Annotated in this window: 60 protein-coding genes, 4 tRNA genes and 2 pseudogenes (1 of these 66 only partly in view); 41 read left to right on the forward strand and 25 right to left on the reverse strand. The window is 48.4% G+C overall.

Annotation, left to right across the window (positions count from 1 at the left end):
• Positions 1-155: 155 nt before the first annotated feature.
• The 4 genes and pseudogenes from ACH2BK_RS06450 to gpmI form a co-directional block, all read right to left on the reverse strand.
• Positions 156-564 (reverse strand): annotated as a pseudogene (locus tag ACH2BK_RS06450) (MerR family transcriptional regulator); the annotation flags it as partial.
• Between the two features lie 8 nt (positions 565-572).
• Entirely contained in the window at positions 573-722 is a 150-nt protein-coding gene (locus ACH2BK_RS06455) for a hypothetical protein (RefSeq protein ID WP_395002741.1), read from the reverse strand.
• An 11-nt stretch (positions 723-733) separates the two neighbouring features.
• A complete protein-coding gene (locus ACH2BK_RS06460) occupies positions 734-922 on the reverse strand; it encodes a hypothetical protein (RefSeq protein WP_395002743.1) in 189 nt (62 codons plus the stop codon).
• A gap of 248 nt (positions 923-1170) precedes the next feature.
• Entirely contained in the window at positions 1171-2754 is a 1584-nt protein-coding gene (gene gpmI, locus ACH2BK_RS06465; RefSeq protein WP_395002745.1) for a 2,3-bisphosphoglycerate-independent phosphoglycerate mutase, read from the reverse strand.
• Between the two features lie 159 nt (positions 2755-2913).
• Between gpmI and mraY the strand changes: the two genes are divergently transcribed.
• From mraY to ACH2BK_RS06480, 3 genes and pseudogenes are all read left to right on the forward strand, one after another.
• A complete protein-coding gene (gene mraY / locus ACH2BK_RS06470; RefSeq protein ID WP_394997140.1) occupies positions 2914-4005 on the forward strand; it encodes a phospho-N-acetylmuramoyl-pentapeptide-transferase in 1092 nt (363 codons plus the stop codon).
• A 5-nt stretch (positions 4006-4010) separates the two neighbouring features.
• Positions 4011-5216: pseudogene (murD, locus tag ACH2BK_RS06475) on the forward strand (UDP-N-acetylmuramoyl-L-alanine--D-glutamate ligase); the annotation flags it as partial.
• A 958-nt stretch (positions 5217-6174) separates the two neighbouring features.
• Positions 6175-7884: an ATP-binding cassette domain-containing protein gene (locus ACH2BK_RS06480; protein ID WP_395002747.1), complete on the forward strand. Its 1710-nt coding sequence runs from the start codon at positions 6175-6177 to the stop codon at positions 7882-7884.
• A gap of 123 nt (positions 7885-8007) precedes the next feature.
• Here ACH2BK_RS06480 and ACH2BK_RS06485 read toward each other — a convergent pair whose 3' ends face one another.
• Entirely contained in the window at positions 8008-8562 is a 555-nt protein-coding gene (locus tag ACH2BK_RS06485; RefSeq protein WP_394997144.1) for a hypothetical protein, read from the reverse strand.
• Between the two features lie 76 nt (positions 8563-8638).
• Between ACH2BK_RS06485 and der the strand changes: the two genes are divergently transcribed.
• Genes der through ACH2BK_RS06505 form a run of 4 tightly spaced genes read left to right on the forward strand, consistent with a single transcriptional unit; the run spans position 8639 to position 11648 of the window.
• On the forward strand, positions 8639-10090 hold the full coding sequence (gene der, locus ACH2BK_RS06490; RefSeq protein WP_395002749.1) for a ribosome biogenesis GTPase Der: 1452 nt from the start codon (positions 8639-8641) through the stop codon (positions 10088-10090).
• A gap of 46 nt (positions 10091-10136) precedes the next feature.
• Positions 10137-11066: a ribose-phosphate pyrophosphokinase gene (locus tag ACH2BK_RS06495; protein ID WP_394997146.1), complete on the forward strand. Its 930-nt coding sequence runs from the start codon at positions 10137-10139 to the stop codon at positions 11064-11066.
• A gap of 17 nt (positions 11067-11083) precedes the next feature.
• Complete coding sequence (locus tag ACH2BK_RS06500) at positions 11084-11206, forward strand: hypothetical protein (protein ID WP_395002751.1); 123 nt, start codon at positions 11084-11086, stop codon at positions 11204-11206.
• The gene (locus ACH2BK_RS06505; protein ID WP_395002753.1) at positions 11169-11648 is read left to right on the forward strand and encodes a polysaccharide pyruvyl transferase family protein; all 480 of its coding nucleotides are present in this window, start codon (positions 11169-11171) and stop codon (positions 11646-11648) included. The genes ACH2BK_RS06500 and ACH2BK_RS06505 overlap by 38 nt, the downstream gene beginning before the upstream one ends.
• Before the next feature lie 60 nt (positions 11649-11708).
• Here ACH2BK_RS06505 and ACH2BK_RS06510 read toward each other — a convergent pair whose 3' ends face one another.
• The 7 genes from ACH2BK_RS06510 to fliW form a co-directional block, all read right to left on the reverse strand.
• Positions 11709-12377: a DNA-methyltransferase gene (locus ACH2BK_RS06510; protein ID WP_395002755.1), complete on the reverse strand. Its 669-nt coding sequence runs from the start codon at positions 12375-12377 to the stop codon at positions 11709-11711.
• Positions 12378-12480: 103 nt separating this feature from the next.
• A tRNA-Asp gene (locus ACH2BK_RS06515) sits at positions 12481-12557 on the reverse strand.
• Positions 12558-12574: 17 nt separating this feature from the next.
• Positions 12575-12650, reverse strand: a tRNA-Val gene (locus ACH2BK_RS06520).
• A gap of 14 nt (positions 12651-12664) precedes the next feature.
• A tRNA-Glu gene (locus ACH2BK_RS06525) sits at positions 12665-12739 on the reverse strand.
• A gap of 38 nt (positions 12740-12777) precedes the next feature.
• Positions 12778-12853 (reverse strand) — tRNA-Lys (locus ACH2BK_RS06530).
• 80 nt (positions 12854-12933) lie between these two features.
• A complete protein-coding gene (locus ACH2BK_RS06535; RefSeq protein WP_395002757.1) occupies positions 12934-14964 on the reverse strand; it encodes an ATP-dependent helicase in 2031 nt (676 codons plus the stop codon).
• Positions 14964-15377: a flagellar assembly protein FliW gene (gene fliW, locus ACH2BK_RS06540; RefSeq protein WP_395002759.1), complete on the reverse strand. Its 414-nt coding sequence runs from the start codon at positions 15375-15377 to the stop codon at positions 14964-14966. Before fliW ends, ACH2BK_RS06535 begins: the two co-directional genes overlap by 1 nt.
• Before the next feature lie 63 nt (positions 15378-15440).
• Between fliW and ACH2BK_RS06545 the strand changes: the two genes are divergently transcribed.
• Genes ACH2BK_RS06545 through murG form a run of 3 tightly spaced genes read left to right on the forward strand, consistent with a single transcriptional unit; the run spans position 15441 to position 19973 of the window.
• Positions 15441-18161, forward strand: coding sequence for a valine--tRNA ligase (locus ACH2BK_RS06545; RefSeq protein WP_395002761.1), 2721 nt, complete (start codon positions 15441-15443; stop codon positions 18159-18161).
• Position 18162: 1 nt separating this feature from the next.
• On the forward strand, positions 18163-18930 hold the full coding sequence (locus ACH2BK_RS06550) for a rhodanese-like domain-containing protein (protein WP_395002763.1): 768 nt from the start codon (positions 18163-18165) through the stop codon (positions 18928-18930).
• Positions 18930-19973, forward strand: coding sequence for an undecaprenyldiphospho-muramoylpentapeptide beta-N-acetylglucosaminyltransferase (gene murG, locus ACH2BK_RS06555; protein WP_395002765.1), 1044 nt, complete (start codon positions 18930-18932; stop codon positions 19971-19973). The genes ACH2BK_RS06550 and murG overlap by 1 nt, the downstream gene beginning before the upstream one ends.
• 176 nt (positions 19974-20149) lie before the next feature.
• On the opposite strand, the gene ACH2BK_RS06560 is transcribed toward murG, so the two are convergent.
• The gene (locus tag ACH2BK_RS06560; RefSeq protein ID WP_395002767.1) at positions 20150-20341 is read right to left on the reverse strand and encodes a hypothetical protein; all 192 of its coding nucleotides are present in this window, start codon (positions 20339-20341) and stop codon (positions 20150-20152) included.
• A gap of 220 nt (positions 20342-20561) precedes the next feature.
• Here ACH2BK_RS06560 and ACH2BK_RS06565 point away from each other — a divergent pair, with 220 nt between their 5' ends.
• Positions 20562-21188, forward strand: coding sequence for an outer membrane beta-barrel protein (locus ACH2BK_RS06565; RefSeq protein WP_395002769.1), 627 nt, complete (start codon positions 20562-20564; stop codon positions 21186-21188).
• Positions 21189-21318: 130 nt separating this feature from the next.
• On the opposite strand, the gene ACH2BK_RS06570 is transcribed toward ACH2BK_RS06565, so the two are convergent.
• From ACH2BK_RS06570 to speA, 5 genes are read right to left on the reverse strand one after another with little or no spacing between them, the layout of a single operon-like run.
• Positions 21319-22011 (reverse strand): MqnA/MqnD/SBP family protein, encoded by a 693-nt coding sequence (locus tag ACH2BK_RS06570; protein WP_395002773.1) that lies wholly within the window; start codon positions 22009-22011, stop codon positions 21319-21321.
• Positions 22011-22280, reverse strand: coding sequence for a DUF493 domain-containing protein (locus tag ACH2BK_RS06575; RefSeq protein ID WP_395002776.1), 270 nt, complete (start codon positions 22278-22280; stop codon positions 22011-22013). Before ACH2BK_RS06575 ends, ACH2BK_RS06570 begins: the two co-directional genes overlap by 1 nt.
• 2 nt (positions 22281-22282) lie before the next feature.
• On the reverse strand, positions 22283-22699 hold the full coding sequence (locus ACH2BK_RS06580; RefSeq protein ID WP_395002780.1) for an acyl-CoA thioesterase: 417 nt from the start codon (positions 22697-22699) through the stop codon (positions 22283-22285).
• A gap of 9 nt (positions 22700-22708) precedes the next feature.
• The gene (gene cysE, locus ACH2BK_RS06585; RefSeq protein WP_395002782.1) at positions 22709-23398 is read right to left on the reverse strand and encodes a serine O-acetyltransferase; all 690 of its coding nucleotides are present in this window, start codon (positions 23396-23398) and stop codon (positions 22709-22711) included.
• Positions 23399-23407: 9 nt separating this feature from the next.
• On the reverse strand, positions 23408-25258 hold the full coding sequence (speA, locus tag ACH2BK_RS06590; protein WP_394997171.1) for an arginine decarboxylase: 1851 nt from the start codon (positions 25256-25258) through the stop codon (positions 23408-23410).
• A 120-nt stretch (positions 25259-25378) separates the two neighbouring features.
• On the opposite strand from speA, the gene ybeY reads away from it, so the two are divergent.
• The 11 genes from ybeY to ACH2BK_RS06645 all read left to right on the forward strand — a co-directional run bounded on the left by ybeY (position 25379) and on the right by ACH2BK_RS06645 (position 33908).
• Positions 25379-25849 (forward strand): rRNA maturation RNase YbeY, encoded by a 471-nt coding sequence (gene ybeY, locus ACH2BK_RS06595; RefSeq protein WP_395002785.1) that lies wholly within the window; start codon positions 25379-25381, stop codon positions 25847-25849.
• Positions 25842-25979: a hypothetical protein gene (locus ACH2BK_RS06600; protein ID WP_394997175.1), complete on the forward strand. Its 138-nt coding sequence runs from the start codon at positions 25842-25844 to the stop codon at positions 25977-25979. Before ybeY ends, ACH2BK_RS06600 begins: the two co-directional genes overlap by 8 nt.
• 200 nt (positions 25980-26179) lie before the next feature.
• Positions 26180-26479 carry a hypothetical protein gene (locus ACH2BK_RS06605; RefSeq protein ID WP_394997176.1) on the forward strand — a complete coding sequence of 100 codons (300 nt, stop codon included), beginning with the start codon at positions 26180-26182 and terminating at the stop codon, positions 26477-26479.
• Between the two features lie 64 nt (positions 26480-26543).
• On the forward strand, positions 26544-30020 hold the full coding sequence (gene carB, locus ACH2BK_RS06610) for a carbamoyl-phosphate synthase large subunit (protein WP_395002788.1): 3477 nt from the start codon (positions 26544-26546) through the stop codon (positions 30018-30020).
• Between the two features lie 32 nt (positions 30021-30052).
• Positions 30053-30259, forward strand: a complete 207-nt coding sequence (gene xseB / locus ACH2BK_RS06615) for an exodeoxyribonuclease VII small subunit (RefSeq protein WP_394997180.1) — start codon at positions 30053-30055, stop codon at positions 30257-30259.
• Between the two features lie 496 nt (positions 30260-30755).
• Positions 30756-31799, forward strand: coding sequence for a UDP-glucose 4-epimerase GalE (galE, locus tag ACH2BK_RS06620; protein ID WP_395002792.1), 1044 nt, complete (start codon positions 30756-30758; stop codon positions 31797-31799).
• 400 nt (positions 31800-32199) lie between these two features.
• Positions 32200-32472 carry a hypothetical protein gene (locus tag ACH2BK_RS06625; protein ID WP_395002795.1) on the forward strand — a complete coding sequence of 91 codons (273 nt, stop codon included), beginning with the start codon at positions 32200-32202 and terminating at the stop codon, positions 32470-32472.
• Between the two features lie 4 nt (positions 32473-32476).
• The gene (locus tag ACH2BK_RS06630; RefSeq protein WP_395002798.1) at positions 32477-32950 is read left to right on the forward strand and encodes an FkbM family methyltransferase; all 474 of its coding nucleotides are present in this window, start codon (positions 32477-32479) and stop codon (positions 32948-32950) included.
• Positions 32951-33120: 170 nt separating this feature from the next.
• The gene (locus ACH2BK_RS06635) at positions 33121-33339 is read left to right on the forward strand and encodes a hypothetical protein (protein ID WP_395002800.1); all 219 of its coding nucleotides are present in this window, start codon (positions 33121-33123) and stop codon (positions 33337-33339) included.
• A 46-nt stretch (positions 33340-33385) separates the two neighbouring features.
• Complete coding sequence (locus ACH2BK_RS06640; RefSeq protein WP_395002802.1) at positions 33386-33589, forward strand: hypothetical protein; 204 nt, start codon at positions 33386-33388, stop codon at positions 33587-33589.
• On the forward strand, positions 33522-33908 hold the full coding sequence (locus ACH2BK_RS06645) for a class I SAM-dependent methyltransferase (protein ID WP_395002804.1): 387 nt from the start codon (positions 33522-33524) through the stop codon (positions 33906-33908). Before ACH2BK_RS06640 ends, ACH2BK_RS06645 begins: the two co-directional genes overlap by 68 nt.
• 199 nt (positions 33909-34107) lie before the next feature.
• Here ACH2BK_RS06645 and ACH2BK_RS06650 read toward each other — a convergent pair whose 3' ends face one another.
• The gene (locus tag ACH2BK_RS06650) at positions 34108-34374 is read right to left on the reverse strand and encodes a hypothetical protein (protein WP_395002806.1); all 267 of its coding nucleotides are present in this window, start codon (positions 34372-34374) and stop codon (positions 34108-34110) included.
• 84 nt (positions 34375-34458) lie between these two features.
• On the opposite strand from ACH2BK_RS06650, the gene ACH2BK_RS06655 reads away from it, so the two are divergent.
• From ACH2BK_RS06655 to ACH2BK_RS06665, 3 genes are read left to right on the forward strand one after another with little or no spacing between them, the layout of a single operon-like run.
• The gene (locus ACH2BK_RS06655) at positions 34459-35040 is read left to right on the forward strand and encodes a sugar O-acetyltransferase (RefSeq protein ID WP_395002808.1); all 582 of its coding nucleotides are present in this window, start codon (positions 34459-34461) and stop codon (positions 35038-35040) included.
• Position 35041: 1 nt separating this feature from the next.
• On the forward strand, positions 35042-35383 hold the full coding sequence (gene cutA / locus ACH2BK_RS06660) for a divalent-cation tolerance protein CutA (RefSeq protein WP_395002810.1): 342 nt from the start codon (positions 35042-35044) through the stop codon (positions 35381-35383).
• Positions 35384-35437: 54 nt separating this feature from the next.
• Complete coding sequence (locus tag ACH2BK_RS06665; RefSeq protein WP_394997193.1) at positions 35438-36346, forward strand: radical SAM protein; 909 nt, start codon at positions 35438-35440, stop codon at positions 36344-36346.
• A gap of 116 nt (positions 36347-36462) precedes the next feature.
• Here ACH2BK_RS06665 and ACH2BK_RS06670 read toward each other — a convergent pair whose 3' ends face one another.
• Positions 36463-36600, reverse strand: coding sequence for a hypothetical protein (locus tag ACH2BK_RS06670; protein ID WP_395002812.1), 138 nt, complete (start codon positions 36598-36600; stop codon positions 36463-36465).
• A gap of 496 nt (positions 36601-37096) precedes the next feature.
• On the opposite strand from ACH2BK_RS06670, the gene ACH2BK_RS06675 reads away from it, so the two are divergent.
• Positions 37097-37222 carry a hypothetical protein gene (locus tag ACH2BK_RS06675; RefSeq protein WP_395002814.1) on the forward strand — a complete coding sequence of 42 codons (126 nt, stop codon included), beginning with the start codon at positions 37097-37099 and terminating at the stop codon, positions 37220-37222.
• A gap of 16 nt (positions 37223-37238) precedes the next feature.
• On the opposite strand, the gene fliI is transcribed toward ACH2BK_RS06675, so the two are convergent.
• Positions 37239-38558, reverse strand: a complete 1320-nt coding sequence (gene fliI, locus ACH2BK_RS06680) for a flagellar protein export ATPase FliI (RefSeq protein ID WP_395002816.1) — start codon at positions 38556-38558, stop codon at positions 37239-37241.
• A gap of 79 nt (positions 38559-38637) precedes the next feature.
• Between fliI and tig the strand changes: the two genes are divergently transcribed.
• The 5 genes from tig to ACH2BK_RS06705 are packed head-to-tail and all read left to right on the forward strand — an operon-like array spanning position 38638 to position 43804.
• The gene (gene tig, locus ACH2BK_RS06685; protein ID WP_395002817.1) at positions 38638-40050 is read left to right on the forward strand and encodes a trigger factor; all 1413 of its coding nucleotides are present in this window, start codon (positions 38638-38640) and stop codon (positions 40048-40050) included.
• A 10-nt stretch (positions 40051-40060) separates the two neighbouring features.
• On the forward strand, positions 40061-40651 hold the full coding sequence (gene clpP, locus ACH2BK_RS06690) for an ATP-dependent Clp endopeptidase proteolytic subunit ClpP (protein ID WP_394997201.1): 591 nt from the start codon (positions 40061-40063) through the stop codon (positions 40649-40651).
• An 8-nt stretch (positions 40652-40659) separates the two neighbouring features.
• Positions 40660-41772, forward strand: a complete 1113-nt coding sequence (locus tag ACH2BK_RS06695; RefSeq protein WP_395002818.1) for a hypothetical protein — start codon at positions 40660-40662, stop codon at positions 41770-41772.
• Positions 41729-42250 (forward strand): peptide deformylase, encoded by a 522-nt coding sequence (gene def / locus ACH2BK_RS06700; protein WP_395002820.1) that lies wholly within the window; start codon positions 41729-41731, stop codon positions 42248-42250. Before ACH2BK_RS06695 ends, def begins: the two co-directional genes overlap by 44 nt.
• A gap of 12 nt (positions 42251-42262) precedes the next feature.
• Positions 42263-43804 (forward strand): YifB family Mg chelatase-like AAA ATPase, encoded by a 1542-nt coding sequence (locus tag ACH2BK_RS06705; protein WP_395002822.1) that lies wholly within the window; start codon positions 42263-42265, stop codon positions 43802-43804.
• A gap of 161 nt (positions 43805-43965) precedes the next feature.
• On the opposite strand, the gene ACH2BK_RS06710 is transcribed toward ACH2BK_RS06705, so the two are convergent.
• Positions 43966-44157: a hypothetical protein gene (locus ACH2BK_RS06710; protein ID WP_395002824.1), complete on the reverse strand. Its 192-nt coding sequence runs from the start codon at positions 44155-44157 to the stop codon at positions 43966-43968.
• Positions 44158-44198: 41 nt separating this feature from the next.
• On the opposite strand from ACH2BK_RS06710, the gene ACH2BK_RS06715 reads away from it, so the two are divergent.
• The 4 genes from ACH2BK_RS06715 to ACH2BK_RS06730 all read left to right on the forward strand — a co-directional run bounded on the left by ACH2BK_RS06715 (position 44199) and on the right by ACH2BK_RS06730 (position 47974).
• Positions 44199-45536, forward strand: coding sequence for an MFS transporter (locus ACH2BK_RS06715; protein WP_395002826.1), 1338 nt, complete (start codon positions 44199-44201; stop codon positions 45534-45536).
• Between the two features lie 110 nt (positions 45537-45646).
• Positions 45647-45922: a NifU family protein gene (locus ACH2BK_RS06720; RefSeq protein ID WP_394997208.1), complete on the forward strand. Its 276-nt coding sequence runs from the start codon at positions 45647-45649 to the stop codon at positions 45920-45922.
• A 2-nt stretch (positions 45923-45924) separates the two neighbouring features.
• Positions 45925-46560: a hypothetical protein gene (locus tag ACH2BK_RS06725; protein WP_394997210.1), complete on the forward strand. Its 636-nt coding sequence runs from the start codon at positions 45925-45927 to the stop codon at positions 46558-46560.
• The gene (locus tag ACH2BK_RS06730) at positions 46529-47974 is read left to right on the forward strand and encodes a UDP-N-acetylmuramoyl-L-alanyl-D-glutamate--2,6-diaminopimelate ligase (protein WP_395002828.1); all 1446 of its coding nucleotides are present in this window, start codon (positions 46529-46531) and stop codon (positions 47972-47974) included. The genes ACH2BK_RS06725 and ACH2BK_RS06730 overlap by 32 nt, the downstream gene beginning before the upstream one ends.
• A gap of 167 nt (positions 47975-48141) precedes the next feature.
• Here ACH2BK_RS06730 and ACH2BK_RS06735 read toward each other — a convergent pair whose 3' ends face one another.
• From ACH2BK_RS06735 to ACH2BK_RS06745, 3 genes are read right to left on the reverse strand one after another with little or no spacing between them, the layout of a single operon-like run.
• Positions 48142-48981 (reverse strand): hypothetical protein, encoded by an 840-nt coding sequence (locus tag ACH2BK_RS06735; RefSeq protein WP_395002830.1) that lies wholly within the window; start codon positions 48979-48981, stop codon positions 48142-48144.
• Positions 48929-49267 (reverse strand): hypothetical protein, encoded by a 339-nt coding sequence (locus ACH2BK_RS06740; RefSeq protein WP_395002832.1) that lies wholly within the window; start codon positions 49265-49267, stop codon positions 48929-48931. Before ACH2BK_RS06740 ends, ACH2BK_RS06735 begins: the two co-directional genes overlap by 53 nt.
• Complete coding sequence (locus tag ACH2BK_RS06745) at positions 49267-49794, reverse strand: hypothetical protein (RefSeq protein ID WP_395002834.1); 528 nt, start codon at positions 49792-49794, stop codon at positions 49267-49269. The genes ACH2BK_RS06740 and ACH2BK_RS06745 overlap by 1 nt, the downstream gene beginning before the upstream one ends.
• A 77-nt stretch (positions 49795-49871) precedes the next feature.
• On the opposite strand from ACH2BK_RS06745, the gene hypA reads away from it, so the two are divergent.
• From hypA to ACH2BK_RS06775, 6 genes are all read left to right on the forward strand, one after another.
• On the forward strand, positions 49872-50267 hold the full coding sequence (gene hypA, locus ACH2BK_RS06750; protein ID WP_395002836.1) for a hydrogenase/urease nickel incorporation protein HypA: 396 nt from the start codon (positions 49872-49874) through the stop codon (positions 50265-50267).
• A gap of 10 nt (positions 50268-50277) precedes the next feature.
• Positions 50278-50802: a hypothetical protein gene (locus ACH2BK_RS06755; protein ID WP_394997218.1), complete on the forward strand. Its 525-nt coding sequence runs from the start codon at positions 50278-50280 to the stop codon at positions 50800-50802.
• Positions 50799-52070, forward strand: coding sequence for a lipid-A-disaccharide synthase (gene lpxB / locus ACH2BK_RS06760; RefSeq protein ID WP_395002838.1), 1272 nt, complete (start codon positions 50799-50801; stop codon positions 52068-52070). The genes ACH2BK_RS06755 and lpxB overlap by 4 nt, the downstream gene beginning before the upstream one ends.
• A gap of 109 nt (positions 52071-52179) precedes the next feature.
• Entirely contained in the window at positions 52180-54609 is a 2430-nt protein-coding gene (gene ppsA, locus ACH2BK_RS06765) for a pyruvate, water dikinase (RefSeq protein WP_395002840.1), read from the forward strand.
• A 15-nt stretch (positions 54610-54624) separates the two neighbouring features.
• A complete protein-coding gene (locus ACH2BK_RS06770; protein WP_394997224.1) occupies positions 54625-55407 on the forward strand; it encodes a TerB family tellurite resistance protein in 783 nt (260 codons plus the stop codon).
• Positions 55408-55522: 115 nt separating this feature from the next.
• Positions 55523-55560, forward strand: the start of a protein-coding gene (locus tag ACH2BK_RS06775; RefSeq protein ID WP_395002842.1) for a hypothetical protein. The gene runs 436 nt beyond the window's last position; the window shows 38 of its 474 coding nt (coding positions 1-38); it begins with the start codon at positions 55523-55525; the stop codon falls past the right edge of the window.

Below are 55560 nucleotides of genomic sequence, written 5' to 3' on the forward strand. Positions count from 1 at the left end.
AAAAATTAGTCATTGCGGTGGTGCTTGTGGAGTTTTTGGCGGGTGCGGGGGTAGGAGCTACCTAGAGGGTAGTGACTACTCCCCAAACTCGCCAAATCTCTGCAATGATCGCCCAAGGAGCCGTTTTCCCGTGGGGGAGTCGAATTTGTTGTGTGATTACACCCCTTATACTGCCTACTCTGCGGATTTAGCCCATCGAGATTTTTGCTTAGCATCTCATCATACCACGCCCAGCTTGTAATCCAGCGTCTCTAGCACCGCTTTTAACTCATCGATACTATCCGCCACGATTTCACGCTGCCTTGCGATGATATCCCGCCGCTCCTGCGCGCTCTCATCGCCCCTATTTGCGAGCTCGATATAGTGCCTAATCGTGGGGATATCCATTTGGGATTTGCGAAACCAATTGATCCAGCGCACCCACTCCACATCACGCTCGCTAAAATATTTGACTTGGTTATCGTCTTTCTCTACAAAGGGAAACAAACCCTTTTTCGCCCAAAATCGCAGCGTGTGCGAGGATACGCCGGTTTTTTTCTCCACTTCGATGATGGTGTATGCCATTTTGTCTCCTATTTATTCACTGCAATTTGCCAAAGGCAAATTGCTACCGCTCGTGCGGAGTGAATCCGCCCTCGCTCCGCTGCGCGCCCATACATTGCATTTTTTAGCAAGTTTATAGAATCTCTTAGTGCAATCGCGTCAGGAACGCGATTTGGCAATGGAGCAGATCCTATAAACCCACCTTTTGGCAAATTGCTATCGGGGCGTGAGGCAAAGCCCCCTCGCTCCGGCTTACGCGTTCATACATTGCATTTTTTAGCAAGTTTATAGAATCTCTTAGTGCAATCGCGTCAGGAACGCGATTTGAGCTAGCACCTTTAAACCAAAGCCCACAATCACAAAAGCGATTATAAAGCATTGGAGCTACTCTAAGTCAAGGGGCAAGGGACACATTTTGCAATATTTTAGAATCTAGCGCAGCTTTTAGAAGCGCGCACCCACATCACGCCCTCGCTGCTAAAGGCAGGCACACAATCCACTCATCTCGCGCTAGATTCTGTGCGCTCACGCAAACAAAATAGGCGGCTCTCTCACATTGCCCACACAGAATCCACAGCCACCAACCCCGATACCAACTTGCCTCACGCTCCCCACGCTACGCAAATCCTAAAACAACGCCTCATCCATCTCTTGGGGCTTTGGCAATCCCATAAGCTTCAAAATCGTGGGCGCGATATTATTGAGCCCCCCGACTTTTGCCACTTCCCTCACATTTTCATCAAGCACAAACGCCCACACATCGCCGATAGTGTGGTTTGTGAGCGTGTTGCCCTGCGCGTCCTTCATCTCCTCGCAATTCCCGTGATCGCTGGTTATCACAAGCCCATAGCCTAGCCTCTTAGCAGATTCTATAATCCTGCCTAGCTGCGTATCCACCGCCTCTACCGCCTTGATAGCTGCCTCAAAATTCCCCGTATGCCCTACCATATCGCCATTTGCGAAATTCACCACGACAAAATCATAGCCCTCCTCCATCGCTCCTAGCACCGCATCGCCCACCGCTGGCGCGCTCATCTCTGGCTGCAAGTCGTATGTCGCCACCTTAGGCGAGGGGATAAGCACGCGCTTCTCACCCTCAAACTCCTCCTCACGCCCGCCGTTTAAGAAAAAGGTAACGTGAGCGTATTTTTCTGTCTCTGCGGTGTGGAATTGCCGCAGCTTAGCCCTAGATAGCACCTCTGCTAGGGTATTTTGCACCTTGTCTTTGGGGAACATAATGGGGAAGTCAAAACTGCTATCATACTCGCACATTGTGGCGATACATAGCCTCGCCACGCGCTTGCGCACAAAGCCTTCAAAGCCCGCATTGCCTATCGCATCGACGATTTGGCGTGCCCTATCGGAGCGAAAATTCACAAAAATAAAGCCCTCGCTCACTTCTTTGCTATCCGCACTCGTGTTACCACTCGCCCCGCTCACTTCTCCACTTTTCTTTGCACCCTCATTGAGGCTTGCCATATCTGCATTCATACCCCGATATGGCGCAAAACTCACAGGCGGGATAAACTCATCATACACTCCCTTATCGTATTGGCTTTGGATATACTCCTGCGGGCTTTGGGCGATTTGGTTCTCGCCGCATACGATGGTGTTGTAGGCAGATTCTATCCTCTCCCATCGTTTGTCGCGATCCATCGCATAGAATCTCCCGCTAAGCGTGGCGATATGGACATTTGCATACGCGCTGGTATGCTCTTGCACTTGCTTTAAGTATCCTAGCGCGCTTTGGGGCAGGACATCGCGCCCATCGGTGATGAGATGGAGCCACACGCGCTTACCTTGGCGCGCACAGATACTCACAAGCCCTAGCAAATGCGAGAGATGAGAATGCACGCCCCCATCGCTCATAAGCCCACACAGATGGATACTCTCGCACGCCTTTGCCACGCTCACAAACGCCGGATTGGATTCTATCTCGCCATTTTGCAGGGCGAGTGAGATTTTCACTAGATCTTGGTAGAGCACGCGCCCTGCGCCTATACACATATGCCCCACCTCCGAGTTGCCCATCTGCTCCTTTGGCAATCCCACGCTAAGCCCATAGGTGTGGATCATCGCATAGGGGGCATTGGCAAGCAGATAGTCGTATGTAGGCTTTTTGGCGTGATAGAAGGCATTATAACTCGTGCTCTTGCTATACCCAATCCCATCGGTGATGACTAAAACCGCTTTTTTCTTTGCTTTCTCCATACTCACTCCTCGTTAATCATCATTCAAAAAGCGTTCATTTTAGTTTAAAAAACATTAATATTTAGCCTAGTTTTACAAATTTAAAGATACAATCCCCGCTTTATTGTCCCTTTGGCGTTTGTGTTTTGTTGTGTTTAGCGTAAGTTTGTGGAGGTGGAGATGCTATATTGGCTTTGGAGCGTGGCACATATCAATTTGTTCCAATACATCACATTTCGGGCGGGAGTGAGCTTTTTTCTCGCATTTATCTTGAGTGTTGCAATCTTTCCGTATTTTATCCGCTGGGCGAGGGCGCGCAAGGCAAACCAACCCATCTCTACCTTCGTCCCCCACGAGGAGAAAAAAAACACTCCGACTATGGGCGGTATTGTCTTTGTCCTCTGCACCATTATCGCCACGCTCTTATGCGCTGATATGGCTAATCCCTATGTCCTGCTAGGGCTCTTTGGGCTCGTGGGCTTTGGGCTTATCGGGGCGCGCGATGACTTTATGAAAATCTCTGCGCGCTCTAATGCCGGTATGAGCGCGCGCCTAAAAATGCTCCTGCTTGTGCTACTCTCCCTCCTCATCGCGCTCTGCCTTGCCAACATCGGGCATATTGGGGATTTTTATCTCCCTTTTATGAAAGCCCCGCTTTTTGGTATGGATTCACTAGCGCGCCTTGAGCTAGATTCTGTGCGCGTGCCTGTCGTGAGTATGGTGTTTTGGGCGTTTGTGCTCGTGGCGAGTGCAAACGCAGTCAATATCACCGATGGGCTTGATGGGCTTGCCACGGTGCCGGGGATTTTGGCACTGCTTAGCCTCTCGGTGTTTGTGTATATCAGCGGGCATATCGGGCTTTCGTCGTATTTGTATTGGCCCCGCGTGGTAAATGGCGGGGAGCTCATTATCGTGAGCTGCGCGCTTATTGGCTCACTCTTTGGCTTTTTGTGGTACAACTGCCACCCCGCACAAGTCTTTATGGGCGATAGCGGGAGCTTGGCTCTGGGCGGCTTTATCGCGTATATGGCGATAATCTCGCATAATGAGATTTTGCTCATCCTCATTGGCATTGTCTTTGTCTTTGAAACACTCTCGGTAATGCTCCAAATTGGCAGCTACAAATACCGCCAAAAGCGCATTTTCCTTATGGCACCCATACACCATCACTTCGAGAAAAAGGGCTGGGCGGAGAACAAAATCATCGTGCGCTTTTGGATTATCGCGATTTTGGCAAACATCATCGCCCTTTTGACGCTCAAAATCAGGTAGATTGTATGATAAACATCTTTGGCTATGGTGTTACGACAAAGCCTCTTGTGCGCTTTTTAAACTCCCTTGGCATATTGGTGAGAATCTATGATGACAAGTTTAGTGGCACAAAAGACGATGAGTGTGGCAATACCCTGCTAGATTCTGCGCTATTTGTCGATGAGGGCTCTGCTAAGGCTACACACGCCAACAGCGCAGAATCCACAGAATCTAGCGCGCTAGATTCACTCACGCATAATTCCCTAAAGAGCGCGCATCTCTCTATCATCTCGCCGGGTATCCCGCCCACGCACCCACTTGCGACAAAAGCCCGCAACCTCATCGGGGAATACGACTTTTTCTACCGCCTGCTAGCGCATTGGGATACGCCGCCCCAAAGCGTGTGGATTAGCGGCACTAATGGCAAAACCACAACCACGCAGATGACTACCGCGCTTTTAGAATCTTTTGGCGCGCGTAGTGGGGGCAATATCGGCACGCCCCTAAGTGAGCTCTATATGAGCCGCACGCCACTTTGGGTGCTAGAGACGAGCTCTTTTAGCCTGCATTATACGCATTATGCCGCGCCCCAAGTCTATGCGCTCCTGCCCGTGCGCGAGGATCACATCACTTGGCACGGGAGCTTTGAAGCCTATGTGTGCGATAAGCTTAGCCCCCTTGCGCGTATGGAGGAAGATTCTAGCGCGATTTTGCCCCTTGAGCTTGCCACGCACCCGCTTGCGCGGGGCTTTAGGGGCAGGGCGGTTTTTTATGCAGATTCTAAGGACTTAGCGGGGCAGCTTGGGATTGAGTATGAGCGCGTGCGGATCCAAGAGCCCTTTTTACTCGATGCCCTCATCGCGCTTGGGATTGCCAAAATCCTCCGTGGTGTGTGTGATATCGCTGCTATCAATGCCTTTAAGATCGGCGCGCATAGGATTGAGGAGTTTATGGATACGCACAATCGCTTGTGGGTGGATGACAGTAAGGGCACCAATGTCGATGCGAGCATTGAGGCGGTGCGCCGCTATCAAGATAGGCAGATATGGCTCATTCTAGGCGGCGATGACAAGGGCGCGGATTTGCACCCGCTCTTTAGGTTTATGCGGGGCAAGGCGATAAGAATCTTTGCGATTGGGAGCAATGCGCGCAAAATAGTGAGCTTGAGTGCGCAGTATGGGGTGGAGTGTGAGGTGTGTGGAGAGCTGGAAGTGGCAGTTAGAGCGATAAAAAAGATGCGCAATGTGTGGCATTCAGTATTGAGCGATAAAAGCGGGAATCTGCGCTCGGATTTTCAGTCACTTACCTCTAGTAAGCTCCTTCAATCCTCGCTTGATAACCCACTTTTTTCATCTCAATCCTTAGAATGCCAAGAGGGCAAGCCAAGCGCGGAGTGTAGAGGAAATATAGAATCTAAGAAAGGTTTAGAATCTAGCCTAACAGAATCTAGCGCAGATTCAGAATCTAAATCAATTACACAATCCACAACGCCAAAAAATCCTAACGAGGCTTTGCCCGATTCAAATAATAGTGCGTGCGCAAGCACGAGCCGAGCAGAATCTATACCAATAGATTCTGCCATTTTTGCAGAGCAAAAATCCAATAAATATGTAGGTGCGATAGCACCAACCACCTCTCGCCCGCTTCGTGGTGCGCAATCGTTGGAGCAAGGAGGCAGCAGTGCCTCCGCAACGATTGCGCTAGAAGCGGGAAAGCGAGGCTCTCTCCCCGTTTGCCGTGCCGAAGGCTTGCAAGCAAAGCGCAGCAAAAACAGCGGCGGCTTTTTCGGGGCTTTAGCGAGCGGGGAGGGGATAAACCCCTTTTTCTTTTGCGATACACAAGATTCTAAGAAACAAAGAAATATCCGTGAGAATGCGAGTCTAAGAAACTTAGAAACTAGCGCGGAGAATTTAGGGAGCACAGAATCTAGCCCAACAGATTCTAAAGGAATTACAGAATCCAAAGAGATTCTAAACAACGCACAAAGACAAAATCTAAGCAACACACAAACCAATCAAGATTCACAAAGAGATTTAGAATCTACCCCAACCCCACAACCAAATCAAACCCTCGCAGATGTCGCGCTGCTCTCCCCAGCAGCCGCGAGCCTCGATCAATTTAGTTCCTACAAGGAGCGCGGGGATTTGTTCAAGCACTATGCGCTATTAGACTAAGATTTAAGGAGATTTGATGAAACGCGAAAAAGAAAGCACCCTAACCACCCTCAACAAACTGCGCTACACGCTCACGCGGCGCGATAAATTCATCATCATCTTTCTCGTGCTTGCCACGATAGCTTTCTCCATCATCGAGACATTTAGCATTAGTATCATTATGCCCTTCATCAGCTTTGCGAGCAATCCCTCCCTCATCACCAAAAACCCCATTTCCCACGAGATCTACACATTTTTTGGCTTTGAGAACACGCTGGACTTTATGGTAGCCTTTAGCGTGGCACTCGTGGTGTTTTATATCTTTAGAATGCTCTATAGCATTGCTTATACTTACGCACAGAGCCGCTTTGCCTTTCGCAAATTTCACTTTTTTGCCTATCGGCTCTTTGGCAAGGCAGTGGAGCTAAACTACGCGGATTTTGTGCAGCGCAAAGTCGATAGAATCCGCGCCAATATCACCCAAGAAGCCCTGCAAGCCTCGATGTATATACAGAATTTTTTGCAGCTTTTTGCCGAGATTTTTACGATTGCGATTTTGTATATTTTGCTCCTTATCACAAGCTGGAAGATGACGCTCGTGCTCACTATCCTGCTAGCCCTCCAAGTCCTGCTCATCAGCAAAACGCTCAATAAAAAAGTCCAAAAAATGGGATATATCAGGGCGCAAATGAACGCAAGGTTTAATGAAATCATCTCTAAGACTTTTGGGAATTTTAAAATCATCAAGCTAAAGGGCAACCAAAAGCAGATTTTTGATGAGTTTGAAAGGGCGAGTATGGAGCGCACCAACGCCGAGATCCTCACCCAAACCATACTCCCCACGCCCCGCTTCATCTTAGAATCCCTAGGCTTTAGCATACTCATTGGCTGCGTGGCGTATATCCTCATCACTTACAAAAATGTCGATGCGGTGCTGCCCATTATCTCGATGTATGCGCTTGCGCTATATCGTATCCTGCCCGCAGTGAGCCGTATCCTCACCGCGCACGCCCAGATGAATTTTAACGCAAGATCCGTCTCGCTCGTGTATGAGGATCTGCTCTATCACACTGATTTTGAGGACGATGAGCCCTGCGCGTTTGAGGACAAAATCGAGCTTAGGGGCATCACTTTTGGCTATGATGCGCGCAAACCTATCCTAAAGGACTTCAACCTCACGATACACAAGGGCGATAAAATCGCATTTTGCGGCGAGAGCGGCGCGGGCAAAAGCACGCTAGTGGATCTCATCATCGGTATTTACAAGCCCCAAGAGGGCGCAATCCTCGTAGATGATACGGAGCTGCACAACCACAACCTGCGCTCGTGGCGCAAAAAAATCGGCTATATCCCCCAAACCATCTATCTCTTTGATGGCAGCGTGGCAGAAAATGTCGCCTTTGGGAGCAAGATGGACGAGCAGCGCGTGATAGAGGCGTGCAAAAAGGCAAATATCTATGAGTTTTTACAGGAGCATAGCGGGATTTATACGCGCGTGGGCGAGGGCGGCATACTGCTTAGCGGCGGGCAAAAGCAGCGCATAGGGATTGCGCGCGCCATCTATGACAACCCCGAGATCTTAGTGCTCGATGAAGCCACGAGCGCGCTAGATACCGCCACAGAAGAGAGGATAATGGAGGAAATCTATGATGTGGCACAAAACAAAACCCTGCTTGTCATCGCCCATAGGCTTAATACTATACAGAGATGTGAGCGCAAAATAGAGATACACAAGCACAGAGCGTAGGGATAGACTTGGCTCACACGGCTCTTAAGATTCTATAAATGCTTGAAGTAGCCTCTGGCATTAGAGAATCTCTCACAAATCCGCCGCGTGCTGGGCGCTCCTAGCCTCGCGATGTGTTTGTGCCTAGAGCTCGCTCTCTAGGCTTTGCTGGCATTCTAGTGAAAAGATGATATTTTGTGAATCTCGCTCATAGCTTTTGTTCCAATCTAGCACGATCTCCGCGCCACTTGCATTGCGCACAAAGACATTGCTCCGCACTAGCGCGCACGAGCCCTCCATAATGTCGTTAGAAAACTTTTCAATCACCAAAATATCGGGCTTGACTGCTTTAAGCGCGTAGGTTTTGGGCGCGATTTTGGCATAGAGATTTGTCTTATTATTGCTCGTGTAGTAGAAGTCGGCGCGCGTGCTGATAAAGCCGCTTTGGGTGCGGACTATGCGGATTTTTTGGGTGGATTGTAGGTTTTTGCCCTCGATAAATGCTATCAGCGGTTTAGAGACGATATAAAGCGCGAAATGCTCATTATACGCGCCTATGCGGAAGTCCTCTGGGTGCAGCGGGTAGAGATTGCCCTCGATGAAGCCAATCTGCTTGCGCGTGGGGGATTCTTGAGAGAGGATGAAGGTATCTGCCCACACGCCACATAATAGCACCAAAACTCCCAGAATGCTTCTCATCGCTAGCCCTTAATGTCTTTTGTATCAAAGTTTGAGTAACATATCGCCTAAATTTTCTTTGCGTTAAGGGAGTGTGATGAAAACCATCGCGATTTTGGGCAAGCCAAATGTGGGCAAAAGCTCGCTGTTTAACCGCCTGTGCAACCAACTAGATGCCATCACTTCCGATGTGAGCGGGACGACACGCGATGTCAAAAAGGGCACTTGCCTCATCAATGGCACGCCTTGCCTCCTGCTAGATACCGGCGGGATTGACGCTAAGCAAAACGCAGAATCTCTCACAGACAAAAAGCAAAAAAAACACGCCTACAAGCAAGCCGAGCTTTTTAAACGCGTATCAGAGGCGAGCATACAAGCGGGTTTAAGCGCGGATTTGGTGCTCTATCTCATTGATGGGCGCGGAATGATAGATGATGAGGATAGAGAGGTGCTGCGCAAGATTCAAAGGCATAAGCGCGTATTTTTGGTGCTCAATAAAATCGATAACGACAAGCTCAAAGAGGGCGCGTGGGAGTTTGGCAAGCTTGGTGTGCGCGAGATGTTTTTTGTCTCTGTAAGCCACAATCGCGGGCTTAGTATTTTGCTAGATTCTATAGGTAAGGCACTAAACCTCGCTCAGATAGAGAGTGTGAGCGAACATGATGAGAGCTTGGAGGAGTTTTTGCAAGCTAAAGAGGCGCAGGAGGAGGCAGGAGAGAGCGGGCTAGATTCTGTAGAGATTATAGAATCTAGCGAGACAAACCTCATCAAAGTGGGTATCATCGGGCGCGTGAATGTGGGCAAAAGCTCGCTGCTAAACGCATTGCTAGGGCAGGAGCGCAGTATCGTGAGCGATATTGCCGGCACGACGATAGATCCTGTCGATGAGCGCGCGGAGTATGAGGGGCATACGCTAGAGTTTATCGACACAGCGGGGATACGGCGCGCGGGCAAGATAGAGGGGATTGAAAAATACGCACTAGATAGGACAAACAAAGCCCTTAGTAAGTCCCATATCGCGCTGCTCGTGCTTGATGCGAGCGAGGGCTTCGTGGAGCTTGATGAAAAGATTAGCGCGCTTATCCCTAAGCACAACCTAGGTGTGATCATCGTGCTCAATAAATGGGACAAGGCGCGCACAGAGCACAGAGCGATGATACAGGAGCTGCGCTATAAGTTTAGATTCTTAGAATACGCGCCGGTGGTGTGCGTGAGCGCGCTCACAAGGCGCAATGTCAATGCGCTCAAAAAGCAGATTCTGTGCGTGTGGGAAAACTTCAATCGTCGTATCCCCACCGCAGAGCTAAACGCCCTCATAGCCGAGGCGACAAAGCGCCACCACCTCCCAAGCGATCACGGCAAAATCGTCAAAATCTACTACGCCACGCAGTTTGGCGTATGCCCACCCCAAATCTCGCTTATGATGAATCGCCCCAAAAGCCTGCACTTTAGCTACAAACGCTACCTTGTCAATGTCCTGCGTGAGGGCTATGAGTTTGGCGGCGTGCCAATCCTCATCGAGCCTAGGGGCAAAAAAGATTTAAGCTAAAGTTTCTTATAATGCAGGGATTATTCCAAAGGAGCAAAGGCAGGCGATGAGGAGCTATAAGATTTTTTGCGGTTCGGCACACCCAGAATTTGGCAGCGAGATTAGCAAGTATTTGGATGTCGTGCTCTCAAGTGCGTCTATCACACGCTTTAGCGATGGCGAGATCAATGTCCAAATCGGAGAATCTGTGCGAGGCAAAGATGTGTTTATCATACAACCCACTTGCGCGCCTACAAACGACAATCTTATGGAGCTTCTCATAATGACAGACGCGCTCAAACGCAGCGCGGCAAACACGATAAACGCCGTCGTGCCATACTTTGGCTATGCGCGTCAAGATCGCAAAGCCGCGCCGCGCGTGCCTATCTCAGCCAAACTCGTAGCAAACATTATCCAAAATGCCGGGATCGATCGCCTCATCACGATGGATTTGCACGCGGGGCAGATTCAGGGATTTTTTGATATTCCCGTGGATAATCTCTATGGCTCAGTGATTTTCCGCGATTATATCAAGTCCAAGCAGTTTGGCGATCCCATCGTGGCAAGCCCCGATATCGGTGGCGTGGCGAGGGCGCGGTATTTTGCCGATAAGCTCGGGCTTGATCTCGTGATCGTGGATAAAAAGCGCGAGAAAGCCAACCAAAGCGAAGTGATGAATATCATCGGCGATGTGAGGGATAAAGATGTGATCCTCATCGATGATATGATCGATACTGCCGGGACGATGTGCAAGGCGGCTGATGTGCTCAAGCAGAGGGGGGCTAGGAGCGTGATAGCACTTGGCACGCACCCCGTGCTTAGCGGTCCGGCGTTTGAACGCATAGAATCTAGCGTGCTCGATGAAGTCGTGGTAACCAACTCAATCCCCCTAGCGCGCAAAAGTGAGAAGATAAAGGTGCTAAGTGTCGTCCCGCTCTTTGCAGAAGTCATACGCAGAATCCACCACAACGAGAGCGTGGATTCACTCTTTATCTGAATCTAGGGAGGTGGGCGATGAAAGAGATTGATTTACTCTATTGGAATGCCGGCGTGCTCAACCTAGGCGATATCCTCAATGTCGCTATGGCACGCGAGCTCTTTGGACTACAAGTCAAGCGGCTATGGCAGGCTGCTTGAGAGTATGCCGTCCAAACGCTATAAAGTGGGCATCATCCCCCATATCGATGAGCTCACGCACCCGACATTCCCCACCATAGCGGGCGCGATAGGGGGGAGTGTGCTCATTAGTCCTAGTGATGAGCCTATGCACGTATTGGAGATGATCGCATCGTGTGAGAGCATACTCTCAAGCGCGATGCACGGGCTCATCATCGCCGATGGTATGGGTATCCCAAATAAGCGCATTTTGGTTTGTGGCTCTATGTATGCGCAAAATAGGAAGTTTGAGGATTATTATTCTGTGTATGGGATTAGCCCAAAAATCCTTGATGTGCGCGGCAAGGATCTAAGCAGCTATGATTGGGCAGAGGTGGCGGAGAGTATCACGCGCGATTATGCTATCCCCTCTGACAAGGTGCGCTCCATCAAGCAAGAGCTTTTGGAGTGTTTTCCGTTTTAAGAATCTTTATTGTGTTTTGTGGGTATTTAGCAGAGATGAGAGACTTAGGGGATTTAAGATTTATTGTAAATCCCGCTCCAAAGCCCCTGCGAGATTTGTCCCCACAAACTCCCGCCCTAGCTCCTTGCAGCATTCAAGCACGCTAAAGCTCCCCGCCGCTGGATCGCATACCAAATCGCCCTTGCTTGTGCAAGATTCTATCAGGAGCTTTTGCAAGCCTTTGGGCTTGCTATGGGGGTGGAGTTTTAGCTCTGTCTGTGGGATTTTCTCACAATGCACATCGCGGATAGTGTGGAGATTCCAAGTGCCCTTTGCCTTTAGCGGGGCTTTTTGGATGATGAGCAGATATTCGCTCTGCCTTCTGGTGCGATAGCCCATACCCATTTTGCCCTTATCCCAAGTGATGAGATCCACGATTTGTAGTGGCGTAGCATCTAGCCACGCGCCCACGCCCTCGCAGAGATGAAATTTATCAATCCATAGCATAAGGTAGTGAGCAGGCTTAAGCGTGCGGCTAATCTCGCGTATAAACTCCCCGATAGTCTCCTCACTCATCTGCACAAGCGCGCTGCGCCCCTTTTGTCGCTGCCCCTCATTGCCATAGCGCATTTTATCTAGCACCCCGCGATATTGCGGATCAAAAAAGCACAAATCCACGCTTTGGGATTCTAGACTTTTAAGCAGCTTTAATCCATCGATGGTGAGTTTGGTGTTTTTGGTAATGCGCACTACATCTCCTTTTTATGGACTTTGGCTTACTTGGGTAATTATCAAAAGGGCTATTGTCTCATAATGTTTATAAAAAGAGGGATAAGACAGAGTGCATTTAGAGTGGCGGAACGGACGGGGCTCGAACCCGCGACCCCCTGCGTGACAGGCAGGTATTCTAACCAACTGAACTACCGCTCCACCATAGATAATAAAAGTGGTGGTCGCTATAAGACTCGAACTTATGACATCCACCTTGTAAGGGTGGCGCTCTACCAACTGAGCTAAGCGACCAGAGGAAATAAAAGTGGTGACCCCTAGGGGATTCGAACCCCTGTAGCCACCGTGAAAGGGTGGTATCCTAACCGTTAGATGAAGGGGCCACTTTTATTTGGGTAAGAAAAATCTGTGATTGATCTCGTGGTGACCCGTGTTGGATTCGAACCAACGGCCCATTCCTTAAAAGGGAATTGCTCTACCAGCTGAGCTAACGGGTCTTAGCACCTTTGCGCCTCTGCACCTTTAACAAAAAGCGAAATTATATTTATTTTGCTTGTGTTTGTCAAGAGATATGTGCTTAAGTTTGTGCGCTTTTTTGCAAAAGTTTGGCTTCATACAAAAATCTTGATGGCTCATACTCGATATTTTTGAGCCCATCTCTCTTAGCATATGAAAGCACGAGATTTTCTTTAGCGCGCGTGATTGCGACATACATCAGTCGCCTCTCCTCTTCCAAACTCCCGCCCTTATTCATTAGTTTCACATTTGGGAATCTCCCATCCATCAAATCCACGATATACACATCGCGAAACTCCAAGCCCTTGCTCGCATGCACGCTTAGCAGATTCACGCCACTCCCCTCATTTGCCTCACTCGAGCCAAGTATCATCGCATTGAGAAACTTCCCCACCTCTTGGTAATTGCACGCCAAATCGCGCAGGAGCGAAACCTTGTGCTGCACAGAATCTAAAGCCCTCTGCAAACGCTCACTATCGATACTGCCATCTTTGTTTTTGGCGCGAGTGTGGGCGAGATTGTGCGCGATATCTCTAAAAAACTCGCTATGGGCAATGCGCGCGATAAGATCCTTTGGGCTTTTGAGCTCTTTTATCTCGCTAAGCATTGTGAAAAATCTGTCCAAAAACTGCGCGCCCTTGATACTTAGCTTTGGGTGCTCCAAAATCGGGTGGGAGGCAAAGCCCTTAGAGATATGCGCATCAAAGCGATTTTTTGCCTGCAGGGCAAAAAAATCATCAAAAAGCCCAAGCTCTGTGTTTTTTGCCCTCTGCTCATAAGGACGCACCTTAGAATCTGGGCTAAAAAGCCCCCTAAGTGCCACACCATCGCCAAGCCGCAGGAGGGATTCATAAATATCCTTGGCTATCGCGCTCCCTATGCCCTTGCCATAGCCGAGGATATGGATATATGCCATCATATCGCGCGGGTGGATAGCTATGGCACACAGATCGAGCACGACATTGACTTCCTTGCTATCAAAAAAGCTTGCACTGCCCTTGCGCTTGCACGAGATACCAAGCTCGCGCAACGACGCCTCCAAGCCGTCCGCGCTTGCGTTGTTGCGGAAAATGATCGCGATATCCTCGTGCCTATAATTGCTTAGCGCAATGTGCTTGGCTATCCCCTGATATTGCGCAAATAGCTCATCAAAGCCCAAAAGCTTAGGCGGCGGGAATGCCCCCTCTTTAATCACTTCTAAATTTTTGGGATAGATTCTAGGATTGTGCCTAATGATCGTATCGGCTAGGGAGAGAATCTCTGCTGAAGAGCGATAATTTTTGCTTAGGCTAAAAACCTGCGCCTGTGGGTATTTATCCGCAAAACTCCCGATAATCCCAATATCCGCGCCATTAAAGGCATAAATGCTCTGATCGTAATCCCCCACGCAAAAAAGGCTCTTTGGCTGCAGTGCTTGCAGGATAGAATCTTGCAGGGGATTAGTGTCTTGATATTCATCACAGAGCACCTCCTCAAAGCCCAGCGCGCGCTCTCTAATCTCACGCCGAAAAAGTAAGAGCAAATCGTTATAATCCGCGTAGTTATGGTATCGCTTGAGCTCATCAAACTCCGCTAGCACATCTTCATAGATTCTGACATAGGGGGCTTGTGCGGGGATTTTTTGGCACACCCACTCGCCAAAGCTAAGCTCTGAGCCGCTATTGAGATAGAGAGAATAGCTATCATAGAGGTATTGTGGAGAATACACTGCCGCGGAACTACGCTCGCTAAAAACGCGCTTTTCAAAGAGACTTTTAAAGAGGATTTTTAGCTCCTTTGGTTGCTTAAGTGTGATATGTAAATGCTCTTTTAGGTAGCGGTATGCCACTGCGTGGAAGGTGCCAGATTCTATCTCTCCCGCGACTTTGGGGCTAAAGAATCTCCCCACACGCTCGATCATCTCGGCACTTGCTTTGTTGGTGAAGGTTAGGAGCAAAATCTGCTTTGGGTGTATGCCACTTTGGAGCAAAAAGGCTATGCGCCCCACAATCGTGGAAGTCTTGCCCGTGCCTGCTGAAGCGATGATGAGGTTATAGCCACGCTTGGCAGTCGCGGCGAGATATTGCTCTTTATTTAGGCGCGAGAGAGGCATTATTTGCTAAGAGATTCTAAAAGTTCTTGAGGCAAAAAGGCTTTGATAGGCTTAGTAATCCCAAACTCGGGATACTCGCGGATATCAAGGCTCATTTGTGCGACATAGCCCTTTGCAGGATTAAACACAAAGGGCGAGGAGAAGCCCACTTCAGAATCTTGCACGGGATTTTGAAGCACGAGCGGACAATACACCTCGACTTTATCACGCCCCTCCTGCAGCTCTAGCAAAATCTGCAAGGCAGTGGGAATGATGAAGTTGTATTCTTTTAGCAGCACATAGGGGTTAATCAGTGTCATCTCAAACGCCCCATCCACCGCCTTTAAGCGCGCAAAAGTCTCATCGATTTTCTCAATCTCCACGTCTAGCACTTCTTCAAAGCCCAAAATCGGTGATTTGACTTCATACACCATACAATCTCCTTGGAAGTTTGTTATAATGCCAGATTATACAACCAAAGAAGTAAGGGTGCTCTTATGCAGGAAAAAAAAGCCTACAATCCACAAGCTATAGAATCTAAAATTTATGAAATCTGCCAAGAACGCGGGTATTTTGAAGTCGATAGGAGCAAGCAAAAGAATTTTTGCATTATGATGCCCCCACCAAATGTCACAGGCGTGCTACACATCGGGCACGCGCTCACTTTTACCCTCCAAGACATCATCGCGCGTTACAAGCGAATGGACGGCTATGCCACACTCTATCAGCCCGGAATGGATCACGCCGGTATCGCCACGCAAAACATCGTAGAAAAGCAGCTCCTAGCCCAAGGGATAAGCAAAGAGAGTATCGGGCGCGAGGCGTTTATAAAAAAAGTGTGGGAGTGGAAAGAAGAATCCGGAGGCAAGATTTTAAACCAAATGCGCAAGCTTGGTATCTCTCCGGCGTGGAGTAGGCTACGCTTTACGATGGATGATGGGCTCAAAAACGCGGTGAAAAGAGCGTTTGTGCAGTGGTATGAGCGAGGGCTCATCGTGCAGGATTCTTATATGATCAATTGGTGCACCCACGATGGCGCACTAAGTGACATCGAGGTGGAATACAAGCAAAATGATGGCTTTTTGTATCACATCAAATACCCCATTAAAGATTCCGAGCAATCCCTCATAGTCGCCACCACGCGCCCCGAGACATTTTTTGGCGATACGGCGGTGATGGTGCATCCTGATGATGAACGCTACAAGCACCTCATAGGCAAGAGTATCCTGCTGCCATTGCTGGGTCGCGAGATCCCTATCATCGCAGATTCTCATGTGGATATGGGCTTTGGGACAGGTTGTGTGAAAGTAACTCCAGCACACGATATGAACGACTATGAAGTGGGCAAACGCCACGATCTTCCCTCGCTCGTGGTTTTTGATGAAAAGGGGATACTCAATGACTTAGCAGGGGAGTTTGCGGGGCTAGAGCGATTGCAAGCGCGCGAGCAAATTGTCTCAAGGCTCAAGCAAGAGGGCTGTATCCACGCCATAGAGCCCTACACCAACCAAGTGGGCGTGTGCTACCGCTGCGGCAATATCATCGAGCCCTATATCTCTAAGCAATGGTTTGTGCGCAAAGAAGTCGCCACAAAAGCCATAGAGCGCGTCAATGCGGGCGAGGCGAAGTTTTTCCCCGCACAATGGCTCAACAACTACAATGCGTGGATGCGCGATCTGCGCCCTTGGTGCATCAGTCGGCAGCTGTGGTGGGGGCATAGAATCCCCGTGTGGTATTGCGCGTGCGGCGAAAAAGTCGCAAGCGAGCACGACTGCCCCACCTGCCCCAAATGCCACGCTAGCATTACCACACAAGATGAAGATGTGCTTGATACTTGGTTTAGCTCGGCGCTATGGGCGTTTAGCACGCTTGGTTGGGGCAATGAGGCAAGTGAGGGCGACGCACACAATGCACAGAATCTAAGCAATACACAAGATTCACAAAATCCACACAATCTAAAGAGTGCGCAGGATTCACACGCACTCTACCACGCCGATGACTTGCAGAGATTCTATCCCAACTCCTTGCTGATTACAGGCTTTGATATTTTGTTTTTTTGGGTGGCGCGTATGCTCTTAGCTGGAGAATCTCTGCTAGGCAAACTGCCCTTTAGCGATATCTATCTACACGCCCTTGTGCGCGATGAAAAGGGCGATAAGATGAGCAAATCAAAGGGCAATGTGATCGATCCCCTAGAGATTATTAGCACTTATGGCGCGGATTGCGTGCGCTTTACGCTAGCGAGCCTGTGCGCGCAGGGCAGGGATATCAAGCTCTCTTATAATCAGCTCGAGCTAAGCAAAAATTTTGCAAACAAAATCTACAACGCCGCGCAATTCCTCCTAATGTATGCTGCTAAGCTCGCCCCACAAGCCCCCCACTTCCGCGATGAGCTAGATTCTATGCCATTTCACACACCACTTGGGCTTTATATGCGCTCACGCCTTGGCTTTGCGACTATGCAGCTGCGCCACGCGCTTGAGCACTATCGCTTCAATGACGCCACAAGCGTGCTCTATCACTTTTTGTGGAATGAATTTTGTGATTGGGGGATTGAACTTGCCAAGGCGCAAAAAGAGGCGATTTTTGAGCTAGGCGCAGTGTTTAGAGAATCTCTCAAACTCCTGCACCCCTTTATGCCATTTATCAGCGAGGACTTGTGGCACGCACTTAGCGGCACGCGCCTAGAGGATAGCCCCTCGATTATGATCGCGAGCTTCCCCACGCACACGCACCAAGATGAGCGCATAGAGAGCGAGTTTAGCCTCATCAAAGACTGCATCACCTCCCTGCGGCGTATCAAGGCGACTTTGGAGCTAGGCAATGCACCCATTAAGCACGCCTTTGTGCGTCTGAATGCCCCCATAGATTCTGCCCTGCTCACGCTTTTTGTGAGCAAGCTCGCTAGGATTGAGAATCTCACGATTTTAGATTCTACAAGCCCCAATCCCACGGAGTGCATAAGCGATGTGGGCGAGGCGACACAAAGCTTTGTGGAGCTAAGCGGGATTGATGTAAGTGCCATCATCACGCGCCTCACTTCCCAAGAGCTCAAGCTCCAAAAAGAGATCACTAAGCTTAGCACAATGCTTGAAAACCCAAATTTTGTCAAAAATGCCCCCGCTCAAGTGCTAGAGCAAAACCGCAGCGCACTCACAAACGCTAAGGACAAACTCCAAAAAGTCCAAAACGAACTTCACACCCTACAAAGGAGCTAATATGCCAACACACACCAACACCAAAAAACGACTAACGCTTGGGATTATTGCTATCCTCATTTTAGGCGCAGCCATCGCGCTTTTGGTTTATTCCAAAACCCCTAGTGAGAGCACTCCAAACAAATACATCGCCCTCACACAAGCCTATCTCCACCTAACAAATGCCCACAATCACGCCCACCACGATAATCATGAGCACCACAAACACCACGATAATCACGAGCACCACGAGCATTCACACCACGCCCAAAGTAACGCCCAAAATCAACAAAACGCCCATCAGAATGCTGATGAAAGCGCCCACGAGGACGCCCTCGCCCTTATCCAACGCGCCAAAGCCTCTGGCTATGAGCTCATAGACGCGCACACGCTTGCCCACGATCTTAATTCCTTTGTCATCATTGCCACGCTTCCACGCGGGATTTACAATCTCGGGCTGATCCCGGGGGCTAAGCACTTTGGCTTTGCCAAAAGCCCAAGCCTGCAAGAAGTGGGCAAGACGCCCCAAGATCAATGGGCACAGGACGCGCTTAATCGCTCACAGCAGGAGTTTGTAGAGTTTCTAGGCGCGCAAAAGGACGCAAAAATCGTCTTTTATGATGAGGGAGATGATATCTTTGCGCCCGTAGGGAGCGCGCACACAGCACTTTTGTGGGCACAGAATCTAGGCTATACCAACCTCTATCGCCTTGTAGGAGGCTTTGGCGCGTGGAAGGCTCTTAGCAATACCACAAGCACGCAAAAGCCCCACTGCTGCGAGATGGAGTGATGCTCGCCATCACGGGCGGTGGCACGGGCGGACACCTAGCCATCGCCAAAGCCCTCGCACAAGAGCTTAGCAAGCGACAAATCCCCTGTATCTACATCGGCTCTCTCACAGGGCAGGATAGAATGTGGTTTGAGCGCAGTGATTTGTTTAGTGCCGTGTATTTTTTAGACAGCACGGGCGTGGTGAATAAACGCGGATTAGCTAGGCTCGCCGCACTACACAGAATCTACAAGGCAGCGCGCGAGTGCAGGAGGATTTTTGCACGCCATAGCGTGCGCGCAGTCATCAGCGTGGGGGGCTTTAGCGCAGCGGGGGCGTCTCTAGCGACTTTGGGGAGTAAAATTCAGCTCTTTATCCACGAGCAAAACGCCATAAGCGGCGCGTTAAACAAGCTCCTAGCCCCCTTTGCCACGCAAATTTTTGGCTCGTTTGCACCCCTAAGCAAAAACTTCTATCGTTGCGATTATCCCGTGCGCGAGGAGTTTTTTGGCAGGGCACGCACGCGCACAGAGATCCGCACGATCCTTTTTCTAGGTGGCTCGCAGGGTGCTAGAGCGATAAACGACATCGCGCTCACGCTCGCCCCCAGCCTCCTAGCGCGCGGGCTAAGGATAATCCACCAATGCGGCGCGCGCGATGAGGAGCGCGTGCGAGAATCTTACGCGCGCGAGGGCATTTTGGAGCGTGTGGAGCTCTTTGCCTTTAGCCCCGTGCTCATTGACTTCCTAGCCCAAAGCGATGTGTGTATCAGCCGCGCGGGAGCTGGGAGCGTGTGGGAAAACTGCGCCAATGGCTTGCCCTGCTTTTTTATCCCCTATCCTTTTGCTGCCAAAGATCACCAATACCACAACGCCCTAGAGTTCGCCAACGCCAACCTCGCGCAAGTGTGTAGAGAATCTAGCCTAGATTCAGAGCAGATTTTGGCGTTTTTGGACGCGCTTAGCCCTCGCCTCGCCCAAGTCTCACAAACTCTGCAGAGCAAAATCTCGCCAAATGGCGCGCAAACTATCATCTCACGCGTGCTAGAGCGCGTAGGCATTTAATGGACTATCATTTAATGCAAGTTTTGCTAGGCAAAACTTGATACCGCTCGCGGAGAGTGAATCTCCGCTCGCTCCGCTTCGCGAGCATACACTGCGATTTTTGGCAAGATTCTAGAATCTTTGGTGCCGCCACCTCATTGACGCCATTTGGGCTAACACCTTTTCTATGAACCTGACTATTTAATGTAAGTTTGCTGGAGCAAACTTGGTATCGCTCGAGCGGAGTGAATCCGCTCTCGCTCCGGCTTATGTGAGCATATATTGTCAGAATCTATGGGCTTAGAGTGTTTGGATTCTACAATGCCGCTTGTGGGCTTAGATTCTATAACACTCATTTTGCCACATTGCGCGTCGCTTGCGGAAGCCAATCCACCTCCCTTTTTGCTCCGCTGTTCTCTCTCTTAATGTATTTTTAACATAGCTGTGTTTTGCAAATCTCCTACAAACTCTACGAAAATCTGTCTTTTTAAGTTTCTTATAAGGGGGGTGGGATAGAATGGAGCGTTTTGTTTATGCCCTTTAAGAATCTCCAAACAAGGTTTTTATCGCGAGTAAATAAAACTGCAAAAACACAAATAAGGAGTTTGGATGAAAAAACTTATGGTAAGCGGAGCATTGGCTCTAGCGCTTAGTGGTGCCCTAGTGGCAGAGGAAAGCGGAGCGTTTGTGGGAGTGGATCTAGGAGTGAGCAGCCTCACAAAAGCAGAGAGCGATGCACAAGGAAGCGCGTATTCTTACGGGACTTTGCGCTATGGGCTTGTGGGCGGATATAAGTGGTTTTTTACCGAGAATGTTGGCTTGAGAGCGTATGTGAGCGTAAATAATGGCGCAAACTATATGCAAAGCGCAAACGCAGGCAATCAATTCAATACCTTGCTTGTGCATGCAAATGTGGATTTCCTAAACACTTTCTACAATAGCGAGCAAGTCTCTGCAGGGTGGTTTGCTGGTATAGCACTTGGTGCAGGGATTCACTCCGGTGGCGTTGTGAAGAAAAACACTGCAGGCTTTAGCAACCTCTCAAACATCTCTGGCTTTGATTTGGGGATCAATCTCGGACTTCGCACGCTCTTTGGCAAGCATCATGGGATAGAGTTTGTAACCCGCCTTGGTGTAGTGGGTGCGAGCGCGACAGGCGAGATGGGTCCTGCGAAAATAGATATGAGCACCAACCAACTCTATAGCACAGGCGTGCGCTACACTTATAATTTCTAAGCGTTGCCTTTGGCAAACGCTAATGGGGGGGAATTGAGGCAGAGCCTCGCCCCTCCCTTCTTTGCACACATACAATCCACACAAAGGCTTTTAAGAATCCTTAAGTTAGGTTTTTTCGCAGTTACAACGCCTAAAACCTATGCGGGCGTTTGATACGCCCTAATCGCACCTCTCTATAAAATCGCTCCAAGCCTCGCTTCTCCTTAGCCCCAATGGCATAAAAAATATGCTCCAAATACTCTAAAATATACCGAGATTCTATCCCGCTTCTGCGCGCTGCCGCTGCTAGCATATAGTATGGAATCTTCTTGCGCTTAGTGGCGTAGCGTTTGTTAAAAGCCCTGCTAATGCGCCCCACTAGCTCCCCGTGCGCGCGAAAGCACAGCCGCCCAAAGACAAAGGGCAGCCCTGTGCGCTCCCACCACTTCTCGCCCATATCCTCAAACTCCCCGCCATCGCGCTTAAAAGCCAACGCCCTATCGCCGATGAGCACCTCGCCCTGCAAGCCTAAAACCTGCGAGAGCGCGTTTGAAGTATCAGACTGGTAGTCAAACCCGCTGCCCTTTTTGACAATCACGCTCCACACAGCACCTTTAGCGATAATCCCGCTAGGGCATACCTTGTGCGCATAGTGGGATTGAAAGCCCGCAATCGATGAGATAAACCCCGCATCGATACGCCCAAACAAAAAATCCTGATTGAGCTTGGCGGGGTAGGATTTTTTGAGCAGTATGCACTTTTTCATATAGGAGGGCAGCGGATAGGCTTTGACACACACATCAAAGGGCAAAAGATTGAGATAATCAATTTTGCCAAAGCGCATTAGATCACCACTCTCACGCTTTTGTGGCGTGAAAGCGCGCTAAAGATACTATCGCGCTGCTGCTTAGAATCTACCTCTAGGCGGATATGCACGCTCACAAACTTCCCTCCGCTAGATTGACGTATCCTGCTAATCTCATAAGGCACCTCAAGCACCTCAAATATCGCGCCCTGCACCGCCCCCTCATCCGCGCCAATCACTACATATTCCCACAAAGTCGGATAGCATATCTGTGGGCTTTGCTCCAAATCATTGTGGGATTCTCTCATCTTCACACTCCTTGCAAAAGCGATAAAAACGCATTTGGAATCTTAGTAACTCTCTGGCGTGCGGTATCCACAAACGCGAGCACTACCTCCATACTAAAGATAAGCTCCCGTAATGTGAGCTCTGTGCCATTTTGCCCATTATAGATTCTATAAATCTTTTGCTCCATACGCACTGAGCTCTGCCGCGTGTGCAAGATACGCGATCGCACCTCAAGCACATCGCCTAGTCGCGCACTTGCGTGAAACTTCGCCTCTAGACTGCTGACTACAAAGCCACAATGCCCATCATAGGGCTGCACTCTGCGTGCAAAAAACATCTCACTACGCGCGCGCTCACAATATTTAATATAGTTGGTGTGATAGACAATCCCGCCACAATCGGTGTCTTCAAAGTAGATTCTCACTTGGTATGTCTGCATAGCTCCCCCTTAGGGCTTTAGGCTCTCTAAAAACTGCTTATAGAGCGCGTTTAGGTTCTCAACCTCTTGCGCGCAGTCCTTGGAGCTTGTCTGCTCGAGGATTTGGAGGCGTTTGCAAAGATACTCAAAGAGCACTCTATCGATATCTGGGAGCTTGTTTGCAGCATTTGCCTCCTTGGATCTGCCCTTGACAATCACGCGCGCGGGTATGCCCACTGCGGTGCATTCGGGCGGGACATCTTTGATCACGACAGAATTCGCGCCAATCTTAGCGTTTGCCCCTATGGTGATATCGCCTAGCACTTTGGCACCTGCACCGATAACCACGCCATTTTCGATAGTTGGGTGGCGTTTGACTTTATCCAAACTCACGCCGCCTAGGCTCACGCCCTGATATATCGTGACATCATCGCCTATGATAGCCGTCTGTCCGATTACCACGCCAATAGCGTGATCGATAAACACACGCCTGCCGATTTTTGCCTCTGGGTGGATATCGACATTAGTGATAAAGCCCGTGATACCCATTAGCACACGCGCTACTCGCCTAAACCCACGCACATAAAGCCAATGCGCGATTCTATAATGCACTATGGCAATCACGCCCGGATAAAAAAAGAGCTCGATTTTGCTCTCTAGCGCGGGATCGCGTAATTTTACAACGCCAAAGTCCTCTTTGATAAGCTGCCAAAGATTCATATCCTGCCTTTAGCTCTTTTTGACACTAATGGTGCGCAGGTAGCCATTTTCGCTAAGCATCACATACAAACGCCCTAGGACTTCTTTTTTGGTATCGGAATCTAGCTCGTGGTTTTCCTCAATATAATGCTTTAAAATGCGCTCAATCTCTTTGGTATCATAATCCAAATCATCGAGCACATCAAGGATTGTTTGGGCTTGCAGGAGGTTGCAGAGCTCATAGCCTTTGTTGAGATCGTCATCAAACACCACGCTAAATTCAGTAGGGTGGGTAAAGAGATTATGCCGCATACCTAGCACCTCCTGATACGCGCCCACTAAGAAAAATCCCAAAAAATACTCCTCTTTAGTCACATCGACATCGTGCAGATAGAGCGGCTTGTTTGGGTTAAAGGCAATCTCGCCATCGCTATCACAGGTAATATCCCATAGGCTCGCGCTGCGTGTGGGGCGGCGGTTGAGCCTATCTAGGGGCATCACGGGGAAGTTCTGCCCCAATCCCCAATAATCAGGCAGGCTCTGGAAAAAGCTACAATTAAGCAAATACCGCTCTTGGACTTGCTCTTGTATGGCGATGATTTCGTTGTGGTTTTTGTGCTTTAGGAGTTTTAGCACTTTTTTGATGATGAGATGCACGAGCACTTCGGTATTACTCCGATCTTGCAAATCGATATAACCCAAGTCAAACAAAGTCAGCAAAGATTCCATATGATCAAAGCTATCGTGCAAATACTCAATAGCAGTCTTCTCACTCACGCTCTCATAGAGATCATAGAGCTCTTGGATAAGCGGCGGGTTGGTATCTTTTAGTTTCAACGCCTTTTCGTCATACTCTTGTGAGAGGAGCTCTAGCACAGGCGCTATCAAAACCGCGTGGTTTGCCGCGATGAATCGTCCAGATTCTATAAAAATATCAGGCTCTTTTTCGTTTTTGTTCTTAGCAATCTCGCGCAGTGAAAACACGACATCGCCGCTGAATTCCTCAAGCGTGTAGTTGCGGTTGTTTTCATTTTCGTGTTGGGTGTATTCTACTGCCAAGCCCCCGCCGATATTGACACAGGTTAGGTTTTTTGCGCCCTTTTTGCGCAGCTCGGCATAGATATTGCCCGCTTCGCGCAGGGCTTTTTTGAGTGGCAAAATATCGCTCATCTGACTGCCGATATGGAAGTGAATCATCGTGAATCTATCAAGCAGGTTGTGTCGCTCAAGCATATTAAGTGCTTCTAAGAGCTCGGTGGAAGTCAAGCCAAATTTTGAATAAATCCCCCCGCTTTTTGCCCACACGCCTATGCCGCTGCTATGGAGGCGGATTCTAAGCCCGATTTTGGGATAGGGCTCGCCCATCTCCTTAGCCACCTCGATAATCGTCTCTAGCTCATTTAAGCCCTCTATGGTGATGGTGATATCATGCCTCATATTTGCTGCGATAAATCCTAGAGAGATCATCTCGCGATCTTTAAAACCATTAACCGTGATTGGCGTGTTTTTATTGGCATACGCCATAGCCAAAATCAGCTCGGGCTTGCTCCCGGCTTCTAGTCCATAGCATTTATCTGCGCTCTGCTCTACGAGTGGCAGGACAAAATGGGGCATTTGATTGACTTTGAGGGGGAAAACGGCTTTAAACCCGCCTTGGTAGTTGTATTCTGCGATGGATCGTTCAAAGGCATTAAACACTTTGTGAATCTGGTTTTTGACAAGATGTGGGAAGCGCAGGAGCAATGGACCACGATAGCCCTTTTCTCGGATTTCTTGCACGATTTGTATGAGTGCGGGCTTGCTTTTGTGATTGACTACAACCCGCCCATCATTGATGATAAAATCCCCATTAGCCCAAAAGTTGATACCATAATCCACCATAGCGATCCCTTGCAAATCTAAAATTCCAAAGCCCCATTATACAAACATAAGGATATAATTTAGCCAAAACGACGCCAAAGATTCTCGCTCTTAGAGAATCTAAACGCGCAAGGAGTGAGCGTGCTAGAGCTAGAAAACCTAAGTGGCTATGAGCTAGATTCTGTGCTATTTGATGAGATTTTTGCCACCCTAGCTAATACCTATATGCCAAGCCTAGCACCTAGCCTCTGCCTAGAGGTGCTCATCACAGATTCAGCACATATGCGCGAGATAAACAAAGCCCATCGCAATCAAGACAAGCCCACCGATGTGCTTTCATTCCCTTTGAGCGTGGAATATACAGATGTGCCCACGCAATGCACACTTAGCCTAGGCTCTGTGGTGCTCAATGCCGAGCTCGCGCAAAAAGTGGCTAGAGAGCTAGGGCACACGCTAGAAGATGAGCTAAAGCTCCTTTTTATCCACGGGCTTTTGCATATCTTTGGCTTTGATCACGAGTGCGATGATGGCGCGCACAGGCGCGAGGAGTGTGGGTGGATTGAGCGCTTTTGCCTCCCCAAAAGCCTCATAGAACGCAGTGATTGTGTTTAATGCAAGTTTGTTAGGACAAATCTTAGAATCTAGCCCAATAGATTCAGAATCTAGGGCATTTAAAAACACTCACGCAATCCCCCCCTACTTCAAAAAACTTGTGCGAGGCTTTGTCAAATATAAACAATAGTGCGTGCGGTAGCGCAAGCCTAGCGCAATTGCAAAATTGCGCCATTAATGCAGCGCAAAAATCAAATCAATGTGTAGGTGCGATAGCACCAACCGACACTCGCCCTTGTCGTGGTGTTAAAAATGCGTTAAGAAAATGCAGTAGTGCATTTTTAACTAGACAAGGATACAGCGAGGCTCTCCCGCCAAAAGATATACTTTGTGGCTGCGCAAAAAGCGGCGGCTTTTTCGGCAATCAAGGGGATCGAGGAGGGGATAACACCCCTTTTTGCGAAAAAACAAAGCGATTTTGAGAAGCTAGAAAATATCCGTGAGAATGCGAGTCTAAGAAACTTAGAATCTACAGAATCTAGTGCGGATTCAAAGACAAGCATAGAATCTAGCCGTATAGATTCTGAAGCAAGCACAGAATCTAAAGAGATTCTAAAAAATGGGCAAGGACGGAATCTAAGTGGCACAAAGCCCGCGCAATCCACCATCATTTCTGTAACCACATTTTAAGCGCGGCTTGGATACAATCCTGCCATTTGCAGACACTTTCCGCATTTTTCACAAAGGACAGACTATGCCAAAACGCACAGACATTCACACCATTTTACTCATCGGCTCTGGACCCATTATCATCGGGCAGGCGTGTGAGTTTGATTATTCCGGCACGCAAGCGGCTAAGACGCTAAAGGCTCTAGGCTATCGCGTGGTGCTTATAAACTCCAATCCCGCTACGATTATGACAGATCCAGACTTCGCCGATCGCACCTATATCGAGCCTATCACCGAGGAAGTTATCGCTAATATCATCAAACAAGAGCGTGTCGATGCGATACTGCCCACTATGGGCGGGCAGACGGCACTCAATGTGGCGATGAGTATGCACGAGCGGGGAATGCTAGAGGGCGTGCAATTCCTAGGGGCTAGACCTGAGGCGATTAAAAAAGGCGAGGATAGGCAGGCGTTTAAAGAGGCTATGCTAAAAATCGGTATGGATTTGCCAAAATCGCGCTATGCCTACACGATAGAGGAGGCGGTTGAAGCGGCAAAGGAGATCGGATTCCCGCTTATTATCCGTGCGAGCTTTACCCTCGCTGGTGGGGGAAGCGGCGTGGCGTATAACATCGATGAGTTTAAGGCGTTGGCACAAAATGGCTTAGAGGTTAGCCCCATAAATGAGATTCTCATCGAAGAATCGCTTTTGGGGTGGAAAGAGTTTGAAATGGAGGTTATCCGCGATAGGAATGATAACTGCATTATTGTGTGTAGCATTGAGAATCTTGACCCTATGGGCGTGCATACCGGGGATTCTATCACGATAGCCCCTGCATTGACGCTAACAGATAAAGAATACCAAAGAATGCGTGATGCGTCCTTTAAAATCCTGCGTGAAATTGGCGTGGATACCGGCGGGAGCAATGTGCAGTTTGCGATAAATCCCCAAAATGGCAGAATGACGGTTATCGAGATGAATCCGCGTGTATCGCGCAGCTCTGCCCTTGCCTCTAAAGCCACGGGTTACCCGATAGCCAAAGTCGCCACGCTCCTAGCCGTGGGCTACACCCTAGATGAAATCAAAAACGACATTACCGGCACGCCTGCGAGCTTTGAGCCTAGCATTGATTATATTGTGACTAAAATTCCGCGTTTTACCTTTGAGAAATTCCCGCAGGCAGATTCTACGCTCACCACTTCGATGAAGTCTATTGGCGAGGTGATGGCGATTGGCGGGAGCTTTAAAGAATCCTTGCAAAAGGCGTTGTGTAGCCTAGAGACGGGAATATTTGGGTTTAATCCCATTAGCGGGGATTTGAGTGAGATTCAGCGTGAGATTCGCCGCCCAAATGCCCACAGGCTGCTCTATATCGCTGAAGCCTTTAGAAATGGCGTGAGTGTAGCAGAAGTGCAGGAGTGGAGCAAAATCGATGCGTATTTTTTGCACCAAATTGCCGAGATTATCGCATTTGAGGGTGGCATTACCTTTGAATCTCTGCAAAATAGGGCGTTTTTAAGAAGGGCAAAGCAATATGGCTTTAGCGATAAAATGCTAGCATTTATCACCAACAAAAACGAGGGGCTAGAGCTAAGGGAGGAGGACATTTATGCCTTGAGGGAGCGGCTAGGTGTGCGGTTGGAGTATCACGAGGTGGATACCTGCGCAGCGGAGTTTGTCACACAAACGGCATACCTCTATGGCACAATGCCTTTTAGCGGGGAATTACAGAATCTAGATTCTAAAAATGTGGCAGAATCTAACGAGGTGCGAGAATCTACCACTTCACAAGATTCTAAGGATATTACAGATTCCCGCAAAAGTGCCACGCTAGCACAGAGCATACAAAATGGCGAAGTATTTTGTGATGATTTTGGGGGCTTTGCAAGTGAGGACAAGGGAGCTACCTTAAGCGGTAGTGACCGAAGTCCGAATGCAGCAATCGCCCAAAAGCACGCAAAAGACGAGCCAACGCCCTCTAAAGTGCTGATTATTGGGGGTGGTCCTAATCGAATCGGTCAAGGAATAGAGTTTGATTATTGTTGCGTCCATGCCAGCTTCGCCCTTAGAGATATGGGCATACAAAGCCTTATGTATAACTGCAATCCCGAGACGGTAAGCACGGATTATGATACGAGCGATACTCTGTATTTTGAGCCTATCACTTTAGAATGCGTGCGGAGTGTGATTGAGCGTGAAAAGCCTGATGGCGTGATTGTGCATTTTGGTGGGCAGACACCGCTCAAACTCGCCAAACACTTAAGCCTCATCGGCGCGCAAATCATCGGCACGAGTGCCAAAGTCATCGATATAGCCGAGGATAGAGAGAAGTTTGCTGCGTTTGTGGAAAAACACGAGCTTTTGCAACCAAAAAACGGCATAGCACGCACCAAAGAGGAAGCCTATAGTATCGCTAATGCGCTTGGATTCCCCGTGCTTGTGCGTCCGAGCTATGTGCTAGGTGGGCGGGCAATGCGGATTGTAGATAATGTCGAGGAGCTGCGCACCTATATGGAAGAGGCGGTGAAAGTGAGTGAGGACTCGCCCGTGCTCATTGATAAATTCCTAGATTCTGCGCTAGAGCTTGATGTGGATTGTATCAGCGATGGGGTGGATGTGTATATCGGGGGCATTATGCAGCATATTGAGGAGGCAGGGATACATAGTGGCGATAGCGCGAGCTGCCTGCCGCCTTTTGGCATAGATTCTGCAATGCTAAAGCGCATAGAATCCACCACCGCCAAAATCGCCCTAAACCTCGGTGTAGTGGGGCTTATGAATGTGCAGTATGCCATCTATCAAGAGGAGCTCTACCTCATTGAGGTAAATCCTAGAGCCTCGCGCACCGTGCCCTTTGTCTCTAAGGCTACGGGCATACCGCTCGCCAAAGTCGCCACGCGCGTGATGTGGCAGGGCAATCTGCGTGAGGCGTTGGCGTATTATGATAGCTTTGGCAATGTGGATTATTCCGATGAGATTCTAAGACACAAGCCCCTCAAATCCGTGGCGATTAAAGAATCCATCTTCCCATTTAACAAACTAAATGGCGCGGATATGTCGCTAGGACCAGAGATGAAAAGCACGGGCGAAGTGATGGGGATCTCTCAAGCGGTGGGTGTGAGCTTCGCCAAATCCCAAATCGCGTGCAAAAACGCCATACCCGCAAGTGGCAAAGTCTTTATCTCCCTAAGCCAACGCGACAAGCAAGCTGGCTGCGAGCTTGCCAAAAAACTTTTGGCACTAGGCTTTAGCCTCTGTGCCACAGGCGGCACACACAGGGCGTTTGCGAGTGAGGGCATAGAATCCGAGCTCGTGCTCAAAATCAGCGAGGGGCGTCCAAATATCACGGATTTGATGACAAACCACGAAATCGCAATGGCGATAAACACGAGCGATACACGATCAAACAAGGGCGATACGGCACTCATCCGTGCGCAGATTCTCAAAGACAATATCCCATACTTCACCACGCTTAGCGCGGCAAATATGGCAGTCTTAGCCCTTGAGGCGATGAGCGATAAGGATATCAACCAAGCCATCGCCCTGCAAGATTTTCTATAAAATTGGGATTTTTATACAATAAAGGAGAGGCGATGAGCGATACACAAGAGAGCGGCACAAAGAGCTTCGAAGAGCTTATAGAAAATGCTAAAGATATCATCACAAAGCTAGGACAGAGCGATATCAATCTCAAAGAGGGCTTAGAGCTGTATAAAAACGGCGTGGAGACGCTCAAAAAAGCTCAAGAAATGTTAGAATCCGCTAAACTGGAGCTTGAGGAGATTGGGGGTTTTGAATAAAGTAAGTTAGATTCTGTGTTAGGGCATTTGGCTTTTGGCGACTTTTTAGGGAATCTGCGCTCGGTGCTTGGTCACTACCGCTTAAGTAAGCTCCCTTCGCCCCTTGCTTGATAACCCTAAAAATTCATCCAAAATCCTAGAATGCCAAGGGGCAAGCCAAGCACGGAATCTCAAGTGGATTCAGAATCTAAAAAAAGCTTTAGATTCTAAACAATTTATAGAATCTGCCATTTTATAGAATCTCATCAAGGCTTTGCCTTTTAACTCGGTGTGGATTCTGTAAGGCTACCACTGCAAACAACAAAATTAGTATTTGTGGTGTGGCTGTGTAAGCTTTGAAAAATTTGGGGAAGGTTAGCGGACTTAGAGTCCGTGCCTTTCACAAATTTTTCAATCTTATCGCATTGCATACCCAAGGAGCCATTTTCACACGCACGCAAGCCGAATGCCTAACACAGAATCTAGATTCTAAAAACCAACACACAAAGGAGCATTTATGCAAAAATTCCTCTTCACCGGAGCGAGCGGCTATATCGGCTCGCACACCGCGTTTTGTTTTCTCACACAGAGGCAGGATTACCAAATCGTGATTTATGACAATCTCAGCACGGGCTTTAGGCAAAATTATGAGTATCTCGCGAGTATCTTTGGGGAGCGCGTGCGTTTTGTGCAGGGCAATGTGGGCGATACGCACACGCTCTCTAGCCTTATGGAGTGCGAGAGGTTTAGCGCGGTGGTGCATTTTGCCGCGTCACTCATCGTGAGTGAATCTGTCGCCCTCCCGCTGACTTACTACCAAAACAACACGCTCAATACAACCCTGCTCATTGATTTGTGTATCAAACACGGGATTAATACCTTTATTTTCAGCTCCACCGCGGCAGTGTATGGCGAGCCTGATATAAGTCTCGTGCCTGTGAGTGAATCCACCCCGCTAAATCCCATCAATCCCTACGGCGCGAGCAAGATGATGAGCGAGCGCGTGCTGATGGATACGCACCGCGCCTATGGGCAGTTTAATTACGCGATTTTGCGCTATTTTAATGTCGCGGGGGCGAGCAGCGCGAACACACGAGAGATTTTGCAATCCGCACGGGGCTTGGGGCAGCGATCCCAAAACGCCACGCACCTCATCAAAGTCGCGTGTGAATGTGCGTGCGGAGCGCGCGAGGGTATGAGCGTGTTTGGCAGGGATTATGAGAGCAAAGATGGCACTTGTGTGCGGGATTATATCCACGTCGATGATTTAGCCAGCGCGCACCTAAGCGCACTCACCTACCTCGAGCGGGAGGGCAAAAGCGAGGTTTTCAATGTCGGCTATGGGCACGGATACAGTGTGCTTGAAGTCATAGAGATGGTAAAAAAGGTGAGCGGAGTGGATTTTAGCGTGGTGGATTCTGCGCGCAGGGCGGGAGATCCCGCAATCCTCATCGCGGACAATGCTAAGATTTGCGCACTCACAGATTGGAAGCCGCGCTTTGATGATCTTGCCTATATTATCAAAAGTGCGTATGAGTGGGAGAGAGCGCAGAGGGGGTAATTATGGAAACATAGATTCTGTGTTTGTGGGCATTGCGCTTTTCTAAAGAAACTTCGTTTTGGCGATAAATGCGGGAGCGGCGCAAAAGTGCTTCGGTTACATACACCTAAGTATGCGCCCTCGCACTTTTGCTTGCAACCCACATTTCTCATCCAAAATCTTAGAATGCCAAGAAGGCAAGCCTTGATGAGATTTACTAGCAAATTCAGAATCTAAGGCGGGTTTATAGAAAAGGTGTTTGACTAAAACGCGTTCCTGACGCGCTGACACTAAAAGATTCTATAAACTTGCTAAAAACGCAGTGTATGAACGCGTAAGCGGAGGCAGTGGGGGCTTTGCTCTCATTGCCGATAACAATTTGCCAAAAGGCAAATTGCATAAAATAATAAAAGGAGCACCAATGAACTACCTATCAAAAATCATCGCAAAAGCAAAAGAGTTGCTTGACAAAATCGTGTATCACAAACGATACAAGGCATTCCAAAAATGGCTGACAACACAAAATCTACAATCCTACGCCCAACATCAGCAGGATCTTTTTGTCCAATATTTCTTTAGAGGCAGGCGTGATCTTTTTTTCGTCGATATCGGCGCAAACGATGGAATCTCTCTTAGCAATACTTATCTTTTAGAAAATGCAAATTGGGGGGGGGGTGCTCATAGAAGCCGATAGCAATATGTTTGCAAAACTCCTCTCTAACCGCCCAAATCCCAATGTCGCCAAATACAATGTCGCCATTTGTGAGTGTGATGGCGAGGTGGAGTTTTTGCAAATCAGTGGCTATGCGCAAATGCTTAGCGGGATAGTGAGTGCTTATGATAAGAGGCATTTGGAGCGTATCGAGCGTGAAGTGAGGGAGTTTGGGGGTAGTGTAAAAAAGGTGCGTATGCAGGGCGCGCGGTTTGATAGTATTATGAAAAACCATCAAAGACACATAGACTATTTGTCTATCGATGTCGAGGGTGGGGAGATGGGCATACTAAAGAGCATTGACTTTAGCGCGTATGACATTACATTGATTGGGGTAGAAAACAACTACCACACCGATGAGATACCAAATTTTTTGCGAGATAGGGGCTATGTGAAGTTTATAAGGCTGGGCTGTGATGAGTTTTACACAAAGCCCCACAAAGGACAAGGCATAGGCTAAAATCGCGTCTGATTGGGGCTAGTGGTAGGCGCTAGATTCACAAGCAAGCCCCACAAACGCGTGGGAAAATGCGCAAAATAATGCTATACTTAGTCCGTATTTTGGTCCGCATTTTGTCCCGCACTTTTGTGGTGCGCTTATTTGCCACACTACACACCAAAGGAGTTATGATGACGCGTTTTATCAAAGATATTTTGCGCAAACCCTATCGCAAATTGCAGCAGATTTTTGGGCAGCTTGATTTCGTGCCAAGCGGGCATTTCTACTCGCCTATCGCCAACGACCTTGAGATCAAAGAGGGCATAGAGCGCACGAGCTATGATCCCAATTCACTTCAGGGTATAGAGCTCCACCTTCAAGAGCAGCGCAAGCTTCTTGGGAATTTTTGAGCGATTATATGCGCAAATGCCTTTCAAAGACACCAAACAGCCTAATATGCGCTATTATTTTGACAACAACACCTACTGCCATAGCGATGGAATCTGTCTGTATGCGATGATACGCCACCTCGCCCCCAAGCGCATTATCGAGGTGGGCAGCGGCTTTAGCTCTGCACTGATGCACGATGTCAATGAGATGTTTTTTAAACCAAATAGGGGGGGGGGCAATACAAGAAGGTATCCATATCACGCATATTGAGCCATACCCAAAGGTTTTAGCGAGCCTCTTCTCGCCCCAAGAATTCTCACGCCTCAATCTCCACCGCCAACGCCTCCAAGAAGTCCCGCTCACGCTCTTTGATAGCTTAGAATCCAACGATATACTTTTTATAGATTCTACCCACGTGAGCAAGGTCAATTCCGATGTCAATCGCCTCTTTTTTGAGATTTTGCCAAGGCTCAAACGCGGCGTGTATGTGCATTTGCACGATATTTTTTATCCATTTAGCTATCCCAAAGAGTGGCTAGAGGAAAAACGCTCGTGGAATGAAGCCTATATCCTGCGCGCGTTTTTGTAATACAACACGGATTTTAGGATTGTCTTTTTCAACACCTGTCTGAATTATCTCTATCCCGATGAGTTTGCCAAAGCCCTGCCGCTTAGTCAGAAAAATACCGGCGGGAGCATTTGGATACAGAGGTGCTAGGGCGTTGCGGGCTTAGTCGTGAAGCTATAGACTTGCGCACGCCGTGGGATTTAAGGTTTGCACAAAGGACTTAAGAGGCGCGTAAGAAAGAAAGGTTTAAAATCCCGCAGCCACCAAAGGGTGTTAGAGAATCTACGCGATATGAGGCTTTAGATTCTGCAGTGGCAAACGGGTGGAGGGGGATTTGCACACTCAAACGATACGCGAGTGCGCCAAAACCTTGGTTTATAGAATCTGCTCTATTGCCACATCGCGTTCCTGACGCGATTACACTAAGACAAGGGTTCTTTAGAAAAACGACAGAATCTAGAGCTAGATTCTGTATATACACGCGCAAGCGGAGTGAGCGGGGATTGCCTCCCTACGAGCGATAGCAGCTTGCCAAAGACACATTGCATAAAATCATACAAAGGAATTAGCTATGAACATTTTTGAAAAAGACTTAGCGGGAATGCCGCTAGATGGTAAATCGCCCGAAGTAGCCCCGATAATCGAGATTATCAAAGCCACCCAACGGCTTGTAGCACGCCTAAATAGCGGGGAGAAGAGCGAAGAGGAGGTGCGCGAGCTCCTCGCCCAAATCACGGGCAGGGCGATAGATCCTAGCTTGTGGCTTTTGCCGCCCTTTTACACGGACTTTGGGCGCAATATCCACTTTGGCAAAAATGTCTTTGTCAATTCCGCCTGCACCTTTATGGATAGAGGCGGGATACATATCGATGATGAGGTGTTTATCGCCCCTAAGGTTAATCTCATTACCATTAACCACGATATCAATCCCTTTAATCGCAACACGACTATTTGCAAGCCCATACACATAGAAAAGCGTGTGTGGATAGGCGTGGCAGCGACGATCCTCCCGGGCGTGAGGATAGGCGAGAACTCTATCGTGGGTGCAAATGCGGTGGTTACCAAAGATGTGCCACCAAATAGCATTGTAGGCGGCAATCCTGCCAAACTCATCAAAACCATCGATATAGCACAATACGCGCCAAAGGGATAAAATGCCACTGCTCATCTACACCACCGCGCCGAGCAAAAAGGAAGCACGCAAGCTCGCCAAAAAGCTCTGTAAGCGACGCCTCGCTGCCTGTGTGCAAACCCAAAAAATCAAAAGCCACTACCATTGGCAGGGCAAACTCTGCATAGAATCTGAAACACTCATCGCCATCAAAACGCGCAAGAGACTCTATAAAAAAGTGCGGAGATTCCTGCGCCGCCACCATAGCTACGAAGTGCCCCAAATCGTGGCATTCAAAACGCACAAGGTGGATAAGCACTACCAAAAATGGTTCAAAACCACCCTAAACCCACAACACCCTAAGCCCAATGTGAGCGCGCATTAACTTTCCGTTTTTTTTTTGTGAGGATTTGGCTTTAGATTCTCACAAAGGCTAGGTATGCTACACACGCTAAAAAATCGGATAAAACAGAACAAATGGCTCTACACATTTTTAACCAATCACAAACGCAATGAGGAGATTTTAGAGCGGACGCGCCAAGCACTGCATCGCACCACGCCACAGGCATTTCTCAAGCTCGTCGATGTGGATATCGCAAGCCATTGCAACCTCAACTGCTATAGCTGCGATCACTTCTCACAACTTGCGGAGGCGAGCTTTTATGATCTCGCACAATACCGCAAGGATATGGAGAGGCTCTCTGCCCTCACGCAAGCGATGGTAGAAAAAATCCATATCATCGGCGGGGAGCCCCTGCTCAATCCCAAATGCACAGAATACTGCGCCATCACGCGCCGATACTTCCCACACACCAAAATCTGTATCATCACTAATGGCATTTTGCTCCTTAAGCAACCTAGGGAGTTTTGGGAAGCCTGCCGTGATCATCGCATAGAGCTCACTCCGACAAAATACCCCATACGCATAGATTGGGAGGCAATAGAGCAAAAATGCAAGGAATATGGGATAACGCTTTATTTTTTTAACCAAAGTCCAGAAAAATACAGCTACAAAACCGCCCTTAATCCAAAGGGTAATTGCAATCCCACCGAGAGCTTTATGGCGTGCCATCGCGCCAATAACTGCACTTATTTAAAAAATGGCAAAATCTTCCCCTGCGCCGTGGCACCCTCGAGCGTGTATTTTAACAAGCACTTTAATGAAAATCTGCGCCTTAGCGATAGGGATAGTATCGATATACACGAGCCATCTTGCACTTATGCCGATATTTTGGAGTTTTTGGCTAAGCCCATACCATTTTGCCGCTATTGCGATATCAAAAATATGACGTATCAGCCGTGGCTACGCTCCAAAAAAGATATTTATGAGTATTACCCAAAGCCCTAAGACATTTTAGGCAAGTTTGTTTCACAAACTTGTTGCCGCTCGCGGAGAGTGAATCTCCGCTCGCTCCGGCTTACGCGAGCCCGTCATTTTATGCAATTTTGCTTGTAGCAAAATTGTTATCGCTCGCGTTCATACACTGCATTTTTAAGCGAGATTCTGTGATTTTTTGGTGTCAGCGCGTCAGGAACGCCACTTGGGCTAGCACCTTTTCTATAAACCGAGCTAGATTCTAAGCAACTTACAGAATCTACCACTTCAAAAAAACCTTATCAAGGCTTTGCCCGATTCAAATAATAGTGCTTGCGCAGCAAAAATCAAATAAAATGTGTAGCGCGGCAGCGCATACCACCCCTCGCCCGCTTCGTGGTGTGCAATCGTTGGAAAAAGGAGGCAGGAGTGCCTCCGCAACGATTGCGCTAGAAGCGGAAAGAGCGAGGCACTCTCCCCGTTTGCCGTGCCGAAGGCTTGCAAGCAAAGCGCAGCAAAAACAGTGGAGACTTTTTCGGGGCTGGGGAGAGCGGGGAGAGGGGAATACCCCTTTTTGCGAAAAAACAAAGCAATACACAGAATCTAGAAAGTATTCGTGAGAACACGACTTTGAGAAATGGAAAAATGCAGAATCTAAGCAATACGGAAATTACAGAATCTAAAGTGGATTCAGAATCTAAGGACTTAGATTCTGCTTAGGTCTCGTGCTACCGCGCTCCATTATTTAAATTTGGCAAAGCCTCGCTAGGATTTTTTGGCGTTGTGGATTGTGTGAGCTTTTTAGATTCTGTAAGGCTAGATTCTGAATCTAAGTTCTCAAAATTAGATTCTAAGCTTTCCTTAGATTCTGTAGCTTTTTGGTATCAGTGCGTCGGAAATACCGCTTAAGCAAACGCTTTTGAGCCTAGCTCATTATCACTTGGAGTTGCTCGATGACTTTTGGGTATTCCCACATATCGCTAAATTCTTGACTCAAAAACTCCTCCATCAGCACTTTTTTACCCAACGCCTCATCAAGCTCGGGATCGTTCCCCCGCTGATACGCCCCTATGCGCAGCAGCACCTCGTTTTCTTTCAGCAAAGCATAAAGCCGCCGAAACTTCCTCACAGCCTGCAGGTGCGCGGGCGTGATGACATCATTTATCACCCTTGAGGCAGAGTTTAGCACATTAATGGGCGGGTAGATTCCAGAATCTGTGAGCTCGCGCGAGAGCACGATATGCCCATCTAGGATAGAGCGGCTTTGATCGGCTATGGGATCGCTGAGATCGTCGCCTTCGGTTAGCACGGTAAAAAACGCCGTGATAGAGCCCACGCCCTCCTCCTTGCCCGCGCGCTCCATAAGTTGGGGCAAAAGCGTGAGGGCGGAGGGCGGATAGCCCTTGCTCGTGGGTGGCTCGCCTAGTGCCAATCCAATCTCGCGCTGCGCCATCGCAAAACGCGTGATAGAATCCATAATAAAGAGCACATCTTGCCCTTGCTGCTTGAAGTACTCGGCGATTGCCATCGCACTGAACGCGCCGTATTTGCGCATAAGCGGCGAATCATCGCTCGTGGCTACCACGATGATCGTATCGTGCATATTGTTATTGAGATTTTTTTTTATAAACTCCGGCACTTCCCTGCCACGCTCGCCTATGAGTGCTATGACTTTGATAGGGGCTTTGCACCCGCTCACAATCATTCCCATCAGCGTGGATTTGCCCACTCCAGAGCCGGCAAAAATCCCCATCTTCTGCCCCTTGCCGCAAGTAAGCAAGCCATCGATACTCTTCACCCCCACGCTAAAAACCTCATCGATCACCCCGCGCTTGAGTGCGCCGATAGGCTCGCGCATAAGCGGCGTGCTAGATTCTGTCTTTAGCACGCCCTTATCATCGATGGGGATCCCTAGGGGATTTATCACACGCCCCAAAAGCCCCTCGCCCACGGGGATTTGTAAGCCTTGATTGACAATGCGCACATAATCGCCGCTTTTGCGCCCCTCGACAAACGAAAAGGGATTGATAAAAAACTGATCCCTCTCCACCGCACTCACCATACCCAAATCCCTTGTCGTGCGCTCGGAGACAGAATCTAGGGGATTATAAAATTCTATGATATCGCCCACGCTTGGGCGTATGCCATTTGCCACGATCACATTTGGCATAATTTTGATGATATTGCCATAGCTTGGGGAGAGATTGGCATTTTTGAGCTTTTGGCGAATTTCTTGCAATGACATAAATATCCTGAAGTTTTTAAGGTTTTTTTGGCTACAATCGCCAAATTATACTCAATCCAACATTAAACTAAGGAATTGTATGAATCTACAGACAAAACGGCTAAATAGCGCAAATGCTATGGTAAGCGGCGTAATCCCACAAAATGTGCTAGAGCAAAAAATACAGAGCGTAATCAAAAAAATCGCAAAAAATGTAAAAATCGATGGCTTTAGGAGAGGCAAAGTCCCCGCACACCTTATCCAGTCCCGCTACAAAGAGCAAATTGATAGAGATTCTAAACAAGAGGCGGTGCAGGATCTCCTCCAAGCGGGGATAAAGGAGCTTGATATCGCGCCTCAAGCGGTGCTTGGCAATCCTATCATCTCAAAGTTTGAAAGCAAAGATGGCAATATCGATGTGGAGATAAAAATCAGCACAACCCCAGAGTTTAGCCTCGATAAGGTTGAGGGCTGTGTGCCAGAAGTCGCGCTAAAAGCCGTGGGTGCTAAGGAGATCGATGAGCGGCTTGCAGAGATAGCCAAAGCCCGCGCGCCCCTCTCGGAGGTAGCGCAGGATAGGGCATTACAAAAGGACGATGTGGCAGTGATCGATTTTGAGGGCTTTGTCGATGGCAAAGCCTTCGATGGCGGGAAGGCAGAGAATTTCAATCTCACTATCGGCTCTAATCAATTTATCCCCGGCTTTGAAGACGCGCTCATCGGTATGAAAAAGGGCGAAAAGCGCGATATCGAAGTAACATTCCCCAAAGAATACCAAGCTGCACACCTAGCGGGCAAGCCAGCGACTTTTAAAATCACACTCCATAAGATTATGCAAAAAGATGTGCCAACGATCGATGAGGAGTTTGCTAAGAGCGTGATGGGCGAGAGTGCCACGCTCGAAACCCTCAAAGACACCCTAAGAGAGCAGATCGCGATGGAGCAAAAAACAAGCCTCTATAATAAAGAGCTCAAAAGCAAGACGCTTGAGGCATTGACAAAAGAGATCACATTTGACTTGCCCGAGCCTATCATCGAGCAGGAAATGGATATTTTGTTTAGAAACGCGCTCAATGCTATGCCAAAAGAGGAGTTTGACGCGCTCAAAGACGATGAGGATAAAGCAAAGCAAAAGCGCGATAGCTTCAGACAAGAGGCGCAAAAAAGCGTGCAGGCGACATTTATCATCGACGCTCTAGCGCGCAAGCACAATATCGCTATCGAGGACAATGAGGCGCTGCAGACAATCTATTACGAAGCGATGATGATGGGACAGGATCCAAAGGCAGCCATTGAGTATTACCAAAGCAACAACCTCCTCCCAGCAATCAAAATGGCTATGGTGGAGGACAGAGTGCTGACATTCCTCTTAGATTCTAAGCTAGAATCTAGCACAGAGAAAGCCAAAAAATCAAAGAACACAACAAAAGCTAGTGATGAGACAAAGCCTCAAAGCACTACAGAATCTAAAAAACCAAAATCTAGCAAACAAGCACCAAAAGATTCAGAATAAGGACAGATAGATGAGTGGATATATCCCTTATGTGATAGAGCGCACGGGGCGCGGCGAGCGTAGCTATGATATTTACTCGCGCTTGTTAAAAGATCGCATCATTTTGCTAAGTGGCGAGATAAACGACTATGTGGCGTCATCGATCGTCGCGCAACTGCTGTTTTTAGAAGCCGAGGATCCAGAAAAGGATATAAACTTTTATATCAACTCCCCCGGTGGCGTGATTACAAGTGCCTTTAGTATCTATGATACAATGAACTACATTCGCCCAGATGTTTGCACGATTTGTATCGGACAGGCGGCGAGTGCGGGGGCGTTTTTGCTTAGCAGTGGGACGAAGGGCAAGCGGTATTCACTGCCAAACTCGCGCATTATGATTCACCAACCCCTAGGTGGCGCGCAAGGACAGGCGACAGATATCGAGATCCAAGCCCAAGAGATTTTGCGCCTCAAAAAAACGCTCAATGAGATTATGGCGCACAACACCGGACAAAATCTCAAAAAAATCTCACAAGATACCGAGCGCGACTTTTTTATGAGCAGTGCGCAGGCAAAGGAATACGGGATTATCGATGAAATCCTAAGCAAGAGCTTAAAATAAGGTAGGATATGCCAGATAACAACAACGATTTTTTTGGAAGCTTGGGCTTAGAGCTTGAGAGCGAGTCTGGCTTCTCTAGCGAGAGCACAGATAGCACCGAGAGTATCGCTAAGGAAAAGCTAAGTGAAATCTCCAAAAAAACAATCCAAATGCTCGATGATGAAAATATCTTCCCATTCCCGGAAAATTTTGAAAGCATCTTTGAACGCAATCTCAACCAAGAACAAAACGAAGATGTCAAAAACAAAATCCGCAATGTCTTAGAATCTAGGCATCACAATGCCAATATCATCGCGCTTGAAACGACGATAAATAGCAGCTTTGCAAGCCTAAAAAATATCTTTGAGCAAGTGGGCGCGCTCTTTAAGCGATTAGAGGGCCTTGAATCTAAGGTGTTTTCACAACTCACAGAGATTGATAAGATTCAAAACCCCCTAGCCGTCAAAAACGCGATAAAAATCTTACTTAATGACACAAATATCACATACAAAGGGATTTTTGATCAAACCAGAAGTGTGGTGGAAAACTACGCCAAAATGTATGAGAGCTTTTTACATATCAAAAAAAACTCGATGTTTGATACTACGCTTGGGATTCACAATAAGCAGTTTTTCCTCCAAAAGCTCGAGCGCGAGTGTCTCATAGGCAAGGATTTCGCGGGTGAAAACGCGCTCTTTATCGCGGCATTTAGCCCCACTCTCCTTTCTAGTCTTAATAACAAACGCTCGCTTTTGAGTGCGACTAAGATGGTTTCTAAGATTTTGTTTGGCAAAATCGGCAAGGAAGATAGCATTTGCCACCTAGGCAATGCGGAATTTGCGATTTTTGTCAAAAACATTCCCCAATCCCAGATTCGCGACACGACGATAGACTTTATCGACTCGCTCAAAAAAAGCACCGTGTTTTTGGACGATACACAAATCGCCCTTGAGCTCATCATAGGGGCGAGCAGGTTTGATATAAACCTAACCCCCCAAGAAAACATACAAAATGCCAAATCTGCCCTAGAGAGCGCGAAATCAGAAAATAAAAAATTCGAGATTTTCAAAGCCGCTTCTAGCGAGGGGGCAGATGAAGATGAGGAATTTGATAGTGATTTTGGAAATTTTGAAATACCCTGATAAGCGTTTGCGCAAAAAGTCAAAGCCCGTGGAGGTTTTTGATGAGGCACTCCACACATTGCTCGATGATATGTATGAGACGATGATAGAGTGCGGTGGCGTGGGGCTAGCAGCGATACAAGTGGGCGTAGAGCAGCAAATCCTCATTATCAATCTCCCGCGCCAAGAGGACAACGAGCAGCACAAAGAGGATATGCTTGAGATCATAAATCCCGTGTTTTTGAAGCAAGAGGGCGAAATCGTGTGGAATGAGGGCTGCCTCTCTGTGCCGGAGTATTATGAAGAGACCAAGCGATTTTCTCACATCACACTCGCTTACAAAGATCGCTTTGGCAATGATAAGATTCTCCAAGCTGAGGATTTTTTGAGCGTGGCGGTGCAGCATGAGATCGATCATCTCAATGGCGTGCTCTTTGTCGATAAGCTGCCCATCTTAAAACGCAAAAAGTTTGAAAAAGAGCGCAGGCGCGCGAGATAAGCCTAGATTCTGATGACAAACAAAATCCTTTGCGCAAGCTTAGTGGGCACGCAAACAAAAATCATCGAGATAGAATCCGCCTTCACAAGGGGCTTGCCAAGCTTTAGCATTACCGGACTTGCGACAAGCTCTATCCAAGAATCCAAGCAGCGCGTGCAGTCCGCCCTCGCCACGACTGATTTTACCCTCCCACCGCTCAAAATCACTATCAACCTTTCGCCCTCAGATATCGCCAAAAGCGGGAGTTACTTTGATCTGCCCATCGCGCTTGTGCTTTGTAGCAGCGGACTGCAGCTAAAGGAGCCGTGGTTTGCCTTTGGGGAGTTGGGGCTTGATGGGAGTATCAAATACACCCAGAGTATGTATCCGCTGCTTTTTGATCTTGCGCTGCTCTGCCCCAATGCCCATATCATCGTCCCTAGCTGCGCGCAGGAGATCCTAGGCGTTATCCCAAACCTTAAACTACATTTTGCCCACAATCTCACCCAAGCCCTTGAGATCCTCAATCTCCCACAAGGCGAGGAAGGCACGCAAGAGCCAAACGACTTAAGCACACAGAATCTAGGCTTTGCCTACATTGAAACGGAGGGGGAGCGGTATTATTATACGCAGGATTTTGGGCTTGATTTTGCGCAGGTGCAGGGGCAGGAGCGAGCCAAGCGCGCCGCACTCATCTCCGCAGTGGGGCTGCACAATATTATCTTTGAGGGAAGTCCGGGCTGCGGCAAGAGTATGATCGCCCAGAGAATGCGCTACATCCTCCCGCCTATGAGCCTTGCTGAGATGATGCACACGCTAAAGCTCCAATCCCTAAGCGCGCAAGAGGGCGCATATTCGCCCCTACGCCCATTTAGAAATCCCCACCAAAGCGCGTCAAAAGCAAGCATTCTAGGCTCTGCCACGCAGTTTGAGCCAAAGCCCGGCGAGATCGCGCTTGCGCACAATGGGATTTTGTTCTTTGATGAGTTGCCCCATTTTAAGCGCGATATTTTAGAATCCCTGCGCGAGCCGCTAGAAAATAACAAACTCGCCATCTCTAGGGTGCATTCTAAGCTCGAGTATGAGAGCGCATTCCTTTTTGTCGGGGCGCAAAACCCCTGCCCCTGTGGCAATCTCCTAAGCCTCACCAAAGAATGCCGCTGCCAAGACAAAGAAATCAGCGCGTATAAAAATCGCCTAAGCGAGCCGTTTTGGGATAGGATTGATATGTTTGTGCAGATGGAGGAAGCCCAAGCCCCAGAAATGGAGCGCACAAGGGGAGTGGGGCTAGATTCTAAACAAATGCAGGCGATGGTGTTTGAAGCGTTTGCGTTTGCCAAAGGGCGCGCTCAAAAATGCTTTAATGGCAAGCTAAGTGAAAGGGAGATTGAGGAATTTTGCGTGCTAGATTCTCAAAGCGAGGGGCTTTTGCAGCAAGCAAGTATGCGCTTTGGGCTAAGCAGACGCGCACAAAATAAGCTAAGAAAAGTCGCGCGCTCGATTGCGGATTTGAGCCAAAGTGCGATGATACAAAAGCCCCATATCCTTGAAGCCCTCTCCTATCGGCGTATGTAGAGCCTAGTATTTATAGCAAGTTTTGCGGGGCAAAGTTTGCTAATCGGGGCGCGTGAAGCAAACCTCTCGCCCCTCCGCTGCGCAAACCCATCATTTAATACAATTTTGCTTGTAGCAAAATTGTTATCGCTCACACAGAATGAATCTCTGTGAGCTCCGGCTTACGCGAGCATACACGCAATCTCAATGCGAGATTCTATGATTTTTTGGTGCAATAATGAAGTTTCTTTAGTAATCCTAGGATCACTAAAGAAGCTACGCTTTGTGTGCAGGGTAAATTTCCAAAAATACCAAAAGCGCAAAAAGCGCGATGCCCTTGCAGAACCTAAGCTCCTAAGACAACCTTTACACAATCTCTATATAATTACGCCCTCACAACAACAAAAGGAAATGTATGTCTAAAGATGTGTTTGCCCTCACCCTCGTGTCTTCCTTCCGCTTTTTTGGGCTCTTTGTCGCACTGCCTGCCATTGGGCTCTATGCCGATGCCTTTAGCACGGGCGCGTTTCTCGCTGGGCTCGCTGCAGGGGGCTATGCCATCACGCAGATCATCTTCCAAACCCCCTTTGGAATCTGGAGCGATAAGACGGACAAAAAGCGCGTGATAGCCATAGGGCTTGCGATTTTTATCCTAGGATCGCTTGTGTGTGCCTTTAGCGATGATATCATCACGCTTATTATCGGACGATTTTTGCAGGGCGCGGGGGCGATTGGGGGTGTGATCAGCGCGCAAATCGCGGATCTCGTCAGAGAGGAGAAGCGCAGCAAGGCTATGGCGATGATGGGTGCTGGGATTTTTGTGAGCTTTATCTTAGCAATGATTTTGGGACCGCTGATTGCGGGGCATATGGGCTTGCAGGCGATTTTTTTGCTCACTGCTTTGCTCAATACCATCGCGCTTGTCGTGCTGCTTATGCGCGTGCCATCTACGCCAAAGATCGCCTACACCTACCACAACACTGAATTTAGCAATATTCTCAAAAACACAAATCTCCAAACGCTCAACCTAAGCGTGCTTTTGCAAAAGTTTTTGATGATTTTTACCTTTGTCATCGTGGGTATGGAGCTAAAAAGACGCTTTGAGATTGCAGAATCTAGCCTCTGGGAGATTTATGCGCCCGGTGCGATTTTGGGGCTTTTTAGCCTCGCGCCTGCCTCGATTTTGGCACAAAAAAAGGGGTATTTTAAGCAAGTGCTGCTAGGGGGTATCGTGGCGTTTGCCCTCTCATATGTTTTAATCGCGTATGCGAGCTATGCGGGGAGTTTGTGGCTTTTTGTGCTGGGGGTTATGATTTTTTTTGTGGGGTTTTCTATCCACGAGCCTATTATGCAAACGCTTGCAAGCCGCTATCCAAAGGCGCACCAAAAGGGTGCAGCCCTTGGGTTTTTTACCACGCTTGGCTTTGTGGGCTCGGCAGTTGGCGCGCTGTGTGGCGGTGTGCTCTATGAGTCCTTAAGCCTATCTCATCTAAGCCTAGGAGTGGTAGCGGTATGTGTGCTGTGGATTGGCGTGATGAGCGTGGGGCTACACAATCCAAATAATGAAAAAAACCTCTATTTGCCGATAGATTCTTACCCACAAGCCCGTTTGCAAGCCCATTTACAGAATCTAAGCAACACCGCGGGTATCATAGAATGGTATATCAACACCACACAGGGCGTTGCGATAGTCAAATACGATGACAATCTCATCGACAAAGAGACAATCCTCGCCCACATAGCAAAGGAGTAGTGATGAGTCTAGAAGAAAAAATCCTTATAGCCTCGGTGATGGTAGGCTATCTCATCTTTCTTATCTATCGCAACAAAGAGTATTTCAAAAAAGACAAATAAGGAGTGGCAATGCAAGATTTTCCGTTTAGCGATGAAGAGCTCAAAGCCCCAGTCGATCTCGTGATACAAAAGGTGCGCCCCACACTCAATCTCGATGGTGGGGATATCAGCGTGCTAGGTATCAAAGACGCCAAAGTCTATGTGCGCCTAGAGGGCGCGTGTCAGGGCTGCCCTAGTAGCGCAAACACGCTCAAATACGCCATTGAGCGCAGATTAAAGGAGGAGATCCACCCCGATATCGCCATCATCAATGTCCCACACAACACCCCAAATCCCCTAGGATAAGTATGCCAAAGCTCACCGCACAAAACACGCGATACGCGATAAACAAAGCCATCAAAGAGGCGTTTGAGCTCTTTAGCACCAAGCAATATGAGAGAGCCTTTAAGAGTTTTGAGCGTATCCTCTCTATCGCGCCCAAAAACAAAGACGCCAAAATCGGCATTTTGCTCTGTGATAGCGCGCGTGATTTCCCAGAAAATGCGTATTCGCTCTTTGAGTATTACCAAATCCTTCTCTCCTCTAAAGTCTCTAAGCAAAAAGCCCAGAGGCAGATTCTAGAGATTTTAGAATCTGTGGATAGGGCGAGCTTTAGCCTCTCAGATATGTTTAGGGGCATTGAGCAAAAAAAGATGCAAGAGCTTGATGGCATTTTGTATCAGGATTTTTTGCGCTCTATCAAAAACCGCTCGAGCTTCAAGGAGGCGTTTGAAGATATTATGTTTAGCACCAAAATCGCCTTTACCTCGCCCCAAGAGTTTTATGATTTTTTGGAGCAGCTTATTGAAAATGGCTTTACAGAAATCGGGCTAGAGTATATAGAATCTTTTAAAGCCCTTAGGCACACGCGATTTGACTCGCGTCTAGATGCAATCCTCAAAAAGGCTCTCAATGCGCATAACAAAAAACATAAGCTATCGTAAGCGCGATTTTAGCGCGATTACTGACGATACTAGCTGCATAGATTCCCACACGCTCTTTGTGCTAAGCAAGCAAAATGCGCGCTACTTTGCCGCGCTAAATCCCAAACCCCCACATATCCACGCACAGAATCTAAGAGAGATTTTCGCCCTGCCCCAGTGTATCATCGGCATTACAGGCACCAATGGCAAGACAACCACCGCCACGATTATCTATGAGAGCTTGCGTGCTTTGGGCTTTAGCGCGGCATTGCTAGGGACGCGCGGGCTTTTTGTCAATGGCGTGGAGACTAAGCCAAAAGGACTCACAACCCCAAGCGTGCTTGAGCTGTATGAAAACTTCGAGCTTGCCAAAGAATGCGCGTATTTTGTGATGGAAGTGAGCTCGCACGCCATCGTGCAGGAGCGCATCGCGGGCGTGGAGTTTGGGCTAAAGATTTTAAGTAATATCACAAGCGATCATTTGGATTTTCACAAAAGCCTACAGGAGTATATCCGCGTGAAAAATAGCTTTTTTGCCTGCAGCACCCCAAAACTCATCAACGCCGATGAAATAAACGCCCGCTACAATCCCGCCAATGCCTACACTTATGGGTTGCAATCTCACGCCAATATGCGCGCGCTTTGTTATGAGCTAGGTAATGGCATAAGCGCGCAGGTGGAATGGAATGAGCGCAAAAATGGCGATGAGGACGCACGGAGAGAACCAAAAAAAGGCACACAAAGACAAAAGCAAGAGGGTGCGCTCGAGCAAGGGCGCGGGCGAGAGGGCGCGCAAAACCAAAGACTAGAGGACGCACGAGAGATTACAGAATCTACCCACCTCCAAACCAAGCTTTTTGGCAAGCACAATCTCTACAATGCCCTTGCTGCCCTAAGCGCGCTCAAACTCCTCACACATAAGTCCCTAGATTCACTCGCGCAAGCCATCGCGCGCTTTGAGGGCGTGAGCGGGCGTATGGAAATCCTCTCGCATAAGCCGCTCATTATCGTGGATTTTGCGCACACACACGATGGTATGGAGCAGATTTTCCAGAGCTTCCCGGGGCGCAAAATCGTCGCGCTCTTTGGCGCGGGGGGCGATCGCGATGTGAGCAAACGCCCCAAAATGGGTGCTATGGCGGATAAATACGCACACAGAATCTACCTCACGAGTGATAATCCTCGCAGTGAAAATCCCGATTCTATCATCGCACAAATCGCGCAGGGCGTGAGCGATACCTCCAAGCTCATCATAGAATCTAGCCGCCAAAAAGCCCTAGAGCTCGCTATCAAAGACTTGCGTGATGATGAGGTGCTCCTCGTGCTTGGCAAGGGCGATGAAACCTACCAAATCATCGGGGAGCAAACCCTGCCCTTTGATGATAGGGAGATTATTAGGAGTTTGCTAGCTGGCGCAGGATTTACGCGGAGCTAGATTCTGTTCTTTCATTGCAAGTTTGTTGCGCAAACTTGGTATCGCTCGTGGCAAGTGAATTGCCACTCGCTCCGGCTTACGCGCACATACATTACCCGAATCTAGTGCTTTGGGTTGCATAGATTCTATAATGTCGCTAGCGGTTTTAGAATCTGTAATGACAGAATCTAGCGCACCCTAAAGACATACATTTGTGAGGGGAGTTTGAAGGTGTTGCCGACATTACTTAGTGCATGCTTAATCCCTAGCTGCTGCAGTATGTGAGCTCCCAAACTCATAATGTTGTATGAGGGCAGATAGCCAAAGTTGTCTGTGGCAAACAAAAGCTCGTGCTTAGTCTTAAGGGATTGGATATATTCTGTTGTGATGGGCTTGTCGCTAAAAAAAGTCAGGATTATCAAATCCCCACTTTGTGGCTCGCTCACCTCATCGGTGTTATAAAAGCTTAGCTTTGCCTCTATATTGGTGCTAAAAACTTGTCCATTTGGCTCTTTGGATTTTATATCAAAAATCTGTGTGTTATAGAATCTAGGGAGTATGCCAAAGAGTGTGCTATACATCCACGAGTTGTAGTATTTGTCCCTACCGCGCCCAAAACCATCAAAATACAAAGTCGTTTGGGGGTGCTCTGACAAATAGCCTTGGAGGAAGCCCATCGTCTGCTCTAGGTTGCGCATTTGAATCTTATTGAGTGTGAAATAATGTATCCCTTGGGGGATTGCATTGCCTAGCAGACTAAGCCCAACCACGCCGCTTATGCACCAAAACAGCACCTTTTTCACAAGCACCTTCCCATAGAGTGCCACAAAATACAGCGCGTAGATATAGGCAAGCACATTGGCAGGCATAAAATAATGAAAACTCCCCATACCCAAAATAAGAAACGCGAGAAAATACCCAAATGCAATAAGCCCGATACTATCCCAAAAGGGATTTGGGCATTGTCTGTGGGTTTTAAGCCACACACCGCGCGCTAGCAGCATACATGGCAGCGCGACACTCACCATCGGGGCGGCTAGCACAGAGACAGCGAGCGTGCGTATGGGGGCTAAAGACAAATTCTTGATTGGTATAGCTAGCGTGTGCATTAGCCGTCGCATAGACATAGCAGAGCAAAAACACTACGCCGCTTATCATCAGCGCGATATCCATACTGATAAGCCGTTTGTCGAGGGATTTGAAGGATTTGTGGTGTGAGAGAAAGCTAAAGAGAAGGTGTAAGAATCCAAAGCCACTAATGAGGATAAAGGACACTTCTTTGAGATAAATGACGCAATTCCCTGCAAGCAGCATCAGTGTTGCATATATATATATATATCAGTAACAGTGCGCGAAAGCTTGGTGTAGAAATGATAGGCAGCGAGTAAGAAAATGCCTAGAAAGAGAATCTGTGTGTTTTCAGGAAAGGGGATTTGTGTGATGATTTTGGTATAGCCAACCGTGAGTGCAAAGCTGACAAAAGATACAAGCACAAGTGCCCTATGAGCCTTTGTGTAAAGACTAAGCTTGAAAAAACAAAACGCCACAAGCACAAAGACAATGGCATTGCCTATCATAAACGCATATGGGCTAGTAGAAAATAAGGCGATTAGATTTAGATTCCAACCAGCGAGGGGGAAAAATCGTCCATAACCTGTCTCAAGTCCGTGCCACGCGTCCTTGCCCTCTACCAAGCTCGCATAAAAGGCAATGTCATCGCCGCTCATAAAGGGCGCGCTTGATTTGTAAATCAGGGCAAAGGCATACAGCCCGACAAAAAGCCAATACAGCTTATCCCAAACGCTACTTTGTGTGGTAGCAGTGTGTGCGTGAGGTTTCATAAAACTCCTTTTAAAATTGTGATTTGAGCGGGCGATTATAGCCACAACTTGTGCAAAACTCTCTTAAAAAGCCGATAGTGCGCTATAATGACACAATCACGATAGGGATAGAATCTATGCATGAATTATCGATTGTCAATGCGCTTTTGGAGCAGGCTTGCGAGATAGCCACGCAGCATAATGCTAGCAAGGTGCATAAAATCATCATCAGCGTGGGCGAGCGCAGCGGCGTGGATATGGGGCTACTTGCGCGCACCTTTGAGACATTTAGAACAGAGTTTGCCCTGTGTGAAAACGCGCTTTTAGAATCTGTGTATGAGCGCGTGGAGGTGCTCTGTGAGGATTGCCAAACCCAAAGCGTTGCGCAAGATATGCAATACGCGATATGCCCCCATTGCCAATCGCGCAATGTGCGCATTGTCAAAGGCAAGGAACTGCTTTTGCTAAGCCTAGAGCTAGATTCACAAGAATAAGCGAGCGAGAATGCCACAAAACATTGATGCGCGGATTTTCAAGGAATTTTTGCAATACGATCTCACAAGCGGGAGTTTGTGGGAGATTGTGGAGATTTTTGAGCGACATCGCGCGCGCTTTAGAGACGAGATAAGCCAATACCAAGAGGAGATCACAAAGGCAAAAAAGGAATTAGGGGAGTTGCGCGAGCAGCTTAGCCAAGCTAGGGCGTTGCAGGCAGAGCACGCCGCGCCAAAGCCCCAAAACGCGCAGCCAAAGCCCAAAAAATCGCCCCAAAAACCAAGTGAGAGCAAATCTGAAATACCACAGGAGTATAAACAGAGGATTTTGGAGCTTGAGCTAGAAAATAGGCGACTAGGGATCGAGCTAAGGGATCTCAAGCAAGAAATCGCGCTCAATGAGCGAGAATCTATGCAGCGAGAATCTAAACAACAAAAATCGCCCCTCTCATCTCCCACATCTCCCAAATCCCGCGCCAAAGCCCCAAAATCCGCAAATCCTACGCCAGCAAAGCACACAAAGGGCAATGCGTGAGTTTAGTAGCCAAAAATACAGAATCTAAAAGGCTAGCAATGCAGCAAGATACAACAATCACTCATCGCGTGTTTGTCAGCGCGCTCGAGCCAAGTGCCAATCTCCACCTAAAAGCGCTCGCTTATGAGCTAAACACGCTCGCGGAGCAGAGGGGTGTGGTGCTAGAGATTGTGGGGATTTTTGATCATAGCGCGTTTGTGGATTGTGCGCATTTGCGGGCACATTCTAGCTATGAATTGAGCGCGTTTGCGGTGATGGCGTTTGTGGATGTGATAAAAAAATATTTTTTTTATAAGCGCGTGAATGATGAGATGATAGCCCTCGCTAAAACCTGCCAAAAAGCCCTGCTGCTTGATAGCTCGAGCTTTCATATACCGCTAGCCAAGGGGCTTAGGGGCAGTGGCGTGGAGGTGGTGTATTATATCCTGCCCCAAGTGTGGGCGTGGAAAAGCTGGAGGGCAAAGGAGATAGAGCGCATTTGTGATAGGCTATGTGCGATTTTGCCCTTTGAGCTTAGTATGTATCCAAACGCGCTCAAAGATGGGCGTGCGCGCTATGTCGGGCATCCGCTGCTTGATGAGCTGCCGCTAGATTCTGTGGATTCTATGGATTCTAGTGAATCTGCAGAATCTAGAGAATCCACAGAATCTGCGCGAGAGGGCAAGGCAGGGCGAGGGCAAACAATCGTGTTTATGCCCGGGAGTCGCCGCGGGGAGATTGGCAGGATTTTCCCTATTTTTGTGCGCTTAGCAAGGGAGCTTAGTGAATCTAAAGTGCTCGTGGCTCCTGCGCATTTTGCCAACCTCCCAAAAGATGAGCTACACAGAATCTATGGCGATGGGCTAGAGGAATTTGCGCTTAGTTTTGATTCCACGCAGGCGTTAAGAGCGTGCAAGTTTGCCTTTATCTGCTCGGGCACAGCGACACTGCAGGCGGCACTGCTAGGCGCGCCATTTGTGCTTGCCTACACGATGCGCAAGGTGGAGTATCATATCGCCAAGGCGTTTGTGGGGTTAAATGTCGTGGGGTTGGCAAATATCCTGTATCAGGGGGCTTGTGGCGAGAGTGCGGGGAGAGGCGAGCAGAGGCTGCACACAGAGCTTATCCAAGATGAATTGAGTGTAGAAAACCTTTTAGATTCTTATAAGCATTTTGACTACCAAACCTACGCGCGCAATGCCAAAAAACTCCGCGCGTATTTGGGCTATGGTAGCTCGCGCAATGTCGCTACAGTCCTGCTAGAAAATCTCACACAAACCCCACGCTAGCGCAATGTGTAGCACGCTAGCCACGCAAGAAAATCTAGTTATTAGTCCCTTTTAAGTTTTGATTGACTAAAATTTAGCCCTACTTTAAGAAAGCAGGAGAGGAAGCGCGATGAAGTATATAAAGTTTTTTAAGGAGCTCAACAACAAAGATGTTCCTATCGTGGGTGGTAAAAACGCGAGTATCGGCGAGATGTTTCAAGAGCTCGTATCTGAAGGCATAAAGGTGCCAAATGGCTTTGCGATCACAAGCGAGGCGTATTGGTATCTGCTAGATTCTGGCGGGATTAGGGAGACGATTGAGGAGCTGCTAAGGGGCGTTGATGTCACAGAGATCGATGTGCTAAAGACGCGCTCCAAAAAGATTAGGGAATTGATTTTTGGCACGCCTTTCCCCGATGATTTGCGCGAAGAGATCTTTGAAGCTTATAAAATCCTTAGCGAAGAATATGGTATGAAAGAAACCGATGTGGCGGTGCGCAGCTCGGCGACTGCAGAGGATCTCCCCGATGCGTCATTTGCAGGGCAGCAGGACACATACCTAAGCGTGAGGGGCAAAAGTGAGCTGATACACTATATCAAATCCTGCTTTGCCTCGCTTTTTACCGATAGGGCAGTGAGTTATCGCGCTTCTAGGGGATTTGATCACTTCAAAGTCGCGCTTTCTGTGGGTGTGCAAAAAATGGTGCGTGCGGATAAGGGCAGTGCGGGCGTGATGTTTAGTATCGATACCGAGACGGGATTCAAAGACGCGGTGTTTATCACGGCTTCTTGGGGGCTTGGCGAAAATGTCGTGGGCGGCACGGTAAATCCCGATGAGTTTTATGTCTTTAAACCCACGCTAAAAGATGGCAAACGCCCCATCATCAAGCGTCAATTAGGGCATAAGCACCAAAAAATGGTGTATGCTCCGCGCGGCAGCGAGCACCCCACCAAAAATATCAAAACCACCCAAAAAGAACTCAAAACTTTTTCTATTACCGATGAGGATATACTCACGCTCGCGCGCTATGCCGTGAGGATAGAGGAGCACTATACCAAAGAGGCTGGGGAGTATCGCCCTATGGATATGGAATGGGCAAAAGATGGCGAGAGCGGGGAGATATTTATCGTGCAAGCGCGTCCTGAAACTGTGCAGAGTCAAAAGCTCAAAACCCAAACCGCTAATCGCTTGGAGGAGTTTAGATTCACAGATTCTGCAGAATCTCGCGAGGTTATCATTACCGGACGCGCCATTGGCAACAAAATCGGCGCGGGCAAGGTGCGTATCATCAATAACCTAGAGCATATGAACACCTTTAATGAGGGCGAAATCCTCGTAACAGACAATACCGATCCGGATTGGGAACCTGTGATGAAAAAAGCTGCGGCAGTGATCACAAATCGCGGCGGTAGGACTTGCCACGCAGCGATCGTGGCGCGCGAGATCGGAGTGCCTGCGATAGTGGGCGCAGTGGGCGCGACTGATAGGCTTTATACCGGTATGGAGATTACCGTTTCTTGCGCTGAGGGCGAGGAGGGGTATGTGTATGCGGGAATCTGTGATTATGAAGTCAAAAGTGTGGAGCTTGATAATCTCGGTGAGACAAAGACAAAAATCTATATGAATGTGGGCAATCCCGAAAAGGCGTTTGGGTTTGCCAAACTGCCAAATAGCGGCGTGGGGCTAGCGAGAATGGAGCTCATCGTGCTTAACCAAATCAAAGCCCACCCCCTAGCATTGCTTGATATCCAAAATGGCAAGGGCAGGGAAATCAAAGAGCGCGCGGAGATTGAGCGGCTGATGGCGGGGTATGAGAGCCCAAAAGATTTTTTTATCAAAAAAATCGCCGAGGGCATTGGTATGATTTGCGCGGCGTTTTACCCAAATCCCGTCATCGTGCGCACGAGTGATTTTAAATCAAACGAATACCGCGGTATGGTGGCGGGCACTTACTACGAGCCGCAGGAAGAAAACCCTATGCTAGGCTACCGCGGGGCGAGCAGGTATTATTCTGATCTCTATCGCGTGGCGTTTGAGTGGGAGTGCGAGGCGTTGGCTATGGTGCGTGATGAGATGGGGCTAAGTAATATGAAGGTGATGATACCATTTTTGCGCACGCCAGAAGAGGGCAAAAAGGTGCTAGAGATTATGCGTCGCAATGGCTTAGAATCGGGGCGCAATGGCTTAGAGATCTATGTGATGTGCGAGTTGCCGGTGAATGTGATTTTGGCAGATGAGTTTTTGAGTATGTTTGATGGGTATTCTATTGGTTCAAACGATCTCACGCAGCTTACTCTAGGCGTGGATAGAGACGGGCAGCTCGTAACGCATATCTTTGATGAGCGCAATCCTGCAATGTTTGAGATGTTTAGACAAGCCATAGCGGCGTGTAAGCGGCATAATAAATATTGTGGCATCTGCGGACAAGCCCCAAGCGACTATCCAGAAGTTACGGAATTTTTGGTAAAAGAGGGCATTAGCTCCATCTCGCTCAATCCAGATTCTGTGATAAAGACTTGGCGATTTGTCGCAGAGCTAGAAAAGAAACTTGCAAAATAACAGAATCGAGGTAGTATGGAATTTATTTTATTGCTTATAGGAGCGGGGGTAGCGTATTTTTTGTATGTTACCCTGCAGGATTATCTCAAAAATCCCCTGCACCAAGAGATCGCCCAGCCAAAACCGCGATTTGAAGTCGCACAGATAGGGCAAGTCAGCGAGCAGGAGAGGGCACAAAACAAAATCAGAGAGAGTGAATATGGGATTTTGAGTGCGATTTTGGGCATTTTTGCCCGCAGTGATGGCAAGATGTGTGAGTTTGAGCGCGTGCTCGTGGAGGATATGATCGATGAGATGGCGCGAGATTCTAAAAACTCCAAAATCACTAAAGAAGCCTTGCTAGAGATTTATGAAAACGGCGATGAGCGTAGCCTAGAGCAGCTGTGCGTGGATTTTAGCAACGCGACAAAGGGCGAGTATAAAAAACGCCTAAAGGTTGTGGAGTTTTTGTTTGTCCTTGCGTATGCTGATGGGGAATTTGACAAAAACGAAGAGGCTATGCTCATCGATGTGGCGGCGTTTTTTGAGCTAGATAATGAGGATTTTAACAAGCTCTATGATGAGTTTGCCGCCTCGTATGCAAACGATGTAGAGATGAGCACACAAGAGGCTTTGGAGCTTTTGGGACTGCAGGAGGGCTATGCTAAAGAGGACTTAGAGAAGTCCTACAATGAGCTGCTCAAAAAAACCAAGGGCGTGATTTTGGATAACCAAAATGTGAATAAATCGCTCCTAGATAGCGTTGTGCAGGATTTGCGCAGAGTGGAAAAAGCCTATAAACTCCTTAAGAACGCGTAAGCACATTTTAGCCGCGATTGTAGCACTCTCTAGCCTTATCTAGCGGCGTGGGGCGCAGGGTGTGGAATGCTTAGTGCTTTAGTAGTCCAAGTTCTAAACAAAAAGGAGCGGTGCGATGAAAGTGGATGGGCAGTCGTTGCTAAGCGCGATTTA

The sequence above is a fragment of the uncultured Helicobacter sp. genome (genome assembly GCF_949282165.1).
Lineage (GTDB): Bacteria > Campylobacterota > Campylobacteria > Campylobacterales > Helicobacteraceae > Helicobacter_F.

Bases quoted from the DNA above. Each gene is read 5' to 3' on its own strand.
- mraY (WP_394997140.1), top strand. From the start codon at position 2,914: ATGCTATATTGGCTTTGGAGCGTGGCACATATCAATTTGTTCCAATAC.
- ACH2BK_RS06640 (WP_395002802.1), top strand. From the start codon at position 33,386: ATGCGCTATTATTTTGACAACAACACCTACTGCCATAGCGATGGAATC.
- ACH2BK_RS06575 (WP_395002776.1), bottom strand. From the start codon at position 22,280: ATGAGAGAATCCCACAATGATTTGGAGCAAAGCCCACAGATATGCTAT.
- der (WP_395002749.1), top strand. From the start codon at position 8,639: ATGAAAACCATCGCGATTTTGGGCAAGCCAAATGTGGGCAAAAGCTCG.
- tig (WP_395002817.1), top strand. From the start codon at position 38,638: ATGAATCTACAGACAAAACGGCTAAATAGCGCAAATGCTATGGTAAGC.
- clpP (WP_394997201.1), top strand. From the start codon at position 40,061: ATGAGTGGATATATCCCTTATGTGATAGAGCGCACGGGGCGCGGCGAG.
- ACH2BK_RS06705 (WP_395002822.1), top strand. From the start codon at position 42,263: ATGACAAACAAAATCCTTTGCGCAAGCTTAGTGGGCACGCAAACAAAA.
- carB (WP_395002788.1), top strand. From the start codon at position 26,544: ATGCCAAAACGCACAGACATTCACACCATTTTACTCATCGGCTCTGGA.
- ACH2BK_RS06485 (WP_394997144.1), bottom strand. From the start codon at position 8,562: ATGAGAAGCATTCTGGGAGTTTTGGTGCTATTATGTGGCGTGTGGGCA.
- cutA (WP_395002810.1), top strand. From the start codon at position 35,042: ATGCCACTGCTCATCTACACCACCGCGCCGAGCAAAAAGGAAGCACGC.
- ACH2BK_RS06695 (WP_395002818.1), top strand. From the start codon at position 40,660: ATGCCAGATAACAACAACGATTTTTTTGGAAGCTTGGGCTTAGAGCTT.
- ACH2BK_RS06550 (WP_395002763.1), top strand. From the start codon at position 18,163: ATGCCAACACACACCAACACCAAAAAACGACTAACGCTTGGGATTATT.
- fliW (WP_395002759.1), bottom strand. From the start codon at position 15,377: ATGGTGTATGAAGTCAAATCACCGATTTTGGGCTTTGAAGAAGTGCTA.
- ppsA (WP_395002840.1), top strand. From the start codon at position 52,180: ATGAAGTATATAAAGTTTTTTAAGGAGCTCAACAACAAAGATGTTCCT.
- ACH2BK_RS06730 (WP_395002828.1), top strand. From the start codon at position 46,529: ATGCGCATAACAAAAAACATAAGCTATCGTAAGCGCGATTTTAGCGCG.
- murG (WP_395002765.1), top strand. From the start codon at position 18,930: ATGCTCGCCATCACGGGCGGTGGCACGGGCGGACACCTAGCCATCGCC.
- ACH2BK_RS06635 (WP_395002800.1), top strand. From the start codon at position 33,121: ATGACGCGTTTTATCAAAGATATTTTGCGCAAACCCTATCGCAAATTG.
- ACH2BK_RS06625 (WP_395002795.1), top strand. From the start codon at position 32,200: ATGAACTACCTATCAAAAATCATCGCAAAAGCAAAAGAGTTGCTTGAC.
- def (WP_395002820.1), top strand. From the start codon at position 41,729: ATGAGGAATTTGATAGTGATTTTGGAAATTTTGAAATACCCTGATAAG.
- ACH2BK_RS06770 (WP_394997224.1), top strand. From the start codon at position 54,625: ATGGAATTTATTTTATTGCTTATAGGAGCGGGGGTAGCGTATTTTTTG.
- ACH2BK_RS06755 (WP_394997218.1), top strand. From the start codon at position 50,278: ATGCCACAAAACATTGATGCGCGGATTTTCAAGGAATTTTTGCAATAC.
- ACH2BK_RS06735 (WP_395002830.1), bottom strand. From the start codon at position 48,981: ATGGTGAGTGTCGCGCTGCCATGTATGCTGCTAGCGCGCGGTGTGTGG.
- ACH2BK_RS06570 (WP_395002773.1), bottom strand. From the start codon at position 22,011: ATGCGCTTTGGCAAAATTGATTATCTCAATCTTTTGCCCTTTGATGTG.
- ACH2BK_RS06630 (WP_395002798.1), top strand. From the start codon at position 32,477: ATGTTTGCAAAACTCCTCTCTAACCGCCCAAATCCCAATGTCGCCAAA.
- speA (WP_394997171.1), bottom strand. From the start codon at position 25,258: ATGGTGGATTATGGTATCAACTTTTGGGCTAATGGGGATTTTATCATC.
- ACH2BK_RS06740 (WP_395002832.1), bottom strand. From the start codon at position 49,267: ATGCTGCTTGCAGGGAATTGCGTCATTTATCTCAAAGAAGTGTCCTTT.
- fliI (WP_395002816.1), bottom strand. From the start codon at position 38,558: ATGTCATTGCAAGAAATTCGCCAAAAGCTCAAAAATGCCAATCTCTCC.
- ACH2BK_RS06655 (WP_395002808.1), top strand. From the start codon at position 34,459: ATGAACATTTTTGAAAAAGACTTAGCGGGAATGCCGCTAGATGGTAAA.
- ACH2BK_RS06460 (WP_395002743.1), bottom strand. From the start codon at position 922: ATGCTTTATAATCGCTTTTGTGATTGTGGGCTTTGGTTTAAAGGTGCT.
- ACH2BK_RS06725 (WP_394997210.1), top strand. From the start codon at position 45,925: ATGCCAAAGCTCACCGCACAAAACACGCGATACGCGATAAACAAAGCC.
- gpmI (WP_395002745.1), bottom strand. From the start codon at position 2,754: ATGGAGAAAGCAAAGAAAAAAGCGGTTTTAGTCATCACCGATGGGATT.
- ACH2BK_RS06745 (WP_395002834.1), bottom strand. From the start codon at position 49,794: ATGAAACCTCACGCACACACTGCTACCACACAAAGTAGCGTTTGGGAT.
- ACH2BK_RS06715 (WP_395002826.1), top strand. From the start codon at position 44,199: ATGTCTAAAGATGTGTTTGCCCTCACCCTCGTGTCTTCCTTCCGCTTT.
- ACH2BK_RS06665 (WP_394997193.1), top strand. From the start codon at position 35,438: ATGCTACACACGCTAAAAAATCGGATAAAACAGAACAAATGGCTCTAC.
- ACH2BK_RS06500 (WP_395002751.1), top strand. From the start codon at position 11,084: ATGAAAGAGATTGATTTACTCTATTGGAATGCCGGCGTGCTCAACCTA.
- cysE (WP_395002782.1), bottom strand. From the start codon at position 23,398: ATGAATCTTTGGCAGCTTATCAAAGAGGACTTTGGCGTTGTAAAATTA.
- ACH2BK_RS06565 (WP_395002769.1), top strand. From the start codon at position 20,562: ATGAAAAAACTTATGGTAAGCGGAGCATTGGCTCTAGCGCTTAGTGGT.
- ACH2BK_RS06545 (WP_395002761.1), top strand. From the start codon at position 15,441: ATGCAGGAAAAAAAAGCCTACAATCCACAAGCTATAGAATCTAAAATT.
- ACH2BK_RS06535 (WP_395002757.1), bottom strand. From the start codon at position 14,964: ATGCCTCTCTCGCGCCTAAATAAAGAGCAATATCTCGCCGCGACTGCC.
- galE (WP_395002792.1), top strand. From the start codon at position 30,756: ATGCAAAAATTCCTCTTCACCGGAGCGAGCGGCTATATCGGCTCGCAC.
- ACH2BK_RS06480 (WP_395002747.1), top strand. From the start codon at position 6,175: ATGAAACGCGAAAAAGAAAGCACCCTAACCACCCTCAACAAACTGCGC.
- ACH2BK_RS06720 (WP_394997208.1), top strand. From the start codon at position 45,647: ATGCAAGATTTTCCGTTTAGCGATGAAGAGCTCAAAGCCCCAGTCGAT.
- ACH2BK_RS06645 (WP_395002804.1), top strand. From the start codon at position 33,522: ATGAGATGTTTTTTAAACCAAATAGGGGGGGGGGCAATACAAGAAGGT.
- xseB (WP_394997180.1), top strand. From the start codon at position 30,053: ATGAGCGATACACAAGAGAGCGGCACAAAGAGCTTCGAAGAGCTTATA.
- ACH2BK_RS06495 (WP_394997146.1), top strand. From the start codon at position 10,137: ATGAGGAGCTATAAGATTTTTTGCGGTTCGGCACACCCAGAATTTGGC.
- ACH2BK_RS06580 (WP_395002780.1), bottom strand. From the start codon at position 22,699: ATGCAGACATACCAAGTGAGAATCTACTTTGAAGACACCGATTGTGGC.